Here is a 57,671-nt window from a genome sequence, read left to right as displayed (position 1 = left end):
TTCGAGGATGTCGCCAACGAAATCAGCGGCATTCTCATCGAGAACGTCTGATGGATGCCTCCCTCGCTCTGCCGCTGCTGGTCGGCCTGGTCGTCGTCGCCCTGTTCTTCGACTTTCTCAACGGTCTGCATGATGCGGCCAATTCGATCGCCACGATCGTCTCGACCCGCGTCCTGCGGCCGCAATATGCGGTCGCCTGGGCGGCATTCTTCAATTTCATCGCATTCCTGTTCTTCGGCCTGCATGTGGCCGAAACACTGGGGACCGGCATCATCGATCCTGCGATCGTTTCGCCTCAAGTGATCTTCGCCGCACTCATGGGCGCGATCATTTGGAATATCCTTACCTGGATTTTCGGGATTCCATCAAGCTCGTCGCATGCGCTTGTCGGTGGGCTGGTGGGGGCCGGTTTGGCAAAGGTGGGCTTCAGCTCGATCGTCTGGAACGGCCTTCTAAAGACCGTCGGTGCCATTTTCCTTTCGCCAGCCATCGGCTTCCTGCTTGCCCTGCTGCTGGTGCTCGCCGTCTCCTGGACATTCGTCCGGCAAACGCCGTTTGCGGTGGATCGCACGTTTCGCATCATGCAGTTCGTGTCCGCTTCGCTTTATTCGCTAGGCCATGGCGGGAACGATGCGCAGAAGACGATGGGCATCATCGCGGTGCTCTTGTTCAGCCAGGGATATCTTGGCCCGACATTCTACGTGCCTTTCTGGGTGGTCATTACCTGCCAGTCGGCAATGGCTCTCGGGACGCTCTTTGGCGGATGGCGGATCGTTCATACCATGGGTTCGAAGATCACCCGGCTCAACCCCATGCAAGGTTTCTGCGCAGAGACGGGCGGAGCGCTGACACTCTTCGGAGCGACCTGGCTCGGTATTCCCGTTTCAACGACGCATACCATCACCGGAGCAATCGTTGGAGTGGGCGCGGCTCGTCGCGTCTCAGCTGTGCGCTGGGGATTGGCCGGCAACATCGTGATCGCCTGGATCGTCACGATGCCGGCGGCTGCAGCAATATCCGCGGCGTTCTACGGCCTCGTATCTTTGCTGCAATGAAATGAGGTGATGGCGAGGCAATCGCCACGCATTGACCTTCCCTCCTCCTGAGCTTTCCCGGTGGCAATACCGACGAATAAGGCGGGCAGAATCTGCTATGCGGTCTGCGGGATCGCGACTTCCATATTGCGTGCACTGCACAAATAGAACGCTCCCGTGGCTGCGATTACGTTAGCAATCGCACAAAACAGAAGCAGAAAATAACAAAGCCTAAGAAATCGGCATTTGTCAATTCTTCGCATTTTTCCTTTTACTTCATGCCGTTACCATATCCTCTCGAAATTGGCACGCTGCTTGCAAGTTCTGAGAAGCATCGGTCAATGGCGACCGGCGCAGATAGGCGCGGCATAAGCGCCTACAATAGACACCGACGTCGCAAGGTCTTTGCTCCGGGATTCTCCCATCCCTGGACGCAATTTCCGGCGGCGTTTTTTTGTGTCCAAATTCAGCCAGCAGAGGGAACCTGCGCATGACAAAGAATTTGCAGACTGGGATTTCGACAACCGGCATTAGCCGCCGCAGCATGCTCAAGACGACCGCAGCGGCTGCCCTCATCGGCGCCGTCAAGGCTGCCTTTCCGTCCGGCGCATTCGCAGCCGGAGCAGGCCCTGAGGTGAAAGGTGCCAAGCTCGGCTTTATTGCTCTCACCGATTCCGCACCGCTGATCATCGCCAAGGAAAAGGGCTTTTTCGACAAGCATGGCCTTCCGGAAACGGATGTGGCCAAACAGGCATCCTGGGGTGCGACCCGCGACAATCTCGTGCTGGGCGGTGCAGCAAACGGCATCGACGGTGCCCATATCCTCTCGCCGCTCCCCTATCTCATGCATACCGGCAAGGTGACGCAGAACAATAAGCCGGTGCCGATGGCGATCCTCGCCCGGCTCAACCTCGACAGCCAGGGCATTTCCGTCGCCAAGGAATATGCCGACACCGGCGTGCAGCTGGAATCCTCCAAGCTGAAGGCGGCATTCGAGAAAAAGAAGGCGGAGGGCAAGGAGATCAAGGCCGCCATGACCTTCCCGGGCGGCACCCATGACCTCTGGATCCGCTACTGGCTCGCCGCCGGCGGCATCGATCCGAACAAGGACGTTTCGACCATCGTCGTGCCGCCGCCGCAGATGGTTGCCAACATGAAGGTCGGCAACATGGACGTCTTCTGTGTGGGCGAACCGTGGAATGAGCAGCTCGTCAACCAGGGCATCGGCTTTACCGCAGCCACAACCGGCGAGCTCTGGAAGGGTCATCCTGAAAAGGCGCTCGGGATGCGCGCCGAATGGATCGAAAAGAATCCCAATGCTGCCAAAGCCCTGCTGATGGCTGTCATGGAGGCTCAGCAGTGGTGTGAAAGCATGGACAACAAGGCGGAGATGGCTGACATTCTCGGCAAGCGCCAATGGTTCAACGTTCCGACGAAGGACGTGCTCGGCCGCCTCAAGGGCGACATCAATTATGGCAACGGCCGCGAGTTCAAGGCCACCGACCTCTATATGAAGTTCTGGAAAGACGGCGCCTCCTACCCGTTCAAGAGCCACGATACCTGGTTCATGACGGAAAACATCCGCTGGGGAAATCTGCCGGCGAGCACCGACATCAAGGCGCTGGTCAACCAGGTAAACCGCGAAGACGTCTGGCGCGAAGCCGCCAAGGATCTCGGCGTTGCGGCAGCCGATATTCCCGCATCGTCTTCTCGCGGCAAGGAGACTTTCTTCGACGGCAAGGTCTTCGACCCCGAAAATCCTTCCGCTTATCTCGACAGCCTTTCGATCAAGGCTGTCTCGTGACCCGCTCCGGCGCGCAACGGCGCGCCGGCCTTTCATTCACGTGAGGAGCGCGTTGATGTCCGCCCTGGCAAATAAAGAAAATCCCTCCACGGCCGCCGCTGCCAAGCCGGCGGCAAAGGTTCTGCCGTTTTCCGGCAAGCACGGATCGCGGATCGATTTTCGTCGAGCGGCACTGGCCGCACTTCGCAACGTCGTTCCGCCGGTCGTCGTGCTGGCACTCATCCTGCTCGTCTGGCAGGTGCTCTGTTCATCGGCGGATGCGTCTTTGCCCTCACCGCATCGGGTCTGGCAGGATAGCTATGACCTGATCGCCTATCCGTTTTTCAACTACGGCTCCCAGGATATCGGGCTCGGCTGGCGCGTGCTCGTTTCGCTGCAGCGCGTTCTCTATGGCTTCGGACTTGCTGCGGTCGCTGGCGTCATCATCGGTGCGATCATCGGCCAGTCGGCCTGGGCGATGCGGGGCCTCGATCCGATCTTTCAGGTGCTGCGTACGGTTCCGCCGCTCGCCTGGTTGCCGCTGTCGCTCGCAGCCTTCCAGGATTCCAATCCTTCAGCGATCTTCGTGATCTTCATCACGTCGATCTGGCCGGTGATCATCAACACCGCCGTCGGCGTCCGCAATATCCCGCAGGATTACCGCAATGTCGCCGAGGTGCTGCGCCTCAACCAGTTCGAGTTTTTCTGGAAGATCATGCTGCCTTCGGCAGCGCCTTATATCTTCACAGGCCTCAGGATCGGCGTCGGCCTCTCCTGGCTCGCCATCGTCGCGGCCGAAATGCTGACGGGCGGCGTCGGCATCGGCTTCTTCATCTGGGACGCGTGGAACTCGTCGCGCCTTTCGGACATCATCGTCGCGCTCGTCTATATCGGTATCGTCGGCTTCGCTCTCGACAAGCTGGTGGCAGCACTCGGCAAACTTATCACCCGCGGCGCCACGGCCAATTGAGGAACGCACCTATGAACGCCTATCTGAAGCTTGATCATATCGACAAACATTTCGATCGCGGCGGCGTTCGCTCCGAGGTGCTGAAGGACATCAACCTGACGATTTCCGAGGGTGAATTCGTCTCGATCATCGGGCATTCCGGCTGTGGCAAGTCTACCCTGCTCAACCTGATTGCCGGCCTGACTCCAGTTTCCGCAGGCGCCGTGCTCCTTGAAAACCGCGAGGTCAATGGGCCCGGTCCGGAGCGCGCCGTGGTCTTCCAGAACCACTCGCTGCTGCCCTGGCTGACGGTCTACGAGAACGTCAATCTCGCCGTCTCCAAACTCTTCAACCGAACGAAGACCAAGGCCGAGCGGCATGAGTGGGTCATGGCCAACCTCGACCTCGTGCAGATGGCGCATGCGAGAGATAGGCGGCCTTCGGAAATTTCCGGCGGCATGAAACAGCGCGTCGGCATCGCCCGCGCGCTTGCAATGGAGCCGAAGATCCTGCTGCTCGACGAGCCCTTCGGCGCGCTCGATGCGCTGACCCGCGCCCATCTTCAGGATGCGGTGATGGAAATCCACGCACGGCTTGGCAATACGATGGTGATGATCACCCATGATGTCGATGAAGCGGTGCTGCTGTCCGATCGCATCGTTATGATGACCAACGGCCCGGCAGCCCGCATCGGCGAAGTGCTCGACGTGACGATGCCCCGTCCCCGCAATCGCATCGAACTCGCCTCCGACCGGACATATCTCAAATGCCGTGAAGCCGTGCTGAAATTCCTCTATGAACGCCACCGCTTCATTGAAGCCGCAGAGTAGAGACTGCCAAGCAAAGGCCGACCGAAAAGTGGTTCGGCATTGACGTGACGCCGAGGTGAACGGCGATCCGTTAAACGAAACGGCAAGCCCGGCGAGAAACGTCGCCGGGCGAGCGCGGGCTGCCCCTGCGCTCTATCCAACCTCGCTCAAAAATTCTTCGGTGTCCATGAGTTCGAGCTGCACGGAAAACCGATCGTGCAGAAGTTCCAGTGACGCGTCATGCGTATCGTCGGCGCCGCTGCAGACGGCGTCCTTCAGCACGATGACACGATAGCCGAGATCGATCGCGCCGAGCGTCGTGGCCAGCACGCAGACATCCGTTTCACCGCCTGATATAACAAGTGTATCGACCCGCTCCGACTGAAGGATCGGATGCAGGCGGCCGTCAATCCAGGGGGAATAGGTGCGTTTGTCGAAGTGCCTTGCCGGCGGAACCAGCGATGCCAGCGATGGGGCGAGATCGATGAAGCCGCGCGGAAGATGTTCGCCCGTCATCATCCACCATTTCCGGTAATAATCCCGCCATTTCCCCGGCATGTCGTCCGCACGTTCGGGTGGCAGGAAGCGGGTAAAGATCGTTCGGGACGGATGCCGCCCGGCCAGCTCTTCGATCTGGGGAGAGATCCGTGCCATCCAGGGAACGTGCCATGGCGTGTCTTCGGCAAACATCCGCTGCATGTCGACGCAAAGGTGCCGCCACTCGCCCACCTCGCCCATCACATCCTCCACTCGGTCTTTGGGCGTCAACCGCCGCGTGAGGCGAAAGTTCCTGGCGGAAGATCAAAAAGCCCTCTCAGGCAACGGCGCCTGAAGCGGTCGAGATTAAACCGCTCTCAGCTTTCCGGAAACTGTCAAGGTCGCGAAGAGGAACCGGTTTGGAGAAGAAGTACCCTTGGAGGTCGGTGCAGCCGAGGGCCGCCAGAAAGTCGCGTTGGTATTCCGTTTCGACCCCTTCAGCTGTCGTCGAGATACCGAGGTTGCGGCTGAGCGTGACGATGGCGCCGATGATGGCCGCTCCGTTGGCCTTTGTGCCGAGCTGTGAGACGAAGGATCGATCGATCTTGATGCGGTCGATATCGAAGCGCACCAGATGGCTGAGGCATGAAAAGCCAGTTCCGAAATCATCGAGCGAAATCTGAACACCCCGGCTGCGCAGCGACCTCAGCACCGTATAGACGTCCGAGTTATCCTCGATCAGCGAGGACTCGGTGAGCTCGAGCTCAAGCCGGGACGGTGGCAGGCCGGTCTCCTGGAGCATGGCGAAGACTTCCTCGGCAAAATTCGGCCTTCTCAACTGGGCGGGAGACACGTTGACCGCAACAAATGTGTTTTCAGGCCATTGGCAGGCGGCTCTGCAGGCTTCGCGCAAGACCCAGAAACCGAGAGCGTCGATGAGGCCGCCCTCCTCGGCGACAGGGATGAAGCTCGCAGGCGTCAATAGTCCGCGCTGACTGTGACGCCAACGCACCAGAGCCTCCGCGCCCGACGCCGAGTATCCTGCCTCAGCGCGATGTACCGTTTGGTAATAGACCTCGAGCGATCCGAAATCCGGCCCGTTTACAATCGGATCGGATTGCGGACCGTCAGCGGATGAGGCCGTGCCTTTAGCCAGAACGTCCCGCAATTCGTTCTTGAGAATGTCGCGCGCATTCCTGCCGCCGTCCATGGACGGTGAATAGAGACGCCACTGGCCTCTTCCCCCCATCTTTGCCTCGTACAGCGCGACGTCGGCATAGCGCATGATGTCATCGGCATTCCGCCCGGCGTCCGGCACGACGGTTACGCCGATCGAGCCGCCGACGCGTGCAACGGCCTCGCCTCTCAAAAGCGGGAAGGGTTTGCCAAGTTCGGTAACGATCGCTTCGCATATTGCCGGCAAAACGTGATCATGATCTTTGATGTCCCGGAGAAGCAGGGCGAATTCGTCCCCTCCGAGCCGGGCAAGCGTGTCGCCTGGACGAAGCAGGGAACGGATCCGCTCCGCAGCCATGCTGATAAGTTCATCGCCGGCGGCATGGCCGAAAGTGTCGTTGACCGCTTTGAAGCGGTCGAGGTCGAGAAGTGCTACCGCCGAGCGTTCGGTCGAATTCTGTGTCTCAGCCAGGCACTCGTCGAACCGCATCGCGAACAAGGCGCGGTTGGGAAGATCGGTCAGCACATCATGCAAGGCAAGCTGCCTTGCGTGCAGCTCGCTTCTCTTCAACTCGCCGAGACTGCTTCGCAGGCGCACCAGCAAGACCGAGAACAGGATCGCGATCACCAAGGCGGCAATCGACAGCGCCGGCATCAATCGGCCAATCACCCTCGAACCTGGAAGATCGGGTCGCCATACGATGAAGCCGATCGGTTCGCCGTTTGCCGTGGCGTCAATCTGGAACGCAACCTCATTTTCGTCTGCATCGGCCGTGCGCGCGAAGCGCGCGCCATTGAGGCCCTGTTCCCGGCTCAATTCATCCAGCGCCGCACCATCGATAAACCGCACGACGATCAGGAATTGCCGCATCGGCTGCTGCTGCCTCTCAGTGGCCTCGTTGATGGCGACGACGCCGACGATCGTCGGTCGACCTTCCAGCCGCATCAGATTGGCCAGCGCCCGGCTGGAACGGGCACTCGCAAGACGGCTTTCCATTGAGGACGGCGTTCGTTCGTTGGAAACCGTGCCGTGTCTCACCCCAAGCCGGACATCCTGAAGGAGAGGCAAGAAGAGAGGCTTCATCCAGCGATAACGCTTTTCTGTTCGGGCATCTGCCAGCATGAGCAGTTGCGCCTTCTCGTCAACGACAAAGGCCTGGTCATAGCCGAAGGCGGACATTGCGGTCTGGCTGATCGCACTCCCGGCCGCCGCCGTCAGAACGGCCTCGAGGCTGGAGGAGCCTCCCGTCGAGCGGGCGGCAGGATAAACACGTGTGAGGTAACCGTTGCCGAACTGGCCGATAACATGGGCGACTTGATCGACCTGTTCCCGCAGGCGCGCATTCACTAGCTGGCGCTGTCGATCAAGGGCTGCAGCGTCGCTCTCGGTTCCTGCCCAGAGCGCCGAAAGCACGACAAGTCCGATCGCTCCAAGTCCGCTGACGGCAATAAGAAACAGAATTCTTCCCGAAGCGATCCAGGATTGCTGAAACGTGTTGGAGCTGGAAGGAAGAACGATGTGCAAGCGTAGACCCCTGAACACCACGACGCGGGCGCATTCGTCGACGCTAACAAAGAAGCGTTCACGTAGAATTAAAAGCTGTGACCTACTATTGCGCGATATCGACTACGTCCCAAGGAGCTCCCGACGATGTTGCGCATATCCATTCAGACTATACTGCGCGGAGCGCTGATGGCGGGCGGGATTGGTATCTTTCTGGCCGCGACCTCGCCGCTCGAGGTGGTTGCGCAAGATCGCACGCCGATGAGAATTGCCGTCGAAGGTGCGTTTCCGCCCTTCAACTATCTCGATGCAAATAACAAGCTTCAAGGCTTCGATATCGATATTGCCAATGCGCTGTGCGAGGTCGGCAAGTTCGAATGCCAATTCATCATCGAGAAGTGGGACGACATCATCCCCAATCTCGTTGCGGAAAAATACGACGCGATCATCTCATCCATGTCGATGAGCCTTGAGCGGCGTCAAAAGGTTGCCTTCACTGAAAAATACTACAACAGCCCGTCGGTGTTCATCGTACGGAAGGATTCGTCGATCAACGACATCAGCCCCGCCGCGCTCAGCGACAAAAAACTTGGGGTGACATCGTCGACAGCGCAGGAATCTTTTGCCAACCATCTTTATCCGGAGATGAAAAAGACCGTTTTTCGGTCTTCGCCCGAATTATATAAGGGTCTGGCGGATGGGAACGTCGACATTATCCTTGAGGATAAACTCGCCATCTACGACTGGATTGCCAACACCAAAGCAGGAAGCTGCTGCGAGTTCAAAGGGCCGGATCTGGTCGACATCACATACTTCGGTGAGGGCGCCGGTATCGCGCTGCGCCTGGATGATAAGGAGCGTCTGACGCGCCTGAACGAAGCGCTGAAGAGCATCAAGGCGGATGGGACCTATGACATGATCAACGCAAAATATTTCCCGTTCAGCATCCAGTAGTTCGCCAGCCAATTTTCGAGAATGCGGGATGGCCGGGATTTCGCCCGGCCATTTCTATGTCTGCAGTCTTGTCGCTATGCGGCTTTCGCCACCTCCCCGTGCGGATCGAGGACATATTTCGTCGCCGCTCCCTGGTCGAAGCTCTCATATCCATTGGCGGCATCGTCGAGCGGGATGACCTTGGCGTTGACGATATCGGCAATTGGCAGCCGGTCGTGGAGGATCGCCTGCATGAGCTGCCGATTGTATTTGATTACCGGAGTCTGGCCGGTGTGGAAGGACTGTGCCTTGGCCCATCCGAGGCCGAAACGAAGCGAAAGATTGCCGTGTTTGGCGGCGTTGTCGACGGCGCCCGGATCCTCGGTAACGTAAAGGCCGGGAATGCCGATCGAACCCGCGGCACGGGTAATCTCCATCATTTGATTGAGGACGATCGCCGGCTGTTCGCCGCCCGAGTGGCCGCGTGCCTCGAAGCCGACCGCATCAATGGCGCTGTCCACCTCATTGCTGCCGACGACCTGCGCGATCATGTCGCCGAGACGGTCGCTCTTCGACAGGTCGATCGGTTCGAAACCGACCTTCGCCGCATGCGCCAGACGGTCCTTGTTGAAATCGCCGATCATAACGACGGCAGCGCCGAGAATGCGAGCCGAAGCCGCAGCCGCAAGGCCGACAGGGCCGGCGCCTGCGACATAGACGGTCGAGCCGACACCGACGCCTGCCCGCACTGCGCCATGGAAGCCGGTGGGCAGAATGTCGGAGAGCATGGTGAGATCGCGGATCTTCGCCATCGCCTTGTCCCGATCAGGGATTTTCAGCAGATTGAAATCTGCATAGGGAATGGTGACGTAGCGCGCCTGTCCGCCGATCCAGCCGCCCATGTCGACATAACCGTAAGCACCACCGGCGCGGGCCGGGTTTACCGTCAGGCAGACACCGGTATCCTGAGACTTGCAGCAGCGGCAACGGCCGCAGGCGACATTGAAAGGCACCGAGACGATATCGCCGATGTCGAGCATCTCGACGTCGATGCCCTTCTCGATGATCTCGCCAGTGATTTCATGACCGAGGATCAGGCCCGGCATCGCCGTCGTGCGGCCGCGGACCATGTGTTGATCGGAGCCGCAGATATTGGTCGATATCACCTTCAGGATGACGCCGTGTTCGATGCGGCGGCCGTCGGGCGCTTCCAGCTTCGGATCGTCGATGTCGCGCACTTCGACCTTGCCAGGACGGAGATAGACGACGCCTCTATTTTTGCTCATGGATTCCTCCCACGTGTTTGAAATGCCTCGATCCGCAACCAATGCAGCCGACGGCAAACTTTCCTCCGGCCTGCCTCCTCTGCAGTCCGGCATGTCAATACCGCCGCATCGGGCGATACTCGAATTCTGCAAATAGGCGGGGACGGATTGAATGGAAGGGAGGAGCGAACGCTGAAGCTTTAGCCTGTCGTGTTCGTGATCGCCTGCCGCAATCTGTCGGTCTGCTGCGCAAAGAGCTGGTTTCCGGGCTTGAGAATCTCCTTTCGGTCGATCTAGGTGTCTTTCCGAATTATCATCCGGCGATGTCCTTGAGGATCTCGGTTCCTCTGCCGCTTACACCTTCAGCAAACCACGCCGTGCGCAAAACAGCGCTCATGAAAACGACAGGGCGCAACTCAAAGACGACAGTCGGGAAGACAGGACAATCTGCCTGCGCGGCGATGACGCTGTTCAGGAACGCTGCCGCTGCCCGCGCTTGAAGTCCACAACCGTGTGCCAGAACACGGCGCCGAGAATGATCGTGCCGCCGAAAAAGGTGGCGATGGGCGGCTCCTCGGAAAACAGCAGCCAGACCCAGAAGGGCGTCAGCACGATTTCCATCGTGCCGATCAGCGCCGCCTCCGCCGGCGGCATTCGCTTCGCTCCGGCAAGGAAGAGCACCAGCGCGAGAGAGAAATTGGTCGCGCCGAAAGCGGCGAGCACGATCCAGTTGTGGAGGTCGAGCGAGCCGACCGAACCGAACGGAGCGAAGATGACCAGCGTCAGGAAGGCGCTGACCACGGTCGGCGGCAGGCTCGGCACATCAGGACTGATGCGCGGAATGATGATGACGAGCGCGAAGGACGCCGTCATGCCGAGCGCCAGCAGGTCGCCCCAACCGGTACCGCCGCCGATCGACGAGGCGACGATGACCGCAACGCCAAGGAGCGAGATGCCGCCTGCAATCAGCGTCCGCCCGGAGACCCTCTCCCGGAGAATGACCCAGCCGAGCAACGCTGCGATGAAAGGCGCGGTCGCATAGATCATCGTCACATTGGCGACGGTGGTCATGTAGAGCGCCCCGATGAAGCATACCTGACTGAAGGTCTGGCATGCGATCATGGCAAGACCGGACGGATGGAAGACGGATCGCCATTGCTGCCGTGAGATGCCCCCTTCGAGGAAAAGGCAGGGGATCAGCAGGAACAGGCCGCCAAACAACGACCGCCAGGCGATCGCAGTCCATACGTCAGTCGTCAGGAGCCGCGAATAGACGCCACTCGCGCTCCAGGCAAGCGTCGCGGCAATGATGAGAAGCACACCCTTCTCGTGCTCGCTGCCTGCGAGGCGTCTGGCCGGATTTTCAATGGTCACGCAGATATTCTCAAAGAAGGAAGTCGAACGCGGCTCTTTTGTGCGCCCAGAATTGACATCAGACAAACGAATAGTAGAGATGACTACCATCGATTTTTTCTATGGCTATTCCGATGCACGAACCGATTGAGAGCGACCTGCTGAGAACCTTCCTGGTCGTTGCCGAAACCTCCAATTTCTCCGCCGCCGCCCAACGCATCGGGCGAACACAATCGGCCGTCAGCACCCAGATCAAGAGGCTCGAGCAGACGATCGGCGAAACGTTGTTCGAGCGCGGCGCCCGCGGCGTGCTGCTCACACGCCAGGGCATACAGCTGGTGCCCTACGCCCGCAGGATCATCGACCTCCTGAACGAGGCCGCCGCGACGATCCGCAGCAAGCCGCTGGATGGACCGGTACGTATCGGAATTCCCGAGGAATACAGCCAGACGGTACTGCCGGCGGCCCTTGCGGCTTTCGCTGTCCGCCACCCAGCCGTCGAGGTCACCGTGTCCTGCGACTATACCGTCCGCAACCTGGCCGCCCTCGAGCGGGACGAGCTCGATCTGGCCGTCGTTTTCGATTGGAGCGATGAGACGAAAGGCGAGGTCATCTGCATCGATCCCACAGTCTGGGTGACATCGATGGTCCACCGGCTGCACGACATCGATCCCCTGCCGATTGCGACCTATCGCAATTCCACCTGGTCGCGCGATTTTGCGCTCCGGTCGCTGGAGCAGATCGGCCGCAACTTTCGCATCGCCTTCATCGCCGATACCGGCTCGGGGCTGAAGAATGCCGTGATCGCAGGCCTTGCCGTCACCACGCTTTCCCGCAGCAGCATTCCGCCCGGCTGCCGGGAACTCACCGCCGAAGATGGTTTCCCTCCAGTCGATTCCTCCAAGGTCGTGCTCCGTCGGAGCACTTACCGTTCCAGCGAGGCTGTGCGCGAACTTGCTGAAATGATACGGGATGCGTTTCAGCCTATGCCCGCATCTCCGATGACGTGATGCGTCGGCGAAGGCGGCGCCGGGTCTCCGACGGGCTCTCGGAAAAACTTGCCCGGTAGCTTCTCGCAAAGGCCGAGGCCGAGTTGAAGCCGGTCGCCGCCGCGATATCGGCGAAGGAGGCCGCCGTCTCGATCACCTTGCGGCGGGCCGCATTCAAGCGGAGCGCGAGATAATGCACATGCGGCGGCGCGCCGATACTCTGCTGGAAGAGATCCTGCAGATGCCTTGCGCTGATGCCCACCCTGCGGGCGAGCCGCGTGAGAATCAGAGGCTGCTCGATATGTTCCTCCATCAGTCGCACCGCTTGCGCAACACGGGGATCGTGCATGCGCAACCCGGCCGCGGCTGCGGAAAGAGGCTCATCGGCATGGAAGGACGGCTGCTCGTAACGGAATAGACGGCTGACCTCGAGCGCCAGCGAATAACCCTGCCGTTGCCGGATCACCTCCAGCATCAGGTCGACGGTCGGAAGCGAACCCGAGGTCGTTAGCCGCTTGCCGTCGATGACGAACCGATCCTTGACGGCCCGCACTTGCGGATAGGCCAGCGCAAAATCCTCGTAGTCCTCCCAGTGAACGGTCGCCGGCAGTCCGTCGAGCAGGCTGGCTTCGGCCAGCAGCCAGGTGCCGGACTCGATGCCGGCAATCACCGTGCGATAGCGGGCGGCCTGGGAGAGCTGCATCTTGAGCGCCGGCGTCGCACTTCGGCGCCAGTTGTAACTGGCCAGCACGAACAGCGGCGTATCCTCGGTCGTCGCCTTGAAAGCGCCTTGGGCGGGCACGGCAATGTTGCTGGTGGTCGGAATCGATGCTCCATCCGGCGTCAGCAGCCGCCAGCGATAGAGCTCGCTGCCGGAAATGCGGTTGGCGCCGCGCAACGGCTCGATGACCGAGGCAATCAGGATCAGGTTCGCGTCCGGCAGGACGAGAAGGTCGATATCGAGCCGTTCCGTCGATCGCTGCAGCAAGGTCATCTCCCTTAGGTTCCGATAATGTATCGATTGCTTCCGAAATTGCAACGCATCGCCATCCATCCTGTCGCGTAATGCGGATAAGACGAGGGAGAACAAAAACATGCCTCTTGCGATGAACCGCGATGTTTTCATCACCTGCGCCGTCACCGGCGCCGGCGACACGGTTTCCAGATCCAGCCACGTGCCGATCACCCCCAAGCAGATCGCCGAATCCGCGATCGATGCGGCAAAGGCCGGTGCGGCGGTCGTTCACTGCCATGTCCGCGATCCGGAAACGGGTGCCGCCAGTCGGCGCAACGATCTCTACAGGGAAGTTACCGACCGCATCCGCTCGGCGGATGTCGACGTCGTTCTCAATCTCACCGCCGGCATGGGCGGTGACCTGATCTTCGGGGACGTCGAAAGCCCCCTTCCCCTCAATCCTAAGGGCACGGATATGGCGGGCGCCACCGAGCGTGTCAGCCACGTCGCCGAATGCCTGCCTGAAATCTGCACGCTCGACTGCGGCACGATGAATTTCAACCTCGGCGACTATGTCATGACCAACACGCCGGCCATGCTGCGGGCGATGGCAAAGAAGATGACCGATCTCGGCGTGCGCCCCGAAATCGAGGCCTTCGATACCGGCCATCTCTGGTTTGCCAAGCAGCTTGCCGAGGAAGGCCTGATCGAAGATCCGGTGCTGATCCAGCTCTGCATGGGCATTCCATGGGGTGCGCCCGACGATCTCAATACCTTCATGGCGATGGTCAACAATGTGCCTGAGAGCTGGACCTTTTCGGCCTTTTCGATCGGCCGCAACGCCATGGCCTATCCGGCGGCAGCCGTTCTCGCCGGCGGCAATGTGCGCGTCGGCCTGGAAGACAACCTCTTTGTCGGCAAGGGCCAACTCGCCACCAATGCTGAGCTCGTCGAAAAGGCCGTGCAGGTGGTCGAAGGCATGGGTGCCCGGATCATCGGCCCGGAAGATGTTCGCAAGAAACTCAAACTGACGAAGCGCTGAGGACGGCATGACAGGGATCAACAAGGCGGCTTGTATCGGCGGCGGCGTCATTGGCGGCGGATGGATCGCGCGTTTTCTGCTGGCCGGCATCGACGTTGATGTATTCGATCCGCATCCGGAGGCGAGCCGCATCGTCGGCGAAGTCATCGCCAATGCCGAAAAAGCCTATGCCATGCTGACCGGCGCACCCCTGCCGCCGCGCGGCAGGCTGACCTTCTGCACGACGCTCGAGGAAGCCGTCGCCGGCGCCGATTGGATTCAGGAAAGCGTGCCGGAAAGGCTCGACCTCAAGCGCAGCGTCCTGGCTGAGATCGATGCCGCGGCGCGCCCGGACGCCCTGATCGGCTCTTCCACATCAGGTCTGCTGCCGACCGATCTGCAGCGCGACATGAAGCATCCCGAACGCCTTTTTGTCGCCCATCCCTATAATCCCGTCTACCTCTTGCCGCTCGTCGAAATCGTCGGCGGCGAGCAGACCTCGGCGGCGACCATCAAGGCGGCGATGGATCGACTGGCGCCGATCGGCATGAAGGGCGTCCACATCGCCAAGGAGATCGAGGCCTTTGTCGGCGACCGGCTGCTCGAAGCGCTCTGGCGCGAGGCCTTGTGGCTCATCCACGACGATATCTGCACCGTCGAGACGCTTGATGACGTCATCCGCTACTCCTTCGGCCTGCGTTGGGCGCAGATGGGCCTGTTCCAGACCTACCGCATTGCCGGCGGCGAGGCCGGCATGCGCCACTTCCTCGCTCAGTTCGGTCCATGCCTCGCCTGGCCCTGGACCAAGCTCACCGATGTCGTCGATCTCGACGATGCGCTGATCGAAAAGGTCGGCCGGCAATCTGACGAACAGGCGGCCGGCCTGTCGATCCGCGAGCTTGAACGCATCCGCGACGAAAACCTCGTTGGCATCCTGCAGGCCCTAAAGGGCGGTCACGACGGCAAGGGCTGGGGCGCCGGCAAGCTGCTGAAGGACTTCGAGCAATCGCTCTGGGCGCAAGGCGGCAAGGCGACCGCGTCATTCGATCCGTCGAAGCCGCTGAGGCTCGTCGAGACGAAGGTCGGCCCCGCCTGGGTCGACTATAACGGCCATATGACCGAGCATCGCTACCTGCAGATTTTCGGCGATACGTCAGACGCATTGCTGCGCCTCATCGGCGTCGATCTCGCCTATGTCGAGGCGGGGCAGAGCTATTACACGGTGGAAACCCACATCCGCCATCTCGGCGAAGCAAAGCTCGGCCAGGCCATCCATTCGACCTGCCAGATCCTTGGTGTCGACGAGAAGCGGCTGCACGTCTTCCACACCCTGTACGACACGGTGACGGGCGAGGCTCTCGCAACCGCCGAGCACATGTTGCTGCATGTCGACAGCAAGGCCGGCAAGGCCGTGCCGGCGCCGGCTGATATCATCGACAAGGCGAAGGCGATCGCCAGAGCCCATGCGGAGTTGGCCGCGCCCGAAGGTGTCGGCCGTCACGTCGGCCAGAAACGGTAGGAGGATCGGCATGGATTTCGGACTGAGCGAAGAACAGGGAATGATCGTCGAGACGGTCCGCGCCTTCGTCGAGACCGAAATCTATCCGCATGAGAACGAAGTCGAGCGGACGGGCATCGTCCCGCCGGAGCTCGGACGCGAGATCCAGCGCAAATGCATCGATCTCGGCTTCTATGCCTGCAATTTCCCCGAGGAAGTCGGCGGCGCCGGCCTCGACCATGTCACCTTCACGCTGGTCGAGCGGGAGCTCGGGCGTGGGTCTCTCGGGCTGACGGTCTTCTTCGGCCGGCCCTCCGGCATCCTGATGGCATGCGAGGGCGAGCAGCGTGAGCGCTATCTCCTGCCCGCGGTGCGTGGCGAGAAGATCGATGCGCTTGCCATCACCGAGCCGGACGCCGGTTCCGATATGCGCGGCATGAAATGCGCCGCCCGCCGCGACGGCAGCGACTTCGTGCTGAACGGCACGAAACACTTCATTTCGCATGCCGATGTCGCAGATTTCGTCATCGTCTTTGCCGCGACCGGCGAGGAAGAGACGCCGAAAGGCATCAAGAAGAAGATCACGGCCTTCCTCGTGGATCGCGGCACGCCGGGCTTCGAAATCCTCAAAGGCTACGATTCCGTTTCGCATCGCGGCTATCACAACTGCACGCTCAGCTTCGAAGATTGCCGCATTCCCGAAGCCCAAGTGCTGGGCGAGGTGCATCGCGGCTTCGATATCGCCAACCAGTGGCTCTACGGCACGCGGCTGACGGTTGCCGCCACCTGCGTCGGCCGGGCGCGGCGGGTCTTCGACCTGGCCCTGCCCTATGCCGCCGAGCGCAAGCAATTCGGCAAACCGATCGGCGCCAATCAGGGCGTGTCGTTCAAGCTCGCCGACATGATCACCGAGATCGACGCGGCCGACTGGCTGACGCTTGCCGCCGCCTGGCAGGTCGATGCCGGCCGCCCTGCGGACCGGCAGATCGCTTCGGCCAAGCTCTACGCTTCCGAAATGCTCGCCCGCGTCACGGATGAGGCGATCCAGATCTTCGGTGGCATGGGACTGATGGACGACCTGCCGCTCGCCCGCTTCTGGCGCGATGCGCGCGTCGAGCGCATCTGGGACGGCACCTCGGAAATCCAGCGGCATATCATCAGCCGCGACCTGCTCAGACCCCTGGGAGCGTGACCCGATGACGCCTCGTCCGCTCGACCGCCTGCTCAGACCGCAATCGATCGCCGTCTTCGGCGGCCGCGAGGCGCGCAGGGTGATCGAGCAATGCGACCGCATGGGTTTTGCCGGCGAGATCTGGCCCGTTCATCCAAAACTCGACGAAGTGCTCGGGCGGCCCTGCTACCGCTCCGTATCCGATCTGCCTTCGGCGCCGGACGCCGCCTTCGTCGGCGTCAACAGGACCTTGACCGTCGAGATCGTCCGCAGCCTTTCTGAGGCCGGTGCCGGCGGAGCAGTCTGTTATGCATCGGGCTTCAGCGAGGCGACGGGTGAACTCGGCGACGGCGCCGAGCTGCAGCGGGCCCTTTTGCAGGCTGCTGGCGACATGCCGATCCTCGGGCCGAATTGCTACGGGCTTATCAACGGTCTCGACGGTGCGCTGCTCTGGCCCGATCAGCATGGCATGCAGCGTATCGATCGTGGCGTCGCGGTCCTTACGCAATCCTCCAATATCGCCATCAACCTGACCATGCAGACCCGCGGCCTGCCGATCGCCTATGTGGTCACGGCCGGCAATCAGGCGCAGACATCGCTTGCCGATGTCGCCTGCGCACTGATCGACGATCCGCGTGTGACGGCGGTGGGCCTTCATGTCGAAGGTTTCGGCGATCTCTCTGCACTCGAACGCCTGGCTTCCATGTCCCGGCAGTCGAGGAAGCCGGTCGTCGTGCTGAAGGTCGGCAGGTCCGAGCAGGCCAAACGCGCGGCGGTGTCGCATACCGCCTCGCTTGCCGGCAGCGATGCCGTCGCGGATGCCGTGCTCGCCCATCTCGGTATTGGCCGTGTCCAGACCTTGCCGGCACTGCTCGAAACCCTGAAGCTGCTGCATGTCGCCGGCCCGCTCGCAAATCATTCGATCTCGTCGATGAGCTGTTCCGGGGGTGAAGCTTCGCTGATGGCGGATGCCGCCGTCGGTCGCAATGTGGAATTCGCAACCCTGCAGCCGCAACAATTGCCCCGTCTGCGGCGGGTCCTCGGCGAGATGGTGACGCTTTCCAATCCGCTCGATTACCACACCTTTGTCTGGGGGGATCTCGCACGCCAGACCGAAGCCTTCAGCGCCATGTTCGAGGGCGGCTATGCCCTCAATCTCGTCGTCTTGGACTTCCCCCGCGGCGACCGCTGCGACGCGTCCGAATGGGCGATGACGGCAGACGCAGTCATGGCGGCCGCCGCTGCAACCGGTGCGCTGGCCGGGGTTCTGGCGACCCTTCCGGAAAACATGCCGGAGCCGATCGCCGATCGGCTGATGGCAAACGGCATCATTGCCTTCTGCGGTATCGACGAAACCATCATTGCGGCGGAAATCGCCGCCAGCATCGGCCGAGCCTGGGAAGCGCCATCTCGCCTGCCGCTGCTAGACGTGTCCTTTATGGACGGCGAGATCGAGACGCTGACGGAAGCCGATGCGAAGGTTGAGCTTGCCGCCTTCGGCCTTCCGGTTCCGGAAGGGCTGTTGGCCTCCTCTCCCGGTCAAGCGGCCGAGCAGGCCGAGCGGCTCGGTTTCCCCGTCGTGCTGAAAGCGCTCGGCATTGCCCACAAGACCGAGGCCGGGGGCGTCGTACTCAACCTGGAGGATAGTAAGGCCGTGTCGAATGGGGCGGCGGCAATGCCGCCGAACTCAGGCTATCTCGTCGAGAAAATGATCGATCCACCGGTCGCCGAGCTCATTGTCGGCGCCATCCGCGACCCTGTCTTCGGATTGTCGCTGACGCTTGGAGCGGGCGGAATCTTCGTTGAATTGCTTGAGGATTCCGTCATCCTGCCGCTTCCGGCGACGAAAACCGACATCCACGCGGCGATTTCACGCCTCAAACTAGCAAAATTGCTCTCTGGCTATCGCGGGCGGCCGAAAGGCGACCTCGAAGCGGCTGTCGGCGCTGTCTCAGCAGCGGCAGATTATGTCGTAAAGAACGCGGCATCCCTGGAGGAACTGGACATTAATCCATTGATGGTTCTTCCCGAAGGGCGTGGCGTTGCCGTAGTCGATGCTCTGATACGGCGGAGGAGGTAGCAAAGGTTGAGCGATCCCATTCGTACACGACAGAACGGCGGCGTGCTCGAAGTCGTCATCGACCGGCCGAAGGCGAATGCCATCGACCTGGCGACCAGTCGTTCCTTGGGGTTGATCTTCCGGGACTTCCGCGACGATCCGGCCCTGCGTGTCGCCATCGTGTCGGGCGCGGGTGAGAAGTTCTTCTGCGCCGGATGGGACCTCAAGGCGGCGGCATCAGGCGATGCGGTCGACGGAGATTACGGTGTTGGCGGCTTCGGCGGGCTGCAGGAACTGCGCGACCTCAACAAGCCGGTCATCTGTGCCGTCAACGGCATCTGTTGCGGCGGCGGTCTGGAGATTGCGCTGTCGGCCGACCTGATCCTCGCCGCCGAGCATGCAACCTTTGCCTTGCCGGAAATCCGCTCGGGTACGGTAGCCGATGCGGCTTCGATCAAGCTGCCGAAGCGCATCCCATACCATATCGCCATGGACATGCTTTTGACGGGACGCTGGCTCGACGTTCACGAGGCGCATCGCTGGGGTTTCGTCAACGAGGTCCTGCCGGCCGATAGGCTGATAGAGAGAGCGTGGGAGCTTGCCCGCTTGCTCGAAAGCGGGCCGCCGCTTGTCTATGCGGCCATCAAGGAAATCGTGCGCGAAGCAGAGGGTTCGACGTTCCAGACTGCCATGAACAAGATCACCAAGCGGCAGTTTGCGACGGTCGACACGCTCTATTCGAGCGAGGACCAATTGGAAGGCGCGCGGGCCTTCGCCGAGAAGCGAAGCCCTATTTGGAAAGGAAAGTAACAGGCGGCGACAACCGCAACATCTTCCCGCATGATTGCGGGCACCGGAGGGGGAGAGGAACCGCCTGCGGACCAGCCCGGAAGTTCTGTCAACGCACCATAAAGAAGGAACTGGGGAATGAACGACTACACCAAATATCTCGCAAGCCGTGTCACCGCCGGCGGGCTCAGCCGCCGCGAATTCATGGGACGCGCCATGGCAGCCGGCATCACACTTGCCGTCGCCGACAAGCTCTTCACCGAAAGTGCCGAAGCCGCCGAACCGAAGCGCGGCGGCCACCTGAAGCTCGGCCTTGAAGGCGGTGCAGCCACCGATTCCAAGGACCCGGCGAAGTTCCTGTCGCAGGTCATGTTCTGCATCGGCCGCTGCTGGGGCGACATGCTGGTCGAATCCGATCCGCTGACGGGTGCCGCTGTGCCCTCACTCGCCGAATCCTGGGAGCCTTCGAAGGATGCTGTCACCTGGACCTTCAAGATCCGCAAGGGCGTCAAGTTCCACGATGGCAAGGAACTGACGATCGACGACGTCGTTGCGACACTGAAGCGTCATACCGATGCGAAGTCGGAGTCCGGCGCGCTCGGTGTTCTCGGCTCGATCAAGGAGATCAAGGCCGACGGCGGCAATCTCGTGCTGACGCTCAGCGAAGGCAATGCCGACATGCCGCTGCTGCTGTCCGACTACCATCTGGTCATCCAGCCGAACGGCGGCGTCGACGATCCTCTCGCCTCGATCGGCACCGGCCCCTACAAGATGACGAGCTTCGAGCCCGGCGTCCGCGCCACCTTCGAAAAGAACAAGGATGACTGGCGCACCGACCGCGGCTATGTCGATTCGATCGAAATCATCGGCATGAACGACGCCACCGCCCGCATCGCAGCCCTGTCGTCCGGCCAGGTGCACTATATTAACCGCGTCGACCCGAAGACCGTCAACCTCTTGAAGCGCGCCCCGAACGTCGAGATTCTCTCGACCGCCGGCCGCGGCCACTACGTCTTCATCATGCATTGCGACAAGGCGCCGTTCGACAACAACGACCTGCGCCTCGCCCTCAAATACGCCATGGACCGCGAGACCATGGTGGAGAAGATCCTCGGCGGTTATGGCAAGGTCGGCAACGACTTCCCGATCAACAGCACCTATGCGCTGTTTCCCGAGGGCATCGAGCAACGCGTTTACGATCCCGACAAGGCCGCGTTCCACTACAAGAAGTCGGGCCATAGCGGTTCGGTGCTTCTGCGCACCTCCGAGGTCGCCTTCCCCGGCGGTGTCGACGCAGCCGTCCTCTACCAGGAGAGCTGCAAGAAGGCCGGCATCGAGATTGAGGTCAAGCGCGAGCCGGGCGACGGTTACTGGACCAATGTCTGGAACGTCCAGCCCTTCTCGACCTCCTATTGGGGTGGCCGTCCGACGCAGGACCAGATGTATTCCACCGCCTATCTCTCGACGGCGGACTGGAACGACACCAAGTTCAAGCGTCCTGACTTCGACAAGCTCCTGCTGCAGGCCCGCTCCGAACTTGATGAGGCCAAGCGCAAGGACATGTATCGCACCATGGCGATGACGGTGCGTGACGAAGGTGGGGTAATCCTGCCAATGTTCAACGATTTCGTGAATGCCTCCACCAAGCAGGTGAAGGGTTATGTCCATGACATCGGCAACGACATGTCGAACGGTTACGTCGCGACCCGCGTCTGGCTGGACGCCTGAGGGCATGGGGGCGTTTGCCCCTCCGATCTCCAACGAAGCCTGGACCGTGGGATGAAAACCCGCGGTCCTCCCGACGTTTTAGCGCGAGGTCCTCGCCATGACCAATCCTGCCCCAAGCAATATCTTGCCCGGCCTCGGGTTTCGGCAGCGTTTTCCGCTGCTTGCCCTTATCCTTGAGCGTTTCTTGCTCAGCATCGTCCTGCTCTTTGCCGTTTCCATCGTGATCTTCGGCGGCCTGGAAGCCCTGCCCGGCGATTTTGCGACCACCTATCTCGGCCAGTCGGCGACACCGCAGGCCGTTGCCAATATTCGCCAGGACCTCGGGCTGAACCGCCCGATCACCACGCGTTACGTCGAATGGCTCGGGAACGCCGTCCAGGGTGACTTCGGCACCTCCTGGGCCAGCAAGAATTCGGTGAGCGAACAGATCGGCAAGCGCCTTGGCAATTCGCTCTTCCTGGCGGGTTTCGCAGCCGTGATATCGGTGCCGCTCGCCGTCGGGCTCGGCATGCTGTCGGTGCATTTCCGCAATCGCCTGCCGGATAAGATCATCAACGTCATCTCGCTTGCGGCGATCTCGCTGCCGGAATTCTTCGTCGGCTACCTGCTGATCCTGTTCTTCGCGGTGAAATTCGGCGTGGCCACCTTTCCGGCGACGGTCTATGACAGCATGGGTTTCGTCGAGCGATTGAAAGCAATCGCGCTACCGACGGCGACCCTCGTGCTCGTCGTACTCGCGCATATGATGCGCATGACGCGGGCGGCAATCCTCTCCGTCATGTCGTCGGCCTATATGGAAACCGCAGAGCTGAAGGGACTCAGTGCCTTCCGCTCGATCGTCAAGCATGCCGCTCCCAATGCGCTTGCGCCGGTCATCAACGTCATCGCATTGACGCTTGCCTATCTCGTGGTCGGCGTCGTCGTTGTCGAAGTGGTCTTCGTCTATCCCGGCATGGGGCAGTACATGGTCGATGCGGTCACCGTGCGCGACATGCCTGTCGTGCAGGCCTGCGGCCTGATCTTCGCGGCCGTCTATATCTTCCTCAACATGACGGCCGATATTCTCGCGATTATCGCCAATCCCAGGCTGAGGCATCCACGATGAGATTGAGAGACATTCCCATCACCGCCTGGATCGGCATGGCCGGTATCGTCATCGCCTTCATCTTCGCGATATTCGCACCCTGGATCGCTCCTTATGGCGAGACACAGGTCGTCGGCGACGTCTGGCAGATGCCGGATGATCAATATATCTTCGGCCTCGACAATCTCGGCCGCGACATCTTCTCGCGGCTGATCTACGGCGCACGCACGACGCTCGTGGTCGCGTCCGCCGCCACCGTCATCTCCTTCTCGCTCGGCATTATCCTGAGCTTCACCGCGGCCGTCTCGCGCGGCGTGGTCGACACCGTCCTCTCACGCTTCAACGATCTGATGATGTCGATCCCGACGCTGATCTTCGCACTGGTGGTACTGGCGGTGCTGCCGCAAAACATGGTCGTGCTGATCCTTGTCATGGCGATCCTCGATTCCACCCGCGTCTACCGTCTCGGCCGTGCCGTGGCGCTCGATGTCGCGGTGATGGAATTCGTCGAGGCGGCGACGCTGCGCGGCGAAGGCAAGCTCTGGATCATCTTCCGCGAAATCCTGCCGAACACGCTGTCGCCTCTGCTTGCCGAATTCGGGCTACGCTTCGCCTTCTCGATCCTGTTCCTCTCGACGCTTTCCTTCCTCGGCCTCGGCATTCAGCCGCCTGCGGCCGATTGGGGCGGCATGGTCAAGGACAACAAAGACGGCATCATCTTCGGCATATCGGCGGCGCTGGTGCCGGGCACGGCGATCGCCGTGCTTGCCGTCTGCGTCAACCTCGTCGTCGACTGGCTCCTGAAACGCACATCCAGCCTCAAGGGAGGGCGCGGCGATGCCTGAGCTTCTTTCCGTTCGCAATCTGAAGATCGAAGCGACCAGCTATCCGCCGGGCGAACCGCCGAAGCGAGTGACAATCGTCGACGGCGTTTCCTTCGACCTGCAAAAGGGCAAGGTCCTCGGTCTGATCGGCGAATCGGGCGCCGGCAAGTCGACGATCGGCCTTTCGGCGCTTGCTTATGGCCGGGGTGGCGCCGAAATCACCGGCGGTGAGGTGCGGCTCGACGGCGCCGATATCCTGGCGCTCGGCAAGAACGGCATCCGAAAAATTCGCGGTGCACGAGTCTGCTATGTCGCGCAATCGGCGGCGGCCGCCTTCAATCCGGCCCACAGGCTCGGCGATCAGGTGATCGAAGCGTCGATCAAGCATGGTTTGATGAGCAAAGACGAGGCGCGCAAACGGGCGCTTTATCTGTTCGGGGTTCTCGGCCTGCCCAATCCCGAAACCTTCGGCGAGCGCTTTCCCCACCAGGTCTCCGGCGGCCAGTTGCAGCGGGCGATGACGGCGATGGCGCTCTGCTCCAACCCTGAGCTCATCGTCTTCGACGAACCGACCACGGCGCTCGACGTCACCACGCAGATCGACGTGCTGGCGGCGATCAAGCATGCCATCGAGGAAACGCACACCGCCGCCCTTTATATCACCCACGACCTCGCCGTCGTCGCCCAGATCTCCGACGACATCATGGTCCTGCGCTATGGCAAGCAAGTCGAGTATGGCAGTGTCCAGCAGATCATCGAGGCACCGCGGGAGGACTATACGCGCGCCCTCGTCAATGTCAGGCAGGCCTATCGCGAGGAAGCCGCCGACCAGTCCACGGCGCTTCTCAAGGTGGAAAATGTCAGTGCCGAATATTCCAACGGTTTCAAGGTGTTGCACGATGTCTCGCTGCATGTGCCGAAGGGGCAGACACTCGCTGTCGTCGGTGAATCCGGCTCGGGAAAATCGACCCTGGCGCGTGTCATTACCGGGCTCTTGCCGCCGAGCAGCGGGCGCATCGTCTTCGATGGAAAGCCACTGATGCCGGGCCTCAAGAGCCGGCCGAACGACGACCTTAGGCGTATCCAGCTGATCTACCAGATGGCCGATACGGCGATGAACCCGCGGCAGACGGTCCGCGACATCATCGGCCGCCCGCTGACCTTCTATTATGGCCTTCGAGGTGCCGAGAAGACCGCCCGGGTAAAGGAACTGCTCGACCAGATCGAAATGGGCAAGGGCTTTGTCGATCGCTACCCGGCCGAACTATCAGGTGGCCAGAAGCAGCGCGTCGCAATCGCGAGGGCGCTTGCCGCCAAGCCCGAACTCATCCTTTGCGACGAGCCGACCTCGGCGCTCGATCCGCTGGTTGCCGAAGGCATTCTGAAACTGCTGCTGAAGCTGCAGGAAGAGGAACAGCTCTCCTACGTCTTCATCACCCATGACATCGCTATCGTGCGCGCCATCGCCGACAGCGTCGCGGTGATGCATCGCGGCAAGCTCGTCCGCTTCGGTCCCAAATCCCAAGCGCTATCGCCGCCCTTCGACGATTACACCGACCTGCTGCTGAAATCCGTGCCCGAGATGGAGATCGGCTGGCTGGAGCGGGTACTGACGACGCGGAAGATGGCAAGCGCTGGAAATTGAAGGCTCCAAATCTTCCGGCGGTCATCCGGATCTGATGGCTTAGTCGCAAATCGGTGTCTTCAATACTCTGCCGGCACGGCATATACTTCCGCGGATGGATCTGCGAGGAACGAGCGCACCGTCGGTGGCAGCTGGCGTGAAGACAGCGGCAGTGGTCCGCAGCGCGACAGAAGCTCGCGCAGGTCGGGCTCGGCGCCGACATGCCGCCAGATCATCCGCGACGCATAGGGGAGATTTTCCCTTCGCCAGGAAACTCCCATTGTCGTCCCGCGCAGATAGACGCGCTGGTACTCGTCGAATGGCAGGAGGATCGTCTGTGACAGTATCGGATTCGAGCCGACCACCCGCTCCGTAATGAAAATCCGGTTTCGATAGAAGGCAGCAAGGCCGACATATTTCGAAAATTGCTGGATGCCGTTTCCGGGGTCCCGCAGACGCTCCATTGATTTGACATGCGCAAGCCCACCCTTCTCCAAAATGCGGCTGCAAGAACAGACAACCATTCCCGGCCAGGACGGTGAACGATGATAGGTTTGGAAATAGCCGATATGGCGCCGGAGCGCGGTCAGATCTCCTGGGAACGCCTTTAACAGTTCGGAACTTTGATTGAGGTCCAGAGTCGGTTTGCGAAGCCGCTCGCGAAAGAGCCTGGGAGCGAGACCAAAGTCGGCTGCGTCGAGATCGAAATACTTGGCTATGCGCGCGAGATTATGGGCCGACGGGCTCGTCTGGCCGTTGATATATCGATTGAATTGCTGCCGATTGATATCGATCGCGCGGCACAGATGCGAAATGGAACGCTGCGTGGCACAGGCAATCTTGAGGTTCTCGACCAGGTGACGCATCGGCGGCTCCGTCTTAAATGTTAGTAGCGTAAACTCGCTTAAAGATGCGTCAAGTCGCGAAATTGCGTGGAGCAGCCTGACCTCTACGTTCCCTTCTAGTAAAATTGAAAAAGGGAACTGCAATGACACGTGAAAAGGATCAATCTTCGCCTCTGAGTATCGGCCGCCGTCACTTCCTGGGCGGTGCCGTCGCGCTGGGCGCTTTGCCTGCTCTCACCTCCGGCCTGCTGGTGCCGCGCGATGCCCACGCGCAGGAAGCGAAACGCGGTGGTCATCTGAAACTCGGCCTCAAGGGCGGCGCCACCAGTGATGCGCTCGACCCTGCGACCTATAGCGCCTCCGTGTTGTTCGTCATTGGCCGACTCTGGGGCGACACACTTGTCGAATCCGACCCCAAGACCGGTGCGCCCTTGCCGTCGCTGGCGACTTCCTGGACGCCATCAGCGGACGCATCCGTCTGGACTTTCAAGATCAGGAACGACGTGCAGTTCCACGACGGCAGCAAGATGACCGTCGCGGACATCGTCGCGACACTGAAGCGACATGCGGACAAGAATTCGCAGTCGGGTGCTCTGGGGCTCATGGCCTCGATCACCGGTATCGAAGAAAAAGCGGGCGACCTTATCCTGACGCTTTCGGAAGGCAATGCGGACCTGCCTTTGCTTTTGACCGACTACCACCTGATCATCCAGGCGAAGGGCGGCGTCGACAAGCCTGCGGCGGCCATCGGGACAGGTCCTTACATTCTGAAAAGCTTCGAACCGGGCGTTCGCGCAGCCTTCGAGAAAAACCCGAAGGATTGGCGCTCCGACCGCGGCTTTGTCGACAGCGTCGAAATCCTCGTCATCAACGACAACACCGCCCGCATTGCCGCACTTGCCTCCGGCCAGGTCCATTTCGTCAACAACGTCGACCCCAAGACCGTCCCGATGCTGCAGCGAGCACCGACCGTCGACATCCTCCGGAATGCCGGCAAGGGCTTCTATTGTTTCCTGATGCATTGCGACACCGCTCCCTTCGAGAACGCCGATCTTCGGCTTGCGCTGAAATATGCCATCGATCGTCAGGCGATCCTCGACAAGGTTTTGGGCGGCTACGGAACGATCGGCAACGACTATCCGGTCAATTCCAACTACGCCCTCGCCCCGGCCGATATCGAGCAGCGCCCTTATGATCCGGACAAGGCCGCCTTCCACTTCAAAAAATCGGGTCTCGACCGCTCCATTCAGCTGCTCACATCAGACGCGGCCTTTCCCGGCGCCGTGGATGCGGCGATCCTGTTCCAGCAAAGCGCGCGCAAGGCCGGCATCACGATCGACGTCAAGCGCGAACCGGAAGACGGCTACTGGACCAATGTCTGGAACAAGCAGCCCTTCTGCGCCTCGTTCTGGGGCGGCCGTCCGACTCAGGATTCGCGCTATTCCACCTCCTACCTGTCGACCGCAGAATGGAACGACACGCGTTTCAAGCGCGCTGACTTCGACAAATTCGTTCTGCAAGCAAGGTCTGAACTTGATGAGGCCAAGCGAAAAGTGCTTTATCGGCAATTGGCGCTGATGGTGCGAGACGATGGCGGTCTGATCTTGCCCGTCTTCAACGACTATATCATGGCCTCTTCGAAAACGCTGAAGGGATATGTCGACGATATCGGCAACGATATGTCCAACGGCTACATCGGCAGCCGTGTGTGGCTTAATGCCTAAAGCTCTTCTGGATATATGACCATGTCAGACCGCAGCTTCACGACCATCGAAAATCAGTGGATCACCTTGAAGGACGGCACGCGGCTCGCCGCACGCATCTGGATGCCCGACGGCACGGAGAAGGATCCCGTGCCGGCGGTCTTCGAGTTCCTGCCCTATCGTAAGCGCGACGGGACAAGCCCGCGTGATGAATCCACCTACCCCGTCTTCGCTGCAGCCGGGATTGCCGGCGTGCGCGTCGATATCCGCGGATCGGGAGAATCCGACGGCGTCATCGATGGCGAATATACCGAGCGTGAGCTTGCCGATGCCTGCGAGCTCATTGCCTGGATTGCCGCGCAGCCCTGGTCGAACGGCGCGGTCGGCATGATAGGCATCTCATGGGGCGGGTTCAACAGCCTGCAGGTCGCAGCACTGCGTCCGCCGGGGCTGAGGGCCGTCATATCGATCGCCTCGACCGTCGACCGCTACAATGACGACATCCACTACAAGAACGGCTGCCATCTCTCCGCCCAGCTCTCATGGGCGGCAACGATGCTCGGTTACCAGTCGCGGCCGCCCGATCCTGCGCTTGTCGGCGAACGCTGGAAGGAGATGTGGCTGGAACGGCTGGCAGGCGAACCCTTCTTCATGGAAGAGTGGTTGAGCCACCAGCGACGCGATGATTTCTGGCGTCACGGCTCGATCTCAGAGGATTTTTCGAGCATGGAGATCCCGGCGCTTGTCATCGCCGGCTGGGCCGACGGCTACCGCAATACCCCTCTGATGGCGGTCGAAGGCCTGGGCCTCAAAGCGAAGGCACTGATCGGCCCGTGGGTTCACAAATATCCGCATTTCGCCTGGCCGAAGCCGCGCACGGATTTCCATGGCGAAGCGATCGCCTGGTGGAACAAGTGGCTGCGTGGCGAGGACAATGGCATCGACACCTTGCCGCAGGCCCGCGCCTATATTCTCGATGCCATCCGCCCTGCCCCGCGACGCGACAGCGATCCGGGTTTTTGGGTTGCCAAGGACGTCTGGTCGCCGCCACAGATGCAATGCTTCTATGTCGAGCAGTTCGGCAGGTTGACGGAAGGCATGCCGATTCCGCACGCGCCCGAACATCCCGTCTATCTCCGCTCGCCGCTCGACACCGGGACGGCGTCCGGGGAGTATTTCACCCTGAAACCCGACGCCGAAATGGCGATCGATCAACGCTCGGACGATGCCGGCTCGCTGGTCTTCGATACGATGCCGCTTGCGAGGGATCACGACTATCTCGGACGGCCCGTGCTCACGCTTGCGCTGCGGTCGCGGTCGGCGGGCGGAAATCTCTGCGCCCGGCTCATCGATGTCCATCCGGATGGCACCGCAACGCGTGTCGCCTTCGGCGTCGTCAATCTCACCCACCGCGACGGCAATGCAGATCCCAAGCCGCTGATGCCAGGCGAGAGGGTGACGATCCGGCTCGTGCTTGATGCCTGCGGTTATCGCTTCCGCAAGGGGCATCGCATCCGCCTTTCGCTTTCCACCGCCTATTGGCCGATGATCCTCCCGCCGCCTGATGACGACGGGATCGACATCGATATTGCGGCACTCGGCCTGGGGCTGCCGATGCTCGGCGAGCACGGGAGGATCGAAATCAAGGAACCGGCCAATCCCGATCCGCTGCCGAAATACATCGAGCACGCCGCCGCCGCGACGAAGCGGCAGGTCGTCCGCGATCTCTCGGCCGCCCGGACGGACTATCACATCCACGAGGATACCGGGCTCACAGAACACCCTGAGACCGGCCTCTCGACCCGGCAATTGCGGGAGGAGGTCTGGTCGATCTCACCTGATGATCCGCTGTCGATGACCGGGACGTCGACCTGGACCTGCGACATGCGCCGCCCCGGCTGGTTCGTGCGAACAGTCGCGACCGCGCGGATTGCTTGCACCCGGACGGATTGGATCATCAGCGCTGTCGTCACCGCTTTCGAGGACGATGTGCAAGTCTTCGAAAAGGTCTTTACGGAGAAGCAGATTGCGCGCGACCTGATGTGATCGTCAGGCCGCCGCGAAATGACTGATGGCCTCGCAGACGGCACGGAAGCCATCGCGGGCGCCATCGCTCATGTGGCGGGCGCGCAGCCACGCATGCACCATCTGCGGCTCCTCCCGGAACCAGACTTCGACGCCCTCCGCGGTGAGCCGGGCGGCATAGTGCCGGCCGTCGTCCCGGAGCGGATCGAAATGCGCGACCGTGATGAAGGCCGGCGGCAGCCCGGCAAGCGAAGCGGCCTGCAGCGGCTCGGCGATCTCATTGCCCGCCGGCGCCTGCAGGATCTCGCGGTAATAAACGACATCCGCCGTCGTCAATCCAGGCGCCGCAGCCATTTCGACATAGGAGTCCGCAGTAAGGTCACCGCCAAGCGCCGGATAGATCAGGACCTGGCCGACGACGCCGGACAGGCCTTCGTCGCGCGCCCGCAACGCAAGGCCTGCCGCCAGATTGGCGCCGGCGCTGTCGCCGATCAGCACGACCTTGCCGTTGGCGGAAAGCAGATGCTTCAACACGGCAAAGCCGTCATCCGTCTGGGCCGGCCAGCGATATTCAGGCGCCAGCCGATAATCGACGGAAACGAGTTCCGCGCCGGCAAAATCGGCAATTTCGGCGCAGATGGCATGGTGGCTCTCAAGCGAACCGACAACGAAGCCGCCGCCATGAAGATAGAGCAGAATGGTCCGCGTGCTGATTTTGCGCGGACGGTAACGCCGGATCGGTATGCGCTGGAACATGCCGTCCGCAAAGATCATCTCCGGGGGCAGCGGCCGGTCGAAACGCGCGCAAAGAGCATCGTACCAATGCCGCTGCTGCTCGATCGATGCTTGAACGGCGTCTGGCGGATAGAAGGAATCGCAAATCGCCAGAAACTGCAGGATGCCCCTTTCGGTGGGGACAGGCGGTTGGGCGGACATGAAGGTCCTTTCGCGATTTGGGACATGGCAGATTATGTCCCTGGCCGACTCTATCCTCATCATGCGCCTTTGTGATGGAGGCGATCTGTCTGGCCGCGACCCATGGATGTCGCGGCTTTCAAAATTCGCGATAATTTTTTCATCGCCGACCCAAGGAAAGTCATCCGAGAAACGTCTCAATCTCGAAATAGCATCTTGCTGGTCGGTATGGGGTAGGTGCGGAATTGGATGCGGAGCTCATAGAACGAGCGCAGGGCGGCGACCGGGAGGCCTTCGGGCAACTCGTCTCGCGCCATTATGATTTCGTCCATGCGACGGCGTGGCGCTGGTCGGGCAGTTCCACCGACGCCGACGACATCGCCCAGGAGGTCTGCGTCAAGCTCGGCGCGGCCATCCGCAGCTTTCGCGGCGCCAGCCGCTTCAGGACATGGCTCTACACGCTGACGCTCAACGCCGCCCGCGACCATAGACGCAAGCTTGCCCGAGAGGAGCAGACATTCCGAGCTTACTCCGCCGAACCGCAGCAGGATGCGCCGGCCGGAAACGAGGACGAGCTATCGAGCGAATTATGGGCGGCCGTGCGCGCCTTGCCGGAAAGGCAATGCGACGCCGTACTGCTCGTTTACGGCGAAGGTCTCAGCCATTCCGCTGCCGCCGATGTCATGGGCTGTTCGGAGGCGACCGTGTCCTGGCAGGTCCATGAGGCGCGCAAGAGGCTGAAGGCCGTGCTCGGCAAGGAAGAGGTATGACCGTGGACAAGGAACTCGAAAAACTCTCCCGCCTGACACCGCCGGCACCCGATCCGGAGGCGCGCGCGCGTGCGCTTGCTGCCGCGATGCAGGCCTTCGACACCGCAGAAAATAATGCGCCGGCAGCCCAAGGAAATGCGAAAGGCTGGCGTCAAAGCTCCATCATCAACTGGATATGGAGCCCTGCCATGAACAAGAAATTCCTCGCCGGTTCAGCCCTTGCGACGCTGCTCGTCATTCCCGCCGCCGGTTATCTCGCGATCGAGCTGACACGCAACGGATTGCCGACCGTCGATCAGACTGAGATCGCCGGCAATCTTTCGAAAAATGAGGCGTCGAAACAACCGGCCGCAACCGCCGATCAGCCGGTTACTGTCGCCCCGCAAGCACCGGCCGGGAACGGCAGCCTGACTGAGCAATCTGTTGCTGTCGCGCTAGCCCCGCAGGACAAGGAGGCGCCGGCACTCGCGAAACCCGATTCGTTGCAGACATCCGAATTCGATGCCAACGACGTCGCCGCCCTCGCGAACAAGCCGGAGGGTTCTGCCGCGGCACTCGGGGCGGCCAAACGCGCTGCGCCGGCCACTCCCGGCATCGCCCCTCAGCAGCAGTTGGCCGAACCGATGGCCGCCATCGCCCCCTCGCCTACTCCGCCGGCGGAGGGGCGTGTCCAGATTCAGCTCGATCCCAATCGCGAGCGGTTTGCCAATGCCGCGGCAAATCCTATCAAGAGCGTGGCGACGGATCCGGTCTCGACCTTCTCCGCCGATGTCGACAGCGCGTCCTATGCCTTCGTTCGCCGGTCGCTGACCGGGGGGGCGATGCCCGATCCGCAATCGGTTCGCGTCGAGGAGATGATCAACTATTTCCCCTATGACTGGCCGGGTCCTGATACAGCCGACCAGCCTTTCAAGGCGACGGTGACCGTCATGCCGACCCCGTGGAACCACGACACGGAATTGATGCATGTGGCGATCAAGGGCTATGACATCGCGCCGGCGACCACGCCGCATGCCAATCTGGTCTTCCTGATCGACGTCTCGGGCTCGATGGACGAGCCGGACAAGCTGCCGCTTCTTAAAAGCGCCTTCCGTCTCCTGGTCAACAGGCTGAAACCCGACGACACCGTCTCGATCATCACCTATGCCGGCAATGCCGGCACCGTGCTGTCCCCGACACGCGTAGCGGAAAAATCGAAGATCCTGTCGGCAATCGACAGGCTGGAGCCTGGCGGCTCGACCGGCGGCGCTGAAGGCATCGAGGCAGCCTACGATCTTGCCAAGCAGGCCTTCGTCAAGGACGGCGTCAACCGGGTGATGCTGGCGACGGATGGCGATTTCAATGTCGGCCCGTCGAGCGACGAGGATTTGAAGCGCATCATCGAAGAGAAGCGCAAGGACGGCATTTTCCTCACCGTTCTCGGCTTCGGACGGGGCAATCTCAACGATTCCCTGATGCAGACGCTCGCCCAGAACGGCAATGGCAGCGCCGCCTATATCGATAGCTTGGCCGAGGCGCAGAAGACGCTGGTCGAAGAGGCCGGATCGACGCTGTTTCCGATCGCCAGAGACGTCAAGTTTCAGGTCGAGTTCAACCCGGAACGGATCGCCGAATACCGGCTGATCGGTTACGAGACGCGGGCGCTGAAGCGCGAGGATTTCAACAATGACCGTGTCGACGCCGGCGATATCGGCTCCGGCCACAGCGTCACGGCGATTTACGAGATTACGCCCAAGGGAAGTCCGGCAGTGATGAATGACGATCTGCGGTACGGCGCAGCCAACAAGGTGCCGGCTGAGGCCTCCGACAACGCCCATCAAGGTGAGCTTGCCTTCGTCAAGATGCGCTACAAAAGGCCGGGCGAGGACAAGAGCGCTCTCATCACCACGCCTGTCAATAACAGCAATGCGGTCGCCACCGTCGATGCCGCGCCGCCGGATGTCCGTTTCTCGGTGGCCGTCGCCGCCTTCGGTCAGAAACTGAGCCGCATCGCCGCTCTCGACTCCTATTCCTATCAGGCGATTGCCGATCTCGCCGCGGCATCGCGGGGGACTGACACCTTCGGCTACAGGTCGGATTTCCTCGGCCTCGTTCGTTTGGCGGACGGCCTCAGCCAACGGTGAATGAAAAAGTGCCGACCGCGACAGGCGCAGCAAAAAAAGAGGCCTCCTAAACGAGGCCTCTGTTCTTGAGCGATCAGAACTTAACGCTGGCGGAGAGCGTCGCGTTGAAGGGTTCGCCGATCTGGTTGCCGAGATTGGTCGTGCCAATCGACGAGGTGTAATAGGTCTTGTCGAAAATGTTCTTGAGGTTGAGCTGCAGCGTCAGCGGCCGCTCGAGCTGGATGGTGTAGGCCGCAAAGGCATCGGCGAGCAGATAGCCGGGCAGGAAATAGGTATTGGTATTGATGCCGGCCCGCTTGCCGGCACCGCGAATGCCGGCGCCGACCTTCAGCGTATTGCCGTTGCCATCGATCTCGCCGAAGTCATAGGCGAAGAACAGCGAGCCCGTATGCCGCGGCACGTTGACCGGCCATTTTCCGGCATAGACGGGATCATCGATTATCTTGGCATCGGTGAAGCCATAGCTGGCGATCACGCTGAACTCGTCGGTGATCTCACCGGCAATGTCGACCTCCACGCCTCGGGCGCGCACCAATCCTGCGGTTTTCACGACAGTCTCACCGTCGACGACCTCGGAATAGGCGACATTCTTCTTATCGCTCGTATAGAGCGCGATATTGGCCGTCAGCCCGTCGGCGATCTCGAACTTGCTGCCGATTTCGTAGGAGACGCCTTCCTCCGGCGGCAGGTTGCCGTAATAGGCGGCGATCGACGATTGTGGCCGGAACGTCTCGGCGACATTCGCATAGAAGGAAATATCCGGCGTCATCTTGTAGACGATGCCGCCGCGCGGAACGAGCTTGTCGCCGCTGCTGTCGGTGTTGGTGACGAAGGGACGACCCTTGCCGGCCATCAGATCGTAATGCTGGTAACGCAGACCGCCGACGAGAATCCACTGGTCGGTGAGATAGAGCGAGTCCTGGAAATAGGCCGATGCCGTCGAGATCTGCTCGGTCTGGTCGCTATCGGCCTTCGAAACCGTCGTGCATTCCGGCAGCTTGCCGTAGACGGGATTGTAGATATTGAAATTCACCGATTGCGCGCAGCGGATCAGGTCGCTGCGGAATGTGTCCGCATAGTCGTAAGAAGCGCCGAACAGCAACTCATTGCGCAGACCGCCGATTTCGACATCGCCGGTCAGATCGAGGCGCAGGGCGTGATTGTAGATTTCCGAGCCCTGGGTCGCGTCGGCGCGGCGCGTCACGTTGCCGTTCAGGCGGTTATAGGCCATTACGCGGGCCTGATTGTCGGAATATTCATTGTAGCTGTAGCTATAATCGAAGTTCAGTTTCCAGTTGTCGTTGAACTCGTGCTTGACGTTCAACGTCGCCATGTCGGAGCTGCCCTCGGAAATATTATAGGGCTCGTCGAAGCGGATTTCGGGATCGACGTCGACGGCACGTCCGGTGACCGGATCGAAGATGGTGCCGCGATCGAAGGGGACGCTGTAATCCTCGTGCATGTAGGAGAGCGTGACCTCGGTATCCTCGCCATACCAGGAGAGCGACGGCGAGATGATCCAGTCCTTCGTCTCGCCGAAATTGCGCCAGTAGTCGATGTTCTTGTATTCGCCGATGATGCGGTAGGCGAAATCGGTTCCTTCGATCGGCCCGGTGAAATCGAGGCCGGTCGAGCCGCCGCCGAAGCTGGAGGCGGTGCCGTAGATCTCACCGCTGAAGGTCTGTTCCGGCTTCTTGGTGACGACGTTGATCATGCCGCCGGGGTCGAGAATGCCGTAAAGCGTCGAGGCCGGCCCTTTCAGCACCTCGACGCGCTCGGATGTGGCGTTGAAGCTGCGCGGCAGCGCCGTCTTCAGGCCGTTCGTCAGGATCGAGCCGTCGCGATTGTCACCGAAGCCGCGGCGAATGAAGGAATCCTGCGTGCCGCCGAGCGTATTGGCCTGGCCGATGCCGCTGATGTTGGAAAGCGCATCGTCGAGCGATTGCGCCTTCTGATCCTTCAGCACATCTTCACTGACGACGTTGACAGCTTGGGGGATATCGATCAGCGGCGTGTCAGTGCGCGTCGCCGTGACGGTCGAGATGGGCTGGTAGCCCTCCATCGCTCCGTCCTTGCTGCCGCCTCTGACGACGATCGGTTCAAGAACCGTGCTGTCCTCGACCCTATCGCCCTTCTTGGCGACCGTCGCCTTGGTCGGCTTCGCCGCTTCCTGTGCCATGACGGGATAGGCAGCGCAGGCGCTTAAAATGAGAAAGACCGCGCGCATATGGTTGATCCCAACGCTCGAAAGTGCCGTCTTTCCCTGCTTCATTTTGCCCCCATACCCGTCCGGATATTGTCCAATTCAACAATCAATTCGAAAGCCCGCACCATGTCGGGTCGGTGGCTTATTCTTTTCATGAATGTAGTAGTCAACTTTTAAGTCGCGCAATTTTTATCTTCCGTCACCAGGCGCATCCTCGAATTGGGCAAGTGATCCGCCCCGCAACGCGAAGTCGCTTGGCCAAAAATCGCATGGATTCAGCAGGATAGGTCCATGTTCGACGGATTCTTGCTGAGGCCGACTAGTGGAATGGTTCATCTCGCCTCAGCAGAAAGCTGGGAATCCCGGGAATTTACAGCGCGGAAAAATTGACTACTACAGTCATGAATACTTTCCCTTCGGACGAAACTTTGCACGAAAGCGGGCATGCAGAACGGACAGCAACAGATATTCGATCAGGATCGCATGGCCACACCGCCGGAAGCCAACCTCGCCCCGCTCTCGGCGGATGGGATCTCCGCGGGCTACGGGCGGCAGGTGGTCGTCGATGGTATCTCGCTTGCCGTTCCCGAGGGAAAGATGACGGTGCTTGTCGGGCCGAATGGTTCCGGCAAATCGACGCTGCTGTCTGTCATGGCCCGGTTGCTGAAGCCGTTGGCTGGCACCATTTGCCTCGATGGCAAGGAATTGCATCGGATGCCGACCCGGGAGGTTGCCCGCAGGCTCGGTCTGCTGCCGCAAAGCCCGCTGCTGCCGGAGGGGCTGACTGTCTATGATCTCGTCTCCCGCGGCCGGTATCCGCACCAGGGCTTCCTGCGGCAATGGACTGATGCCGACGAAGCGGCGGTCGAACAGGCGCTTGATGTCACCGATACGCTCGATTTCGCCGCTCGTCCCGTCGACAGCCTTTCGGGCGGACAACGCCAGCGCTGCTGGATCGCCATGGCGCTGGCGCAGCAGACGCCGGTCATCCTTCTGGACGAACCCACAACCTTCCTCGACCTGCATTACCAGGTGGAGGTGCTCGATCTGCTGCGCCATCTGACGCGCAATCATGGCCGCACCATCGTCGCCGTGCTGCACGACCTCAACTTCGCGCTCCAATATGCCGATCGCGTCGTCTTCCTGAAGGATGGGGCGATCCGCTTTGTCGCCGAAAAACCGAGCGATTGCACTGCCGATCTCATTCGAAATGTCTTCAATGTCGAAGTCGTGCACCTGTCCCATCCGGAAACCGGCATGCCGCTTTTCCTTCCCTCGGCCAGGACCGCCGGGCGATGAGTACCGTTTCCACTTCGACCGGCCCTGCTCCCGCGCATGTCCGTTCGGCGCGAAGCCTTGCGGCCCTCACCCTCGTGGCCGCGATCATCGTCATTCTTGCCTCCGTCCATGCGGGTATCGGCGCAAGACCGGTCGCGCCAGCCACGCTTTTTCGGGCCGTCTTTGCCTACGACAGTCACAATTTCGAACACCAGATCCTGGTGAAGCTCAGGCTTGCCCGGCTGGCTGCCACCCTCCTCGTCGGCGTTTCGCTCGGCATTGCCGGGCTCTTGTTGCAATCGCTGCTGCGCAACCCGCTCGGCGAGCCGCATATTCTCGGCCTGAACGCCGGAGCAAGCTTCGCCGTCGTCCTTTCCAGCAGCCTGCCTTTTCTTGCTGAGGGTATCGGCCGTCCGCTGATTGGCGCCCTTGGCGCCGGCGCCCTTTTCGCTCTCGTCATAGCCATTGCATCGGCCGGGCGCTCAGGCCTGACGATGCTGAAGGTCACCTTCTGCGGTATCGCGCTTTCGGCGCTTGCCTCATCCTTGACCTCGGCCATCCTCATTCTCGACGAGGAAACACTGCAGGAGATGCGCCTCTGGCTGGCCGGCGATCTTGCCGGCATCGGCTATGGACCGATCGCCGGCGCGCTGCTGCCCTGCCTCCTCGGCGCCGGTCTCGCATTCCTGATCGCCCCCCGCCTCAATGCCCTGGCGTTGGGGGATGCGGCCGCCACCGGTCTGGGGGTCCCGGTCAGAAGCACGCGGCTGGTCGGCCTTTCGGCAACCGCCCTTCTCTGCGGCGCGGCGGTTTCCGTCGCCGGCCCGATCGGTTTCATCGGCCTGATTGTACCGAACGCGGCGCGTTGGCTCGCAGGCGGCGATCTGCGTTTCGCCCTGCCGCTCTCGGCACTTTGCGGCGCAGCCCTGCTGCTTGCTGCCGATATCGCCGCCCGTATGGTCGCGAGCCCGCAAGAGCTTGCGACCGGCATCATGACTGCGGCGGTCGGCGCGCCGGTCTTCATCTTCGCGGTGTCGAGATATCTCCGATGAGCACTGCGGCGCAAAACGGCTACCGCCGCCTTGGCTTCGGTCCGCTTTCGCGGAGAATCCATGGCCGCAGCTTCGTTCTCTGCACCCTGCTTGCGCTGCTGGTCGCAACACTTGCCTTTCTCGCTGCTCCGCTTGGCAGCCACGAGGCCGGTGTCCGTGATCTGCTGACTGTCCTCTTCGCCCCAATAGAGGCGACCGGTCAAAGCCATGCGATCATCCGTGAATTCCGCTTGCCGCGCATCATCCTGGCGGTGACATCGGGCGCGATGCTCGGCCTTTCCGGTGCCGCCATGCAATCGCTGACCCGCAACGGCCTTGCCGATCCCGGCCTGCTCGGCGTCAGGGAAGGCGCCGGGCTCGCCGTGATCGGCCTGATGCTGTTCTTTCCCTCGGCAAACCTTTCGCTCCGCCCGTTGGTCGGCATGGCCGGCGGCCTTGCGAGCGCACTGATCGTCGTCGCCATCGCCCGGGATCTGTCGCGCATGCGCTTCGTGCTTGTTGGTATCGGTCTTTCCTGGCTGATGTCGGCCGCCCTTTCCGTCATCCTCACCACGTCGGATATCCGTGACGTGCAGACGGCCATGGTCTGGCTCGCCGGCAGCCTCAACGCCGCGTCCTGGGAGATCGTCCCGATCGAGCTCGTCTCGATGCTTGCGGGCGCTGCGATCCTGTTCCTGACCTCGGCGGCGGCCGATGCGGCTCTGCTCGGCGATCAGGCCGCGACGGGTCTCGGCGTGCGGCTGCGCCGCCTCTCGATCCTGCGTTTCACCGCACCGGTCCTGCTGACGGCGGTCTGTGTGGCCTGCGTCGGCAGCCTCGGCTTCGTCGGCCTCATCGCACCGCATATGGCGCGGCTTGCAATTCGCGGCGGCCAGACGGCACTGCTCGCCGGCAGTGCTCTTTTCGGGGCCGCTCTCGTCCTAATTGCCGACAGTATCGGCCGCCTCGCCTTCGCACCCCTTCAGCTCCCGGCCGGCATCGTGCTTTCGATCGTCGGGGTTCCCGTTCTCCTGCTTCTGCTCTGGAAGCGTCGAAACCTTCTGTGAGGATATTCCGAATGTTCAAGCTTCTGCCCGCGGCCGTCATCGCCTTTGCCGTCTCCACCGCTCCGCTCTTCGCTCAGACTATCGAAAAACGCCTCTTCACCGATGATTTCGGCCGCAAGGTCGAGGTGCCCACCCGTCCTCAGCGTATCGTCTCGATGCACGATCTCGATATCACCATTCCGCTGCTCGAGCTTGGCATGCGCCCGGTCGCCAGCCACGGCCGCACCGGTCTCGACGGGAAGGCCTACCTCCGCTCCAGCTCGATCCTCACCGGCATTGATTTCGACAATTCCGGCATCAGCTATATCGGTGCCGTCACCGTCGATCTCGAAGCCGTCGTCGCCGCCAAACCCGATCTCATCATCACCGAGCCCGGCCGCACCACGCCGGTCGAGCAACTCGAGAAGATCGCTCCCACCATCATCATCGACAACACCATCGGCAGCGCTCCGCATATCTATGAGCGGCTTGCCGATCTGACCGGCACGCAGAATCGCCTCGCCATCCTCGACCGTCGCTATCGCGCCCAGATCGAAGCACTGAGAGAGGTCATGGACCCGTCCAAGGTCACCATCTCGGTGTTGCAGGCGCAAAACGGCAAGATCAGCATCTATCACACCTATCGTGCGCTCGGGCGCGTGCTGCGCGATGCCGGCTTTCGTTTCCCCGGGATCATCGACGCCATCCCGGAAGGCGACCGTATTGAAGTCAGCGCCGAGCGGCTTCAGGAACTCGACGCCGATTTCATTTTCGACACCTACCGATCGGATACGGGCGGAACGCCTGATGATGAGATCGAGGCGATGAACAAGGTCCTGCCGGACTATTGTCAGTTCCTCGTCGCCTGCCGCGAGGGCCGCTATATTCTTCTGCCGCGCGAGGAGGCGATCTCCAATTCCTATGCAGCGCTCAACCTGATGGTCTCGGTGGTGCAGTCACATATATCAGGACGTCCCGGCCTGAAGCCGCTACAACAGTGACGCTCCGTCCGGGCTTTCAAAATCCACAGGAATAGGCCAAAGTACCTTCCATAAGATGAGTAGATTATGAAGGTATCGCGCCGGCCATGGACGACGCCCCCAGGTCCCGTAGAAAATTGCGCCGCATCGACCGTTTCGGCGAGAGGCTGAAGAACCGCCGCGGCTCACTGTCGCCGAGCCTGCTGAGCGTCGCCGACTATATCGACCAGCATCGTCATGCCGTTCTCGGCAAGTCGGCGCTCGAAATCGCCGCCGAGACGGGCACGTCGGATGCGACGGTCATTCGCGCCATCCAGGCGCTCGGTTTCGAGGGGCTGATCGATCTCAAGGACACGCTCGAAGCGCATATCGGCGAGACGGATTCACCCTCCGAGAAAATGGCGGCCACGACGCTTGAACTGAGCAACAGCGTCGATTCCGCCATCGATTTTGTCATCGCCGACCATCGCAATGCCATGGAGGCACTCTCATCTCCCGCCAACCGGGAAGCTATGACAAAGGCGATCTCCGTCCTATTGGAGGCAAAGCGCATAGGGATCTTCGGCATTGGAGCCTCCGGCGTTCTCGCCACCTATGCTGCACGTCTCTTCTCGCGCAACGGCTATCCCTCCTATGCGCTGAACCTCACCGGCATCGCGCTTGCGGAACAGCTTCTCACGATGGAAAAAGGCGATGCGTTGATCATGATGGCGTATGGACGTGCGCATCGCGAAGGCATGACAACAATCACGGAAGCCGAACGTCTTGGCATTCCGATCGTCATGCTGCTTGGGCAGGAGGACACGGTCTTGCGCAAACATGCCGATGCCTCGATCATCATCCCTCGTGCCAAGACGGAGCATGTCGCCCTGCATGGTCCGACGCTCGTCTGCCTTGAATCGATGATGCTTGCACTGGCGACCGCTGCTCGCGAAACGACGCTGCAGTCCCTCGACAGGCTGCTCACTTTGCGTGGTGCCATTCGTCCCAGCAAACGCTGACGACAGAATTCGGAAGCAGCCGTCTTGGGTACCGGTTATCCCAGTCTCGACCCGTTGACCGTGAGATAAACAGCGTAGAGAGACGTGCTCGCGGTAATAAAGAGACGGTTCAATTTCTCTCCACCGAACGTAACGTTGGAGACGCCCTCGGGAATATGGATCTTGCCGAGCAGCGTTCCATCCGGATCATAGGCGTGCACACCGTCGCCGGCGCTCGTCCATATGCGGCCTTTGCGGTCGACGCGAAAACCATCGAACAGGCCTGAAGTGCATTCTGCGAAAACGCCGAGATCGCTCAGCCTTCCCTCATTCGAGACTGCGAGCTTTCTGATATGACGCGGACCGCCGGGCAGGTGCGTTGCCCCGGTGTCGGCAACATAGAGCACCGTCTCATCCGGGGAAAAGGCCAGTCCGTTCGGCTTGACGAAATCGGAGGTCAGCTGATCGGTCATGCCTTTTGCCGGATCATGCCGGTAGACGTGGCATCCGCCGATTTCCGCCTCGCCATAGTCGCCCTCGTAGTCATGGAGGATGCCGTAGTTCGGGTCGGTGAACCAGATCGTTCCGTCGGATTTGACGGTAACGTCGTTCGGAGAATTCAGCCGTTTACCTGCAATGCGATCGGCCAGCACGGTAATCCCACCGTCGAAATCCGTCCGCGTGACCCGGCGCGTCAGGTGCTCGCAGGTGATCAGCCGGCCCTGATTGTCGACCGTGTTGCCGTTCGAGTTGTTGCTGGGCGCGCGGAATACCGACGTGTGCCCGCTGGTATCGTCGTAGCGCATCATTCGGTTGTTGGGGATATCGGAGAAAACCAGATATCGCCCGGCGGCAAACCAGGCGGGTCCCTCCAACCAGCGGCCGCCAGTCCAAAGCCGCTCGACGCGGGCGTGCCCGACGAAGCAGCTGTCGAAACGCGGGTCGAGAACCTCGAACCCCGTACCGTCAATTAGCCCGAACATGATGCCCCTCTCCATTTCCTGAAATTGTTATCGATATCATCCTGACGCGTTCTGATGGCCTCGTACAGATACCGAGCTGCCGACTTTTGCGAAAATACCCCATGAATCTTGGTTTTTGGGTGTTGGAACGGCGCGTTCCCGCAATAATATCGATTGTGCCATGATAGCGATAACTTTATCGTGTCTTGAGATGTCCAATTCGGACGTCTGTTTTGAAAGCGGAGACCAGTGAAAAACGAGGATGAGCCGAAAGACAAGCGTCTCAAGCCGGCAGACGCTCAAAAGCTGACGATGGCGGAGGTCGCCAAATATGTCGGCGTCTCCGCCATGACCGTTTCGCGTGCCTTTCGCCAGGATGCAAGTGTTTCCGAGGAGACCCGCAAGCGCATCATGGAAGCCGTCGATGCGCTCGGTTATGTGCTCGATCTATCTGCCGGCAGTCTTTCGTCAAGGCGGAGCGGCTTCATCGCCGCCCTGGTGCCCTCGATCAACAATTCGAATTTTTCCGATACCGCACGTGGCATGACCGATGCGCTGGAGAATACCGGCCTTCAGCTTCTTCTTGGCTATACCGACTATTCGGCGGAGAAGGAAGAAGAGCTGATTGAGGCTATGCTGCGCCGCCGGCCGGAAGGAATCATCCTGACCGGTGGCTCGCACACGGCGCGCGCGCGGCGGATGCTCGTAAAAGCCGGCATTCCCGTTGTCGAGACCTGGGAACTTCCGGAAGACCCGATCAATCAGGTCGTCGGCTTCTCCAACAGCGAGGCGATGTCCTTGCTGGTGCGGACGCTTGCCGGCCAGGGGTATCGGAAGTTCGGCTATATCGGCGGAACGACGGCGCGCGATACGCGCGGCAGCCAGCGGCGAAGCGGTTTCCAGAAGACAGTCGAAGAACTCGGCCTCGGACCGGGACGGATGATTTCCTTCGGCGTGCCGCCTATCACCATGGAACAGGGCGGCCAGGCGATCGTCAGCCTGCTGGAGCGCTGGCCGGACACGGAAGTGGTTCTCTGCGTCTCCGATCTTTCCGCCTTCGGCGCCATCATGGAATGCACACGCAGGGGAATGAAGGTTCCAAGGGACATCGCCATTGCCGGTTTCGGCGATTATGAGATTTCGTCCATCTGTCATCCACGAATGACCACCATCAATGTGGACTGTTATGGCATCGGCCGCCAGGCCGCCGCCCGCCTGCTGGATACCCTCCATACCGGCGAGGCGACCGGCGATGAGATCACATTGATCGGCTACAAGGTTGTCTTGCGCGAAAGCACGGACCGGAACGGCGCGCCAACCGCTTGAGACTAAAGCGCCGCGCGTCTTTCCAGATGCGCAGCGCTGTAACACTTTGAATGGCTGCAGGGATCATGCAGCAGGTTCAAAAGGCGATCTGGACTTTCATGGACTTGCTGCGGTCGCCCGCCAATTCGAAGGCGGCAACGGCCTCTTCGATCCCGAAAACACCTGTGAGCAACGGTTTCAGATCGACGCGACGCGCGTTGATCAGTTCGACGGCGAGCGCAAATTCCTCATGAAAACGGAATGTCCCGCGCATCTCGATTTCCTTGGCAACGATCATGTTCTGCGGGATAGAGACATCGCCGCCAAGGCCGAGCTGGACGAGAACGGCGCGGGGCTTCAGCGTCTCCAGACCCGCGCGCACCGCCCGCTCATTGCCTGACGCCTCGAACATGACGTCGAAATATCCCTTGTCGGCGCTGTAAGCCGCAAGGTCGGCGGCATGCGTGGCAACATTGATCGTTCTGTCGGCGCCGCTGGTGCGGGCAATCGCCAGAACGCTGTCCGTCACGTCGGTCGCGACGATTTCGCGGGCGCCGAGAACGCGCGCCGCAACGATCGCCAACATCCCGATGGGGCCGCAACCGGTGACCAGCACCCTTTTGCCGAGCAGTGACCCGGCGCGGTTTGCCGCATGCAGCGTCACCGCAAAGGGTTCGGCAAAGGCGGCCTCGTGAATGGAAATGCCGTCCGCGACCTTGTGGCACTGCCAACGCTCCGCCACCAGCCGCTGGCGAAAACCGCCCTGAATATGCGGCATCGGCATGGCACTGCCGTAAAACCGCATGTTGAGGCAGTGGTTTTGCTGCCCCCTCAGGCAATATTGGCAATGGTTGCACGGCCGGCTCGGGGAAACCGCGACACGGTCTCCGACGGCAAGATCGGCGACGCCGGAACCCAGCGCCTTGACCGTGCCGGCGATCTCATGGCCGAGGATCATCGGTTCGCGCAGGCGAACGGTGCCGAAACCGCCATGATTGTAATAATGCAGGTCGGAACCGCAGATGCCGCCGGCTTCGATGGCAACCTCCACCTGCCCGGCGCCCGCAACCTCCGGCTCGCGCTCTTCGATCCTCAGATCCTTGGCGGCATGAATGACGATGGCTTTCATATCGGGACCCTCACACGACGGGAGTTGGAAGCGGGCTGCCCGCAAAATGTGCAGCGAGATTGTCTCTGACCAGCTGGCCCATGGCCTTGCGAGTTTCGACAGTGCCAGAGCCGTGATGGGGCTGCAACACGACGTTTTGAAGCGTCAGGAAGCGTGTATCGATCTTGGGCTCGTTGAGGAAGACATCAAGACCCGCAGCCTGGATGGTGCGGTCTTGAAGAGCTGCAATCAGCGCCTCTTCGTCGACGGTCGTCCCGCGCGAAACATTGACCAGGATGCCGTTCGGACCGAGCGCTTTAAGCACCTCGGCGTTGATGATCTTCATGGTCGCCTCCCCGCCGGGGACGATGACGATCAGAAAATCGGCCCAATCCGCAAGTGCGATCAGGTCGGGTTCGTAGGTGTAAGCTACATCCGTGTGGTCATGACGAGCGAAATAGGAGATGTCGCAGCCGAAAGCGGCGGCTCTTCTCGCGATTGCCTTGCCGATCCGCCCCATGCCGACAATCCCCACTTTCTTGCCCGAGACGCGCGTCACCAGCGGCATGGCGACACTGCCCCATTGGCCGGAGCGGACCAAAACATCGGCCTGCGGGATCTGCCTTGCCGTGGCAAGCAGCAGTCCGAGGGCGATATCGGCGACATCTTCGGTCAGCACATCGGGGGTATTCGTGACGCGAATGCCGTTGGCGCGGGCGTAGGACAGGTCGATTGCGTCGGTGCCGACGCCGTAACAGGAGACGATTTCCAGTTTCGGCAATTGCGCCATCAGTTCTGCAGACGCTCCGAGTTCACCGCGGGTCGCTATGGCGCGGATATCCTTGCCGACCCTGGAAATCAGCTCCTGCCGGTCTGCCGCTTCCCACAGGCGATGGACGCGGTAGTTCGCCTCCAGATCCACCATATCCCAGTCCGGATAAGCTCCGGCCATCAAGATTTCTACCTCAGGCATTCCGTTTCCATCCAGCATTTTGACAGTTGATTATGTTATCGATAACATATAATTCGAAAAGGGATGTCAAGTGAGTTTCACCGTCAGCGACAGTTGAAGCGCCTGCGGCGAGACCCGAGGAGTGATTTACATGAAGAACTTGTTCGATCTTACCGGACGGCGTGCCCTGATCACCGGGTCGAGCCAGGGGATCGGTTATGCCCTGGCCGAAGGCCTGGCGCAGCATGGCGCCGAGGTGATCATCAACGGCCGCACGCCCGAAAGCGTCAAACGCTCGGTCGCGAGCCTCAAGGATCAGGGCCTGTCTGCCCATGCGGCGATCTTCGACGTGACCAGCAAGGATGCTGCCAAAGAAGGCATAGACGCGATCGAAGCCGACATCGGGCCGCTCGACATCCTGATCAACAATGCCGGTATGCAGTTTCGCACGCCGCTGGAAGATTTCCCGGCGGACAAATGGGAGCTGCTGCTGACCACCAATATTTCGAGCGTGTTCTACGTCGGCCAGGCAGCGGCCAAAGCCATGATCGCTCGCGGCCAGGGCAAGATCATCAACATCGCCTCCGTGCAAAGCGAACTGGCGCGCCCCGGCATTGCTCCCTATACGGCGACCAAGGGTGCGGTGCGCAATCTGACCCGCGGCATGTGCGCCGACTGGGCCAAATACGGCCTGCAGATCAACGCGATTGCCCCAGGCTATTTCAAGACGCCGCTCAACCAGGCGCTCGTCGACAATCCCGAGTTCTCGTCCTGGCTTGAGAAGCGGACGCCGGCCGGGCGCTGGGGCAATGTCGAGGAGCTGGTCGGCGCTGCCGTCTTCCTGTCAGGCCGTGGTTCGTCCTTCATCAACGGGCATACGCTTTATGTCGACGGTGGCATCACGACCTGCCTCTGATAGAGACGAGACGATGGACTTGGAGAGAAAGGCACCGCCTCTGGCCGTCATCGTCATGGGGGTCAGCGGTTGCGGCAAATCTTCGGTTGGAGAGCGCATCGCCGCAGAAAACGGCCTGCCGTTTCTGGAGGGCGACCAACTCCATCCTGCCGGCAATGTCGAGAAGATGGCGCGGGGCATACCGCTGACAGACGACGACCGCCTGCCCTGGCTCGACCGGATCGGCGCGGAAATAAAGACAGCGCAGAAGGCGTCGCAAGGACTTGTGGTTTCCTGTTCGGCACTGAAGAGAAGCTATCGCGATAGGTTGAGACAAGCGGGGGACGGGCGTCTGGCCTTTGTTTTCCTCGAAGGGGCCTACGACCTGCTGCTGTCGCGCATGAAGGCCCGTCAGGGTCACTTCATGCCCGCGACTCTGCTCGACAGCCAGCTCCAGACGCTGGAGGTGCCGACCGGGGAAGCTGGTGTGGTGACGGTGGCGATCGATAATGCGTTGGATGATATTGTGGCGCTGGCTTGCCAGCGGCTGAACGGCATGGCCGTCAAGGGAGGAGATTAACATGCAGGATGACTACAGAGCAGATGTCGCCGTCATCGGTGCCGGCATCATGGGAACGGCGATCGTCACCCGATTGATCGAGACCGGGCATAGAGTTTCCGTCTTCGACTTGGATGCCGAAAAAGTCGCGGCTTTGCAGGCCAAGGGTGCGCGTGCGGCGGGCTCCGTGGAGGATGCGGTCTCGCGGTCGGCGTTTTGCGTGCTCAGCCTCAATCACGCAAATATTGTCCGCGCCGTCGTCTTCGGCGAAAAGGGTGTTGCGGCGGCTGCAAATGCCGACAAGGTGCTGATCGACATGTCCTCCATCGACCCCGCCGAGACGGCCGACATGGCGATGCGGCTGCGTCGGGAAACCGGAATGGCATGGGTGGATTGCCCGCTCTCCGGCGGCGTGCCAGGTGCGCTGAGCGGACACCTGACGATCATGGCGGGCGGCACCGCTGAGGATTTCGAACGGGCGCGCGTGGTGATGCGGCATCTTGCCGCCAATTACACGCTGATGGGTGCATCCGGCGCCGGGCAGACGACGAAGCTGATCAATCAGCTGTTTTGCGCCGTGCTGTTTCAGGCCGTCGCCGAGGCGGTCAAGCTCGCTGAAGCCGGCGGCGTCGATCCGGCCGCCATTCCGGCAGCCCTTGCCGGCGGCAGGGCAGATAATCGCATAATGCAGGAATTCATGGCAAAATTCGCCGCCCGGGATTTCTCTCCGACGGGCAGAATCGACAACATGTTGAAGGACCTGGATTCACTTCAGGCCTTTGCGCTGAAGACGAAGACACCATTGCCGATGACCGGCTCCGTGGTCGAGATTCATCGCCTGCTGTGCGCTGCCGGCCTCGGGCCGAAGGACTCCGCCGAGATGATGCGTCTTCTCGACGGATTTCAGGCCGGCTGACATCAATTTCCCGGGAAATTCGAGATCGTCATCTTTCCGCTTGACCATCCGTAAATGTTATCGATAACATACGACCAATGACAACCGCAGCTTTGGGAGGAGCCACAGTGGAAGCCAAGAGACTGTTGGAGTTCCAGTCGATCACCAAGAGCTTCGGCGGCACGCAAGCGCTGCGCGACGTCTCGATCGACCTTCGCGAGGGGGAAATCCTCGCGCTGCTGGGGGAAAACGGCGCCGGCAAATCGACGCTCATCAAGACGCTTGCGGGCATCTACAAGCCCGATAGCGGCGACATCCTTTTTCGCGGCCAGAGCTACCATCATCGTCCCCCGAAGCCGAACGAGCGGCAACCGGTTGCCTTCATCCATCAGGATCTCGGTTTGATCGAGTGGATGACGGTCGGCGAGAACATGGGCCTGTCGCAGGGTTTCTCGATGCGTCGCGGCCTGATCGATTGGAACAGGACGCAGGCACGCGCCAAGGAAGCCTTGAAGCTGGTCGGCTGCGATTTTGATCCCACCACCCGGGTCTCGGCGCTGTCGCGCACCGAAAAGTCGCTTGTCGCCATTGCCCGTGCGCTTGCCGTGGAAGCCGACGTTCTGGTGCTCGACGAGCCGACGGCGAGCCTTCCTGCCGATGAGGTCGATCGGCTGTTCAACGCGATCCGCCCGCTGAAGGAGCGCGGCGTCGGGATGATTTACGTCTCCCACAGGCTGGACGAGATTTTCCGGATTGCCGACCGGGTCGCCGTTCTGCGCGACGGCTGCATGGTGGGGCAGAAGCCCGTCAGTGAGACGACCCCCGACGAGCTGGTGACGATGATCATCGGCCGCAGCGGCGACAATCTCTTTTCGAAGACCGAGATCAAGCCAGGCAAGGCGATCGTCAAGGTTCGCGATCTCGTCTGCGCCGGCACGAGCCCGATATCCTTCGATATCCGTGGGGGCGAGCTTCTGGGGCTGGCTGGATTGCGCGGCGCCGGGCAGGAGCGGATCGGCCGCGCGCTGTTCGGCTGCGAGCCCTTCAACGGCTCGGTTCTGCTGCATGACGAGGTCCCGGACCTTTCGAGCCCGCTGCGGGCCATGGCGTCGGGCATCGGCTTGATCGCCCGTGACCGGACGGAGGAATCAGTGGCGCTCTCGCTTTCCATTCGGGAAAATACCTATCTCAATCCGGGCGCCGTCGGGCGTGGGCTATTGTCCTTCCTGTCGCCGCGCGGCGAAGCCGATCTTGCCCATAAGATCGGCCATTCCGTCGGCCTCAGGCCGAACGACCCGGATCTGCCGGTGGAGGCCCTGTCGGGCGGCAATCAGCGGAAAGTGGTTGTCGGCCGCTGGCTGGCGACCGGCCGCAAGCTGCTGATCGCCGAAGATCCGACCGCCGGCGTCGACATCGGCGCGCGTGCGGAGATCTACCGTCTGATTACCCGGGCGCTCGAGGCCGGTCTCGCGGTTGTCGTGGTGTCGACGGATTTCGAGGAAATCGCCCATATCTGCCACCGCGCGCTGGTTTTCTCGCGCGGCAAAATCGTCAGTGAACTGACCGGAAGCGCCCTGACGACGGAGGCGGTCATCACAGCTGCATCCGCATCGGAAGCCGCTTGAGCCATCGGGAGAACAGCCATGCAATCCATTGAATCCACGGCTCTGGAGCCGACCAAGAGCGAAATGGCCGGCCTGTCCACGGGACAGAAGATCGGACGCCTGATCCCGGTTTACGGGCTGGTGATCCTCACCGTCGGCCTGATCGTGCTCTTCTCAATCCTGCTGCCCGATACGTTCCCGACCCTGTTGAACGTCCGCTCGATCGTGTCCGACAAGGCCATCATCGCGCTTCTGTCGCTCGCCGCGATGATCCCGATGGCATCGGGTCGCATCGATCTCACCGTCGGCTATGGCATCGTGCTCTGGCACATTCTCGCCATCAGCCTGCAGACGGCCTACGGCCTGCCCTGGCCGGTCGCGGTGCTGATTGTTCTCGCACTCGGCGTCTTCACCGGCTTCATAAACGGCCTGCTGGTCGAGGTCGCGAAGATCGACAGCTTCATCGCGACGCTTGGCACGGGAACCGTCCTCTATGCGCTTGCCCTCTGGCACACCGGTGGGCGGCAGGTGGTTGGCGTCCTGCCGGAGGGTTTCTATGCGCTGAACGGCACCATGCTGTTCGGCCTGCCGATTACCGGCTTCTACGTGCTCCTGATCGCGGTCTGCATGTGGATTGTGCTCGAATACCTGCCGATCGGCCGTTACCTCTACGCCATCGGCGCCAATCCGAAGGCGGCGGCCCTCAATGGCATTCCGGTCCGCAAATTCGTGATCGGCGCATTCGTCACCTCGGGCCTGCTTGCGGCGCTGACCGGGGTTCTTCTCGCCTCGAAGCTGCGCATCGGCCAGGCAAGCGTCGGCCTTGAATATCTGCTGCCGGCGCTTGTCGGCGCCTTCCTTGGATCGACGACGATCAAGCCGGGGCGGGTGAACGTCTGGGGCACCTTGATCGGCGTCATCATCCTGGCAGTCGGAATATCAGGAATTCAGCAATTCGGCGGATCGTTCTTCGTCGAGCCGCTGTTCAACGGCGTCACCCTGTTGATTGCCATCGGCATAGCAGGCTACGCCCAGCGCAAACGCGGAGCTGTGAGGAGGATCACACCCGCATCCAAATGAGGATGCCGGCTCATCCCGGCATTTCACAACAAACAAAATGGAGGAGTGAACATGAAGCGCAGAACGTTATTGCAGGCAACGGTCGCAACCGTCGCCGTTATGCTCAGCATGCCGGCATTGGCCGATTCCATGGCCGACGCCAAAGCCGTGGTCGAAAAATATGCTTCCAAGGTGAGCGCCTGGGACGGCCCGACGAGCGGCCCCAAGGGTGCTGCCGGAAAGAACATCGTCATTCTTGCCGGTGATATGAAGAACGGCGGCATCCTCGGCGTGGTCAATGGCGTTCAGGAAGCTGCAGGCGCGCTCGGCTGGACGGTGAAGGCGCTTGACGGTGCCGGTTCGATCGGCGGGCGGACCGCGGCGTTCGGACAGGCGATGGCGCTGAAGCCGGATGGCATCATTATCAACGGCTTTGACGCGGTCGAGCAGAAGCCGGCGATGGAAGCGGCCAAGGCTGCCGGCATTCCGATGGTTTCCTGGCACGCCGCCTCGGCGGTCGGTCCGGTTCCCGAAGTCGGTGTCTTCGCTAACGTCACCACCGATGCGATGGAAGTGTCGAAGTCTGCGGCGGATTGGGCCTTCGCCGATGCCGGCGGCAAGCCGGGCGTCATCATCTTTACCGATTCCACCTATGCGATCGCGATTGCCAAGGTCGATCGCATGAAGAAGGAGATCGAGGATCTCGGCGGTACGGTGCTCGAATATGTCGACACGCCGATCGCCGAAACCTCCCAGCGCATGCCGCAGCTGACCACGTCGCTTCTGCAGAAATATGGTGCGAAGTGGACGCATTCTCTGGCGATCAATGACCTCTATTACGACTTCATGGGACCTTCGCTCGCCTCGGCCGGCATCGCAGGCGACGGAAAACCGGTGAACGTTGCAGCCGGCGACGGTTCGGAGAGCGCCTATCAGCGTATCCGCGCCAAGCAGTTCCAGGCCGTTACGGTCGCCGAACCGCTCAACCTCCAGGGTTGGCAGCTCGTCGACGAACTGAACCGAGCCTTCGCGGGCGCTCCGTGGTCTGGCTATGTGTCGCCGCTGCATGTGGTGACCAGTGCGAATGTCGAATTCGACGGCGGACCGAAGAACAGCTTCGATCCCGATAACGGCTATCGCGATCAATATAAGAAAATCTGGGGCAAATAACCCTCCCAGCCGAGGGCGTATCGATCGATACGCCCTCACTTCCTGACATCACTGCAACATCCATCCAGCGCCGGCGAGTTTTGGAAAAGAGAACCTATGATCATTCGTTATGCTTTGTTTGAAGGCGAAATCCATCCCGGCAGAGAAGCGGAATTCCGCGAATTCGTGCGGCAGCGGCTCGTCCCTCTCTGGACGAAATTTCCGGGCGCCGAGGAAATCCGGGTGCTGGACGGGATGGAGCGCGACGCAGGCGCCCCGATTTATGCCATGGCGCTCGCCATTCGTTATCCCGATATGGACGCGGTGAACGCAGCACTTCTCTCCGATGTGCGGTCGCAGAGCCGCGAGGTGACCGGCGAACTCCTGCAGCTCTTTACCGGCAAGGTGCATCATCACGTATTCGCGGCCAACGAATACGCGCCGCATATCGCCTGACGGCAGTCGATCCCGACGTCCGCGACGGCTTGGATGACTGCTCCGGTCCGCTGCCCGGCCAAAACAAAAGTAAGGGTTTGAACAACGACCCGGAAAGCGCCCGCGGACGAGCCTCCCGGGCGCTTTTTCACGTCTGGTGCGCCGAGCATCCTCGACGCGACGGATGCGATCGTTTCTGTTGCCCGACTTTTGAGGACAATTTTCCCTCAGCGCCACTTTCATTAAACTAAATAGTCTATCGATTTAGTAGATTATGTTCCATCTTACCGTGCATCGCTCCTGCAAACAACAATCCGAAACGGGAAGATCGACGATGACATTGGCAAGGACATTCAAAATTGCGTTGTTCAGTCTGCTTGGTCTCAGTGCCATTCACGGTCCGGCGGAAGCCGAGACAGAGGCTCCGCTGCTTTCCAAAGTGCCGCCAGGCACGGTGCTTACGATCGGCGATCCTGTCACCCAGAAAGCGCTCGAAGTGTCCGGTCTCGGCAAGGAGCTTAGTTTCGAGGTCAAATGGGCCAATATCAGCGGCGGGCCGCAGACTTCGGAAGCTTTCCGCGCCCATGCGCTCGATGTCGGGTCGGTGGCCGAGATCCCCTCGATCTTCGCCAACTGGAACAACCTGCCCGTCCGCAACATCGCCTATCGCGAACGCCGTGACCCGATCGCCAATCCGATCTACCGCTTCGGCATCGCGCCGGGTGCCGACGTCAAGACGCTGGCAGATTTCCGCGGCAAACGCATCGCCTTCAGCCCGGGACAGGCCCAGGGCACGCTCGTTCTACGTGCCCTCCATGCCGCAGGCTTGAAGAGCGGCGACGTCACTCTGGTGGAACTGCCAAGCACCAGCGACGTCTATCCGAAGGCATTGGCGAGCAAACAGGTCGACATCGCACCGCTCGGCGGCGTCTACATCAGGCGCTACATCACACAATACGGACCCGATGGCGCGACCCTCGTGGAACATGGCCTGCGGGATGATCCGAGCCATCTTTATGCGCCGCAATGGGTTCTGGATGATCCCGCCAAGGCGGCAGCTCTCGCCGAATATGTCGGTCTGTGGGCACGCGCCACCGAATGGGTGAACCGGAACCCGGACCTCTGGATCAAGGAATATTACGTCGGTCAGCAGGGACTGAGCCAGGAAGACGGGGAATATCTCGTCAAGCTGACTGGCGAACAGGTCGTTCCCAGCGATTGGAGCGAAGTGAAGAAGCGCCACCAGGAAACCATCGACCTGCTGGCAGACGAGCTCGGCTACAAGCCCCTCAATGTGGAGCAGATTTTCGACAATCGCTTCGAAAAGCTCGGCGCCGCGGCTTTGGCCAAGAGCCAGTAATGTTCGACACCCCTTCGGAGAGGAGATCTGAAGCATGGCAACCACTTGGGATGCAGATGAGGCGAAACTATCCCTGACAGCAAGCGGGAGAATTGCGCACGCAGGTTCACGCGTGGCAAAGCCGATTGGCTCTGCTGGCCTGGCTGGCTCCGCCAGTCCTCGCGCCCGGCGCAGGCTAGGCCCCGGACCTGCGATACCTTTCGGATTGCAGATCGGGCCTGCATTGCTCGTCTTGACCTGGGTCGTCGGCTCGGCGCTCGGATGGATCGACCCGCGTATCCTGTCGGCGCCGTGGACGGTGGTCGAGGCTTTCGTAAGGCTGATAGAGCAGGGTCGCCTGCAGGACAACTTCGTGACGTCAGCGACGCGTGCCCTGCTCGGCCTCAGCATCGGATTGCTGATTGGCACGATCCTGGCGGTTATCGCCGGTCTTTCCCGGATCGGAGAAGCCCTGATCGACGGGCCGGTGCAGATCAAGCGCGCGATACCGACGCTGGCCCTGATCCCTTTGTTGATCCTATGGTTCGGCATCGGCGAGAGCATGAAGGTTACGACCATCGCGCTTGCCGTGATCGTGCCGATTTATATCCACACCCACAATGCGCTCCGCAGCATCGACAGCCGCTATGTCGAACTGGCCGAGACCCTGCGGATGAGCCAGAAGGACTTCATCCTTCAGGTGGTGCTGCCCGGCGCCTTGCCCGGTTTCCTTCTGGGTCTGCGGTTTGCCGTCACCCTCTGCTGGGTTTCTCTCGTCGTGGTCGAGCAGATCAACGCCACCAGCGGGCTCGGTTACATGATCGATCTTGCCCGAAATTACGGGCAGACCGACGTCATTCTCGTCGGCCTGGTGGTCTATGTGCTGCTGGGTCTCGTCTCGGACGGTCTCGTCCGCCTGCTTGAACGGAGGGCCCTCTCATGGCGCCGCACGCTGGCAAACTGAAGCCCGCAACCAAGGCCGTCCACGTGCGAGATCTCGAACGGCGGTTTGCGACGAAGACGATCCTCGACGGCGTCGATCTCGATATCGAGGAAGGCGAGTTCGTCGCCCTGCTTGGCCGCAGCGGCTCCGGCAAAAGCACGTTCCTCAGGGCTCTGGCCGGTCTCGATCACGGTGTCGAGGGAACCGGCACCCTCGAGACGCCGGAGAGCCTTTCGGTGGTTTTCCAGGACGCCCGCCTGCTGCCGTGGCGCACCGTCATCCAGAACGTCACGCTCGGCTTGACCGGCGCCTCCGGCCAGGACGCCGGGCGGAAGGCTTTGGCGGAGGTCGGACTCGCAGGCCGGGAAACGGCGTGGCCGAACCAGCTTTCGGGTGGCGAGCAGCAGAGGGTGGCGCTTGCCCGTTCGCTGGTGCGCGAACCGGCCCTGCTTCTCGCCGATGAGCCGTTCGGCGCGCTCGATGCGCTGACCCGGCTGAAAATGCACGATCTGCTGCGGGAGTTGTGTGCAAGACACCGTCCTGCCGTGCTGCTCGTCACCCACGACGTCGACGAGGCGATTTCGCTGGCCGACCGCATACTGGTTCTCGACGAAGGGCGCCTAATCGAGGATCTCAAGATCGATCTGCCGACGCCGCGCGACCACGGCGATCCGCGCTTTGCGCAATTCCGAATCCATCTTCTCCGCCGGCTCGGGGTCGAGCTTCCTGGCCGCAAGGCCGCCTGACATCAGCAACAGCTCAATTTGATCTGGAGATAAGCCAATGAGCACATCGAAAAGGCAAATGCGGCTTGGCGCATTCATCATGGCGACGGGCCATCATATCGCCGCCTGGCGCCACCCGAAGGCGCAGGCCGATGCCGGCCTCAATATCGATCACTACCGCGAGCTCGCGCAGACCGCCGAACGCGGCAAATTCGATCTCGTCTTCGTCGCCGACAGTCCGGCTGGATGGGACCGCGCCAAGGACCCAGAAACGCTTCGCCGCACCGCCCAGGGCGCGCATTTCGAGCCTCTGACCCTTTGGGCTGCCCTCTCCCAGGTGACCAAACATATCGGCTTCGTCGCCACGGCATCGACAACCTACGAAGACCCCTACCTGTTGGCACGCAGGTTCGCGTCGCTGGACTATATCTCCAAGGGCCGCGCCGCATGGAACGTCGTCACGACCGGTGCGGATGTTTCGAAGAATTTTTCAATTGCAGGCCATCCCGCCCATGCCGATCGCTACGAGCGGGCCGAGGAATTCGTCGATCTGGTGAAGGGCTTGTGGGATTCCTACGAGGACGATGCCTTTATTCGCGATAAGGAAAGCGGGGTCTATCTCGATCCCGACAAGGTGCATCTCGTCGATCACAAGGGCAAGTTCTTCTCGGTGGCCGGTCCGCTCAACGTCGGCCGCCCGGTTCAGGGTTATCCCGTCATCGTGCAGGCTGGTGCATCGGAGCCGGGGCGCGAGCTTGCTGCCCGCACGGCCGAGATGATCTTTACCGCCAGCCAGACGCTCGAGGATGGGCAGGAATTTTATTCCGACGTCAAAGGGCGGCTCGCCCGTTACGGACGCCTGCCGGACGAACTGCTGATCAGCCCCGGCATATTCCCTGTTCTCGGCGGGACGGAAGCCGAAGCCAAGGCGAATTACGACCATATCCAATCGCTCGTTCATCCCTCCATCGCCTGGAATATCCTTGCCCGCCACTACAAGGGCATCGACCTTTCCGGCTACTCGCTGGATGATCCCGCCCCTCCCCTGCCTGATAATACCGAACTCAACAAGAGCCGCCTCAAGCTGGTTTCCGACCTGGTCTCGCGCAACAATCTGACGCTGCGCCAGTTCTATCTGGCGGTCGCCACCGCTCGTGGCCATCGGACGGTGGTCGGAACACCCGAGCAGATCGCCGATGCAATGCAGAGCTGGTTCGAGAACGGTGCGGCCGACGCCTTCAACATCATGCCGCCGATCCTGCCCACCGCTTTGACCGATTTCGTCGATCAGGTCGTCCCGATTTTACGCAAGCGCGGCCTGTTCCGGCACGAATATGAAGGCACGACGCTGCGGGAGAACCTCGGCCTCCGGCGCCCGCCGAATGGCTTTGTGGTTCAGGTGGGGCAGCAGCAGGTGCAGACGGCCGTATGATCTCTTGAGGGGGCTTCCCCTGGTTTTCTTGTTCCAATCACAGACAGAACCGCAGCATTGCATGAGCAATAATTCCGAATTTCTCTGGTATATTCCGAACGACGTCAAAGCTGGCCATCGCGGCGATTCCGCCGTCGAGAACCACAACAGCCTGGATACGCTGACCAGCCACGCAAGGGCGCTGGAGGAGCATGGCTGGAAGGGCGCGCTCATCGGCACCGGTTGGGGCCGCCCCGACACGTTTACCGTCGCAACCTCGCTCGCCGCCCGGACGACCACCTTCGAACCGCTCATTGCGATCCGTCCAGGCTATTGGCGACCGGCGAATTTCGCTTCCGCGGCGGCGACGCTGGACCATCTGACCGGCGGCCGCGTGCGGATCAACATCGTGTCGGGCAAGGACAACCTCTCTGCCTACGGCGACAGCGAGGGCGATCAGGCACACCGCTATGCCAGGACCAAGGAATTCATGCGGCTGGTCCGCAGACTGTGGACCGAAGACAACGTCACATCCGCGGGCGAGAACTTTCGGGTCGCCGAATCCACCGTGGTGCCGCGCATCCAGGTCCGCGGCGACCGTCGGCACCCCAAATTCTATTTTGGCGGCGCTTCGGAGGCAGCCGAGCGGGTGGCCGCCACCGAGGCCGATGTCCAGCTCTTCTGGGGTGAGCCGCTCGACGGTGTCCGCGAACGGATCGCGCGGCTGAAGGCGCTGAGCAGGGAACTGGACCGTGACCTCCCGCCGCTGGAATTCGGACTGCGGATAACGACGCTGGTCCGGGACACCACCGAACAGGCCTGGGCCGATGCCGAGGCGAAGGTCGCCGAAATGGCAAGAAACAAAGGCAGCGGCTGGCACGATCACCAGCGCGTGCTCGCCGTCGGCCAGCAGCGGCTGCTCGAGCTGCATGAGCGCGGCGACGTCCTCGACGAGAACCTCTATACGGCGCCGGGCAAGTTCGGCGGCGGCGGCGCCGGCACCACCTGGCTGGTCGGTTCGGCGGAAGACGTCGCCCGCTCGCTGCGCAAATACCAGGATCTTGGCATCACCCACTTCGTGTTGTCCGACACGCCGTATCTCTCCGAAATCAAGCGGCAGGGCGATCAACTGCTTCCGCTGCTACGCGGCTGAAGCCGGAGCAGCGGCGCTGTGGTACCGCAACTGCAATTCATGCCGATTGCCGAGACCGTTCAGAGCGTCGCGCAGTTCGCGGGCAAGCCGCAAAACCTTGCTATGCGGGGGAGGTTGGAGATTTAGCAACCACCGGGAGAGCGTCAGTCAAATTGTCTATCCGAAAAGCGCAAATGCTATCCAGATAGAGCGTGACCTGCCACGGGTAATTTCCTCCAGATTGCATTAGAGTCCGGCCCATCAAAGGACG

At 61.2% G+C, this 57,671-nt stretch carries 49 protein-coding genes (1 of these 49 running past the window's edge); 38 read left to right on the top strand and 11 right to left on the bottom strand.

All coding sequences use genetic code 11. The annotated features are described in order from the left end of the window. The 5 genes from G9X64_RS28285 to G9X64_RS28265 form a co-directional block, all read left to right on the top strand. Positions 1–51: the 3' end of a DUF47 domain-containing protein gene (locus G9X64_RS28285; protein ID WP_171377834.1), read on the top strand. 594 nt of this gene lie to the left of the window's left edge; only the last 51 of its 645 coding nucleotides appear in the window; its start codon lies off the left edge, out of view; it ends in the stop codon at positions 49–51. Further along, complete coding sequence (locus tag G9X64_RS28280) at positions 51–1,055, top strand: inorganic phosphate transporter (protein ID WP_168309622.1); 1,005 nt, start codon at positions 51–53, stop codon at positions 1,053–1,055. The genes G9X64_RS28285 and G9X64_RS28280 overlap by 1 nt, the downstream gene beginning before the upstream one ends. Positions 1,056–1,524: 469 nt before the next feature. Continuing rightward, complete coding sequence (locus G9X64_RS28275) at positions 1,525–2,838, top strand: CmpA/NrtA family ABC transporter substrate-binding protein (protein ID WP_171377833.1); 1,314 nt, start codon at positions 1,525–1,527, stop codon at positions 2,836–2,838. 55 nt (positions 2,839–2,893) lie between these two features. Next, entirely contained in the window at positions 2,894–3,787 is an 894-nt protein-coding gene (gene ntrB / locus G9X64_RS28270; protein WP_171377832.1) for a nitrate ABC transporter permease, read from the top strand. An 11-nt stretch (positions 3,788–3,798) separates the two neighbouring features. Next, the gene (locus tag G9X64_RS28265) at positions 3,799–4,596 is read left to right on the top strand and encodes an ABC transporter ATP-binding protein (RefSeq protein ID WP_168309625.1); all 798 of its coding nucleotides are present in this window, start codon (positions 3,799–3,801) and stop codon (positions 4,594–4,596) included. A 132-nt stretch (positions 4,597–4,728) separates the two neighbouring features. Here the strand turns inward: G9X64_RS28265 and G9X64_RS28260 are convergent, their stop codons facing one another. Together G9X64_RS28260 and G9X64_RS28255 are read right to left on the bottom strand one after the other, a co-directional pair. After that, the gene (locus G9X64_RS28260) at positions 4,729–5,313 is read right to left on the bottom strand and encodes a cysteine hydrolase family protein (protein ID WP_171377831.1); all 585 of its coding nucleotides are present in this window, start codon (positions 5,311–5,313) and stop codon (positions 4,729–4,731) included. A gap of 76 nt (positions 5,314–5,389) precedes the next feature. After that, positions 5,390–7,774, bottom strand: a complete 2,385-nt coding sequence (locus tag G9X64_RS28255) for a putative bifunctional diguanylate cyclase/phosphodiesterase (RefSeq protein WP_171377830.1) — start codon at positions 7,772–7,774, stop codon at positions 5,390–5,392. A 105-nt stretch (positions 7,775–7,879) separates the two neighbouring features. Between G9X64_RS28255 and G9X64_RS28250 the strand changes: the two genes are divergently transcribed. Then, positions 7,880–8,686, top strand: a complete 807-nt coding sequence (locus tag G9X64_RS28250) for an ABC transporter substrate-binding protein (RefSeq protein ID WP_168309628.1) — start codon at positions 7,880–7,882, stop codon at positions 8,684–8,686. A gap of 74 nt (positions 8,687–8,760) precedes the next feature. On the opposite strand, the gene fdhA is transcribed toward G9X64_RS28250, so the two are convergent. Both fdhA and G9X64_RS28240 read right to left on the bottom strand, forming a co-directional pair. After that, entirely contained in the window at positions 8,761–9,951 is a 1,191-nt protein-coding gene (gene fdhA / locus G9X64_RS28245) for a formaldehyde dehydrogenase, glutathione-independent (protein WP_168317513.1), read from the bottom strand. A 450-nt stretch (positions 9,952–10,401) separates the two neighbouring features. After that, positions 10,402–11,304, bottom strand: a complete 903-nt coding sequence (locus G9X64_RS28240) for a DMT family transporter (protein WP_168309630.1) — start codon at positions 11,302–11,304, stop codon at positions 10,402–10,404. Between the two features lie 113 nt (positions 11,305–11,417). Between G9X64_RS28240 and G9X64_RS28235 the strand changes: the two genes are divergently transcribed. Then, positions 11,418–12,293, top strand: a complete 876-nt coding sequence (locus G9X64_RS28235; protein WP_171377829.1) for a LysR substrate-binding domain-containing protein — start codon at positions 11,418–11,420, stop codon at positions 12,291–12,293. On the opposite strand, the gene G9X64_RS28230 is transcribed toward G9X64_RS28235, so the two are convergent. Beyond that, the gene (locus G9X64_RS28230) at positions 12,268–13,266 is read right to left on the bottom strand and encodes a GlxA family transcriptional regulator (RefSeq protein WP_168309632.1); all 999 of its coding nucleotides are present in this window, start codon (positions 13,264–13,266) and stop codon (positions 12,268–12,270) included. The genes G9X64_RS28235 and G9X64_RS28230 overlap by 26 nt on opposite strands. A gap of 100 nt (positions 13,267–13,366) precedes the next feature. Here G9X64_RS28230 and bcoG point away from each other — a divergent pair, with 100 nt between their 5' ends. The 9 genes from bcoG (at position 13,367) to G9X64_RS28185 (ending at position 25,046) form a co-directional block, all read left to right on the top strand. Further along, complete coding sequence (gene bcoG / locus G9X64_RS28225; RefSeq protein ID WP_018486111.1) at positions 13,367–14,269, top strand: 3-dehydrocarnitine:acetyl-CoA trimethylamine transferase BcoG; 903 nt, start codon at positions 13,367–13,369, stop codon at positions 14,267–14,269. 7 nt (positions 14,270–14,276) lie between these two features. Beyond that, complete coding sequence (locus tag G9X64_RS28220) at positions 14,277–15,767, top strand: carnitine 3-dehydrogenase (RefSeq protein ID WP_171377828.1); 1,491 nt, start codon at positions 14,277–14,279, stop codon at positions 15,765–15,767. Positions 15,768–15,777: 10 nt separating this feature from the next. Then, positions 15,778–16,938 (top strand): acyl-CoA dehydrogenase family protein, encoded by a 1,161-nt coding sequence (locus G9X64_RS28215; RefSeq protein ID WP_171377827.1) that lies wholly within the window; start codon positions 15,778–15,780, stop codon positions 16,936–16,938. 4 nt (positions 16,939–16,942) lie between these two features. Further along, positions 16,943–18,997 (top strand): acetate--CoA ligase family protein, encoded by a 2,055-nt coding sequence (locus G9X64_RS28210; protein WP_168309635.1) that lies wholly within the window; start codon positions 16,943–16,945, stop codon positions 18,995–18,997. 6 nt (positions 18,998–19,003) lie between these two features. Then, the gene (locus G9X64_RS28205; RefSeq protein ID WP_168309636.1) at positions 19,004–19,786 is read left to right on the top strand and encodes a carnitinyl-CoA dehydratase; all 783 of its coding nucleotides are present in this window, start codon (positions 19,004–19,006) and stop codon (positions 19,784–19,786) included. Between the two features lie 117 nt (positions 19,787–19,903). Continuing rightward, positions 19,904–21,493 carry an ABC transporter substrate-binding protein gene (locus tag G9X64_RS28200; RefSeq protein WP_168309637.1) on the top strand — a complete coding sequence of 530 codons (1,590 nt, stop codon included), beginning with the start codon at positions 19,904–19,906 and terminating at the stop codon, positions 21,491–21,493. A 97-nt stretch (positions 21,494–21,590) separates the two neighbouring features. Continuing rightward, entirely contained in the window at positions 21,591–22,598 is a 1,008-nt protein-coding gene (locus G9X64_RS28195; RefSeq protein ID WP_168317518.1) for an ABC transporter permease, read from the top strand. Then, positions 22,595–23,422, top strand: coding sequence for an ABC transporter permease (locus G9X64_RS28190; RefSeq protein ID WP_168309639.1), 828 nt, complete (start codon positions 22,595–22,597; stop codon positions 23,420–23,422). The genes G9X64_RS28195 and G9X64_RS28190 overlap by 4 nt, the downstream gene beginning before the upstream one ends. Next, a complete protein-coding gene (locus G9X64_RS28185; protein WP_171377826.1) occupies positions 23,415–25,046 on the top strand; it encodes an ABC transporter ATP-binding protein in 1,632 nt (543 codons plus the stop codon). Before G9X64_RS28190 ends, G9X64_RS28185 begins: the two co-directional genes overlap by 8 nt. Before the next feature lie 59 nt (positions 25,047–25,105). On the opposite strand, the gene G9X64_RS28180 is transcribed toward G9X64_RS28185, so the two are convergent. Then, on the bottom strand, positions 25,106–25,891 hold the full coding sequence (locus tag G9X64_RS28180) for a helix-turn-helix domain-containing protein (RefSeq protein WP_097620121.1): 786 nt from the start codon (positions 25,889–25,891) through the stop codon (positions 25,106–25,108). A 122-nt stretch (positions 25,892–26,013) separates the two neighbouring features. On the opposite strand from G9X64_RS28180, the gene G9X64_RS28175 reads away from it, so the two are divergent. Both G9X64_RS28175 and G9X64_RS28170 read left to right on the top strand, forming a co-directional pair. Beyond that, entirely contained in the window at positions 26,014–27,594 is a 1,581-nt protein-coding gene (locus tag G9X64_RS28175) for an ABC transporter substrate-binding protein (RefSeq protein WP_171377825.1), read from the top strand. Between the two features lie 21 nt (positions 27,595–27,615). Next, the gene (locus G9X64_RS28170; RefSeq protein WP_171377824.1) at positions 27,616–29,619 is read left to right on the top strand and encodes a CocE/NonD family hydrolase; all 2,004 of its coding nucleotides are present in this window, start codon (positions 27,616–27,618) and stop codon (positions 29,617–29,619) included. 3 nt (positions 29,620–29,622) lie between these two features. Here the strand turns inward: G9X64_RS28170 and G9X64_RS28165 are convergent, their stop codons facing one another. Then, complete coding sequence (locus G9X64_RS28165; protein WP_171377823.1) at positions 29,623–30,534, bottom strand: alpha/beta hydrolase; 912 nt, start codon at positions 30,532–30,534, stop codon at positions 29,623–29,625. Positions 30,535–30,758: 224 nt separating this feature from the next. On the opposite strand from G9X64_RS28165, the gene G9X64_RS28160 reads away from it, so the two are divergent. Both G9X64_RS28160 and G9X64_RS28155 read left to right on the top strand, forming a co-directional pair. Then, entirely contained in the window at positions 30,759–31,283 is a 525-nt protein-coding gene (locus tag G9X64_RS28160; protein ID WP_168317523.1) for an RNA polymerase sigma factor, read from the top strand. Beyond that, complete coding sequence (locus G9X64_RS28155) at positions 31,280–33,406, top strand: VWA domain-containing protein (RefSeq protein ID WP_171377822.1); 2,127 nt, start codon at positions 31,280–31,282, stop codon at positions 33,404–33,406. The genes G9X64_RS28160 and G9X64_RS28155 overlap by 4 nt, the downstream gene beginning before the upstream one ends. 73 nt (positions 33,407–33,479) lie before the next feature. Here G9X64_RS28155 and G9X64_RS28150 read toward each other — a convergent pair whose 3' ends face one another. After that, a complete protein-coding gene (locus tag G9X64_RS28150; RefSeq protein ID WP_168309646.1) occupies positions 33,480–35,678 on the bottom strand; it encodes a TonB-dependent siderophore receptor in 2,199 nt (732 codons plus the stop codon). A gap of 378 nt (positions 35,679–36,056) precedes the next feature. Here G9X64_RS28150 and G9X64_RS28145 point away from each other — a divergent pair, with 378 nt between their 5' ends. The 5 genes from G9X64_RS28145 (at position 36,057) to G9X64_RS28125 (ending at position 40,948) form a co-directional block, all read left to right on the top strand. Then, positions 36,057–36,911 carry an ABC transporter ATP-binding protein gene (locus G9X64_RS28145; RefSeq protein ID WP_168309647.1) on the top strand — a complete coding sequence of 285 codons (855 nt, stop codon included), beginning with the start codon at positions 36,057–36,059 and terminating at the stop codon, positions 36,909–36,911. Further along, entirely contained in the window at positions 36,908–37,942 is a 1,035-nt protein-coding gene (locus G9X64_RS28140) for a FecCD family ABC transporter permease (protein WP_171377821.1), read from the top strand. Before G9X64_RS28145 ends, G9X64_RS28140 begins: the two co-directional genes overlap by 4 nt. Further along, entirely contained in the window at positions 37,939–38,988 is a 1,050-nt protein-coding gene (locus tag G9X64_RS28135) for a FecCD family ABC transporter permease (RefSeq protein ID WP_171377820.1), read from the top strand. The genes G9X64_RS28140 and G9X64_RS28135 overlap by 4 nt, the downstream gene beginning before the upstream one ends. Positions 38,989–38,999: 11 nt before the next feature. Then, positions 39,000–39,968, top strand: coding sequence for an ABC transporter substrate-binding protein (locus G9X64_RS28130; protein WP_171377819.1), 969 nt, complete (start codon positions 39,000–39,002; stop codon positions 39,966–39,968). Positions 39,969–40,054: 86 nt separating this feature from the next. Further along, positions 40,055–40,948, top strand: a complete 894-nt coding sequence (locus G9X64_RS28125) for a MurR/RpiR family transcriptional regulator (protein ID WP_168309651.1) — start codon at positions 40,055–40,057, stop codon at positions 40,946–40,948. A gap of 35 nt (positions 40,949–40,983) precedes the next feature. Here G9X64_RS28125 and G9X64_RS28120 read toward each other — a convergent pair whose 3' ends face one another. After that, positions 40,984–41,910: an SMP-30/gluconolactonase/LRE family protein gene (locus G9X64_RS28120; RefSeq protein WP_171377818.1), complete on the bottom strand. Its 927-nt coding sequence runs from the start codon at positions 41,908–41,910 to the stop codon at positions 40,984–40,986. A 228-nt stretch (positions 41,911–42,138) separates the two neighbouring features. Between G9X64_RS28120 and G9X64_RS28115 the strand changes: the two genes are divergently transcribed. After that, entirely contained in the window at positions 42,139–43,215 is a 1,077-nt protein-coding gene (locus G9X64_RS28115; RefSeq protein WP_168309652.1) for a LacI family DNA-binding transcriptional regulator, read from the top strand. 76 nt (positions 43,216–43,291) lie between these two features. Here the strand turns inward: G9X64_RS28115 and G9X64_RS28110 are convergent, their stop codons facing one another. Together G9X64_RS28110 and G9X64_RS28105 are read right to left on the bottom strand one after the other, a co-directional pair. After that, positions 43,292–44,323 (bottom strand): L-idonate 5-dehydrogenase, encoded by a 1,032-nt coding sequence (locus G9X64_RS28110; RefSeq protein ID WP_168309653.1) that lies wholly within the window; start codon positions 44,321–44,323, stop codon positions 43,292–43,294. Between the two features lie 10 nt (positions 44,324–44,333). After that, positions 44,334–45,275 carry a 2-hydroxyacid dehydrogenase gene (locus tag G9X64_RS28105; protein WP_168309654.1) on the bottom strand — a complete coding sequence of 314 codons (942 nt, stop codon included), beginning with the start codon at positions 45,273–45,275 and terminating at the stop codon, positions 44,334–44,336. 130 nt (positions 45,276–45,405) lie between these two features. Between G9X64_RS28105 and G9X64_RS28100 the strand changes: the two genes are divergently transcribed. The 12 genes from G9X64_RS28100 to G9X64_RS28045 all read left to right on the top strand — a co-directional run bounded on the left by G9X64_RS28100 (position 45,406) and on the right by G9X64_RS28045 (position 57,421). Then, a complete protein-coding gene (locus G9X64_RS28100) occupies positions 45,406–46,170 on the top strand; it encodes an SDR family oxidoreductase (RefSeq protein ID WP_168309655.1) in 765 nt (254 codons plus the stop codon). Between the two features lie 13 nt (positions 46,171–46,183). After that, a complete protein-coding gene (locus G9X64_RS28095) occupies positions 46,184–46,729 on the top strand; it encodes a gluconokinase (protein ID WP_171377817.1) in 546 nt (181 codons plus the stop codon). A gap of 1 nt (position 46,730) precedes the next feature. Further along, complete coding sequence (locus G9X64_RS28090; protein WP_168309657.1) at positions 46,731–47,624, top strand: NAD(P)-dependent oxidoreductase; 894 nt, start codon at positions 46,731–46,733, stop codon at positions 47,622–47,624. A gap of 107 nt (positions 47,625–47,731) precedes the next feature. Then, a complete protein-coding gene (locus tag G9X64_RS28085) occupies positions 47,732–49,228 on the top strand; it encodes a sugar ABC transporter ATP-binding protein (RefSeq protein ID WP_171377816.1) in 1,497 nt (498 codons plus the stop codon). A gap of 18 nt (positions 49,229–49,246) precedes the next feature. Then, positions 49,247–50,287, top strand: a complete 1,041-nt coding sequence (locus tag G9X64_RS28080; protein ID WP_168309659.1) for an ABC transporter permease — start codon at positions 49,247–49,249, stop codon at positions 50,285–50,287. 51 nt (positions 50,288–50,338) lie between these two features. Next, complete coding sequence (locus G9X64_RS28075) at positions 50,339–51,436, top strand: ABC transporter substrate-binding protein (protein WP_171377815.1); 1,098 nt, start codon at positions 50,339–50,341, stop codon at positions 51,434–51,436. A 96-nt stretch (positions 51,437–51,532) separates the two neighbouring features. Next, positions 51,533–51,871 (top strand): hypothetical protein, encoded by a 339-nt coding sequence (locus G9X64_RS28070; RefSeq protein ID WP_168303938.1) that lies wholly within the window; start codon positions 51,533–51,535, stop codon positions 51,869–51,871. Between the two features lie 313 nt (positions 51,872–52,184). Next, complete coding sequence (locus G9X64_RS28065; protein WP_171377814.1) at positions 52,185–53,210, top strand: ABC transporter substrate-binding protein; 1,026 nt, start codon at positions 52,185–52,187, stop codon at positions 53,208–53,210. Positions 53,211–53,244: 34 nt separating this feature from the next. Beyond that, positions 53,245–54,153 (top strand): ABC transporter permease, encoded by a 909-nt coding sequence (locus tag G9X64_RS28060; protein WP_171377813.1) that lies wholly within the window; start codon positions 53,245–53,247, stop codon positions 54,151–54,153. Beyond that, entirely contained in the window at positions 54,129–54,878 is a 750-nt protein-coding gene (locus G9X64_RS28055; protein WP_171377812.1) for an ABC transporter ATP-binding protein, read from the top strand. The genes G9X64_RS28060 and G9X64_RS28055 overlap by 25 nt, the downstream gene beginning before the upstream one ends. A gap of 37 nt (positions 54,879–54,915) precedes the next feature. Further along, positions 54,916–56,289, top strand: a complete 1,374-nt coding sequence (locus G9X64_RS28050) for an LLM class flavin-dependent oxidoreductase (RefSeq protein ID WP_171377811.1) — start codon at positions 54,916–54,918, stop codon at positions 56,287–56,289. Between the two features lie 61 nt (positions 56,290–56,350). Beyond that, a complete protein-coding gene (locus G9X64_RS28045; protein ID WP_171377810.1) occupies positions 56,351–57,421 on the top strand; it encodes an LLM class flavin-dependent oxidoreductase in 1,071 nt (356 codons plus the stop codon). Positions 57,422–57,671: the final 250 nt, after the last annotated feature.

It is taken from the genome of Rhizobium sophorae (assembly GCF_013087515.1).
Lineage (GTDB): Bacteria > Pseudomonadota > Alphaproteobacteria > Rhizobiales > Rhizobiaceae > Rhizobium > Rhizobium sophorae.
Note: the sequence above shows the minus strand (reverse complement) of the source record. Positions and strands in the feature narration are given on the sequence as shown.

Coding starts and splice junctions, on each gene's coding strand:
- G9X64_RS28280 (WP_168309622.1), top strand. CDS start 51: ATGGATGCCTCCCTCGCTCTGCCGCTGCTGGTCGGCCTGGTCGTCGTC.
- G9X64_RS28275 (WP_171377833.1), top strand. CDS start 1,525: ATGACAAAGAATTTGCAGACTGGGATTTCGACAACCGGCATTAGCCGC.
- ntrB (WP_171377832.1), top strand. CDS start 2,894: ATGTCCGCCCTGGCAAATAAAGAAAATCCCTCCACGGCCGCCGCTGCC.
- G9X64_RS28265 (WP_168309625.1), top strand. CDS start 3,799: ATGAACGCCTATCTGAAGCTTGATCATATCGACAAACATTTCGATCGC.
- G9X64_RS28260 (WP_171377831.1), bottom strand. CDS start 5,313: ATGGGCGAGGTGGGCGAGTGGCGGCACCTTTGCGTCGACATGCAGCGG.
- G9X64_RS28250 (WP_168309628.1), top strand. CDS start 7,880: ATGTTGCGCATATCCATTCAGACTATACTGCGCGGAGCGCTGATGGCG.
- fdhA (WP_168317513.1), bottom strand. CDS start 9,951: ATGAGCAAAAATAGAGGCGTCGTCTATCTCCGTCCTGGCAAGGTCGAA.
- G9X64_RS28235 (WP_171377829.1), top strand. CDS start 11,418: ATGCACGAACCGATTGAGAGCGACCTGCTGAGAACCTTCCTGGTCGTT.
- G9X64_RS28230 (WP_168309632.1), bottom strand. CDS start 13,266: ATGACCTTGCTGCAGCGATCGACGGAACGGCTCGATATCGACCTTCTC.
- bcoG (WP_018486111.1), top strand. CDS start 13,367: ATGCCTCTTGCGATGAACCGCGATGTTTTCATCACCTGCGCCGTCACC.
- G9X64_RS28220 (WP_171377828.1), top strand. CDS start 14,277: ATGACAGGGATCAACAAGGCGGCTTGTATCGGCGGCGGCGTCATTGGC.
- G9X64_RS28215 (WP_171377827.1), top strand. CDS start 15,778: ATGGATTTCGGACTGAGCGAAGAACAGGGAATGATCGTCGAGACGGTC.
- G9X64_RS28210 (WP_168309635.1), top strand. CDS start 16,943: ATGACGCCTCGTCCGCTCGACCGCCTGCTCAGACCGCAATCGATCGCC.
- G9X64_RS28200 (WP_168309637.1), top strand. CDS start 19,904: ATGAACGACTACACCAAATATCTCGCAAGCCGTGTCACCGCCGGCGGG.
- G9X64_RS28195 (WP_168317518.1), top strand. CDS start 21,591: ATGACCAATCCTGCCCCAAGCAATATCTTGCCCGGCCTCGGGTTTCGG.
- G9X64_RS28190 (WP_168309639.1), top strand. CDS start 22,595: ATGAGATTGAGAGACATTCCCATCACCGCCTGGATCGGCATGGCCGGT.
- G9X64_RS28185 (WP_171377826.1), top strand. CDS start 23,415: ATGCCTGAGCTTCTTTCCGTTCGCAATCTGAAGATCGAAGCGACCAGC.
- G9X64_RS28180 (WP_097620121.1), bottom strand. CDS start 25,891: ATGCGTCACCTGGTCGAGAACCTCAAGATTGCCTGTGCCACGCAGCGT.
- G9X64_RS28175 (WP_171377825.1), top strand. CDS start 26,014: ATGACACGTGAAAAGGATCAATCTTCGCCTCTGAGTATCGGCCGCCGT.
- G9X64_RS28170 (WP_171377824.1), top strand. CDS start 27,616: ATGTCAGACCGCAGCTTCACGACCATCGAAAATCAGTGGATCACCTTG.
- G9X64_RS28165 (WP_171377823.1), bottom strand. CDS start 30,534: ATGTCCGCCCAACCGCCTGTCCCCACCGAAAGGGGCATCCTGCAGTTT.
- G9X64_RS28155 (WP_171377822.1), top strand. CDS start 31,280: ATGACCGTGGACAAGGAACTCGAAAAACTCTCCCGCCTGACACCGCCG.
- G9X64_RS28150 (WP_168309646.1), bottom strand. CDS start 35,678: ATGAAGCAGGGAAAGACGGCACTTTCGAGCGTTGGGATCAACCATATG.
- G9X64_RS28145 (WP_168309647.1), top strand. CDS start 36,057: ATGCAGAACGGACAGCAACAGATATTCGATCAGGATCGCATGGCCACA.
- G9X64_RS28140 (WP_171377821.1), top strand. CDS start 36,908: ATGAGTACCGTTTCCACTTCGACCGGCCCTGCTCCCGCGCATGTCCGT.
- G9X64_RS28135 (WP_171377820.1), top strand. CDS start 37,939: ATGAGCACTGCGGCGCAAAACGGCTACCGCCGCCTTGGCTTCGGTCCG.
- G9X64_RS28130 (WP_171377819.1), top strand. CDS start 39,000: ATGTTCAAGCTTCTGCCCGCGGCCGTCATCGCCTTTGCCGTCTCCACC.
- G9X64_RS28125 (WP_168309651.1), top strand. CDS start 40,055: ATGGACGACGCCCCCAGGTCCCGTAGAAAATTGCGCCGCATCGACCGT.
- G9X64_RS28120 (WP_171377818.1), bottom strand. CDS start 41,910: ATGTTCGGGCTAATTGACGGTACGGGGTTCGAGGTTCTCGACCCGCGT.
- G9X64_RS28110 (WP_168309653.1), bottom strand. CDS start 44,323: ATGAAAGCCATCGTCATTCATGCCGCCAAGGATCTGAGGATCGAAGAG.
- G9X64_RS28105 (WP_168309654.1), bottom strand. CDS start 45,275: ATGCCTGAGGTAGAAATCTTGATGGCCGGAGCTTATCCGGACTGGGAT.
- G9X64_RS28100 (WP_168309655.1), top strand. CDS start 45,406: ATGAAGAACTTGTTCGATCTTACCGGACGGCGTGCCCTGATCACCGGG.
- G9X64_RS28095 (WP_171377817.1), top strand. CDS start 46,184: ATGGACTTGGAGAGAAAGGCACCGCCTCTGGCCGTCATCGTCATGGGG.
- G9X64_RS28090 (WP_168309657.1), top strand. CDS start 46,731: ATGCAGGATGACTACAGAGCAGATGTCGCCGTCATCGGTGCCGGCATC.
- G9X64_RS28080 (WP_168309659.1), top strand. CDS start 49,247: ATGCAATCCATTGAATCCACGGCTCTGGAGCCGACCAAGAGCGAAATG.
- G9X64_RS28075 (WP_171377815.1), top strand. CDS start 50,339: ATGAAGCGCAGAACGTTATTGCAGGCAACGGTCGCAACCGTCGCCGTT.
- G9X64_RS28070 (WP_168303938.1), top strand. CDS start 51,533: ATGATCATTCGTTATGCTTTGTTTGAAGGCGAAATCCATCCCGGCAGA.
- G9X64_RS28065 (WP_171377814.1), top strand. CDS start 52,185: ATGACATTGGCAAGGACATTCAAAATTGCGTTGTTCAGTCTGCTTGGT.
- G9X64_RS28060 (WP_171377813.1), top strand. CDS start 53,245: ATGGCAACCACTTGGGATGCAGATGAGGCGAAACTATCCCTGACAGCA.
- G9X64_RS28055 (WP_171377812.1), top strand. CDS start 54,129: ATGGCGCCGCACGCTGGCAAACTGAAGCCCGCAACCAAGGCCGTCCAC.
- G9X64_RS28050 (WP_171377811.1), top strand. CDS start 54,916: ATGAGCACATCGAAAAGGCAAATGCGGCTTGGCGCATTCATCATGGCG.
- G9X64_RS28045 (WP_171377810.1), top strand. CDS start 56,351: ATGAGCAATAATTCCGAATTTCTCTGGTATATTCCGAACGACGTCAAA.